Genomic DNA, 55,345 nt, shown 5'->3' with positions numbered 1-55,345 from the left:
GCGGTCGTGTGACCTGGATGTTGTGCCCTGCTAAAAGGCCTCGAAAGTTCACTCTCGCCCGCTCTGTAGGCCGGCTCTGTAGCGAAACTTCCCATTGTCGGTCGCCTTTGTAAGGCGCCCGCGTTCAAGGGGAGAAGCAAGGCAAGATTCAGACCATGGCGTTGCGCTATCACCTTGCAGTCGACGACCAGTCAGTTAGTTAGCTGGCTAAGGGGATGGCGCTGGCGCACCGAAAAATGGCACATTGACGCACCTGCCTGCGTGCACCCATCTGCTGTCCGGAAAACTTCCATGGCTATCAGCAACGTTCAGACCGCCGCTGCCTCGGCGCCCGCTGCTCCGCAAAGCAACCCATTGGTGATGCGTATCATCGGCGCAGTGGCGCTGGCGCATTTGATCAACGACCTGATCCAGTCGGTGCTGCCGTCGATCTACCCGATGCTCAAGGCCAATTACGGCCTGACGTTTACTCAGGTCGGCCTGATCACTTTGACCTTTCAACTGACCGCCTCGCTGTTGCAACCGTGGGTCGGTTATCACACCGATCGGCATCCAAAACCGTGGCTGTTACCGGCCGGTTCGATCTGCACGCTGATTGGCATCGTGATGATGTCGATGGTCGGCAGTTTCCCGTTGATTCTGCTGGCGGCGGCGCTGATTGGTATCGGTTCCTCGACGTTTCACCCCGAGGCCTCACGGATTGCGCGGCTCGCTTCCGGTGGACGCTTTGGCTTGGCGCAGTCGACCTTTCAGGTCGGCGGTAATGCCGGTTCCGCGTTCGGCCCGTTGCTGGCGGCGGCGATCATCATTCCGTTCGGTCAGGGCAACGTGGCGTGGTTCGGTTTGTTCGCGGTGTTTGCGCTGTTCGTGCTGTACCGCATCAGTCGCTGGTACGCCCATCACCTCAATCTGTTCAAGCTCAAGGCCGGTCAAGCGGCGACGCACGGGCTGTCGAAGGGCAGGGTGACCAGTGCGCTGGTGGTGCTGGGGCTGTTGGTGTTCTCGAAGTATTTCTACATGGCCAGCCTGACCAGTTACTTCACGTTCTACCTGATCGAGAAGTTTGACCTGTCGGTGGCCAGCTCGCAGTTGCACCTGTTCCTGTTTCTCGGTGCGGTAGCGGCGGGGACGTTCTTTGGTGGGCCGATTGGCGACAAGATCGGGCGTAAGGCGGTGATCTGGTTTTCGATCCTCGGTGTGGCGCCGTTTACGCTGCTTATGCCTCACGTTGATCTGTTCTGGACCAGCGTTCTCAGCGTGGTGATCGGCTTCATTCTGGCTTCAGCGTTCTCGGCGATTGTGGTGTATGCGCAGGAGCTGGTGCCGGGGAATGTCGGGATGATCGCCGGAATCTTCTTCGGTCTGATGTTTGGTTTTGGCGGGATTGGCGCGGCGTTGCTGGGGCATCTGGCGGATGTGCACGGGATTGAGTATGTGTATTTCCTCTGCTCTTTCCTGCCGTTGTTTGGCGTACTGGCGATATTCCTGCCGCGCACCAAAAAGGCCTGACCTCACACATTACCCATTGTAGGAGTGAGCCTGCTCGCGATAGCGGTGTGTCAGTCCGCACATCTGTAGCTGATAGAACGCTCTCTCGAGCAGGCTCCCTCCTACAAGGGATTGGTGGTGTGGCGGAAAATATTTCAGGCACAAAAAAGCCGCGTATCAAACGCGGCTTTTTCTTCGGCGTAACGCTTACACGTTGAAGCGGAAGTGCATCACGTCGCCATCTTTGACGATGTAATCCTTGCCTTCCAGACGCCATTTACCGGCCTCTTTGGTACCGGCTTCGCCCTTGTACTGGATGAAGTCGTTGTAGGCGATCACTTCGGCGCGGATGAAGCCTTTCTCGAAGTCGGTGTGGATCACGCCAGCAGCTTGTGGTGCGGTGGCACCGACTTTGACGGTCCAGGCGCGGACTTCTTCGACACCGGCGGTGAAGTAGGTCTGCAGGTGCAGCATTTCGTAGCCGGCGCGGATCACGCGGTTCAGGCCAGGCTCTTCCAGGCCCAGGGCCTCAAGGAACATGTCCTTCTCTTCGCCGTCATCGAGCTCGGCGATTTCCGCTTCGATCTTGTTGCAGACCGGAACGACCATCGCGCCTTCTTCTTCGGCAATGGCGCGAACCACGTCCAGGTGCGGGTTGTTCTCGAAACCGTCTTCAGCGACGTTGGCGATGTACATGACCGGTTTGGTGGTCAGCAGGTGGAAGCCCTTGATCACTGCTTTTTCGTCAGCGCTCATGTTCTTCATCAGGCTGCGCGCCGGCTTGGCTTCGGTGAAGTGCGCGATCAGTTGCTCAAGCAGAGCTTTCTGAACCACGGCGTCCTTGTCACCGCCCTTGGCGTTGCGCGCAACTTTCTGCAGTTGCTTCTCGCAGCTGTCGAGGTCGGCGAAGATCAGTTCCAGGTCGATGATTTCGATGTCGCGTTTCGGGTCAACGCTGTTGGAAACGTGGATCACGTTTTCGTCTTCGAAGCAGCGCACCACGTGAGCGATCGCGTCAGTCTCACGGATGTTGGCGAGGAACTTGTTGCCCAGGCCTTCACCTTTCGAGGCGCCGGCCACCAGGCCCGCGATGTCGACGAATTCCATGGTGGTCGGCAGGATGCGCTTCGGATTGACGATGGCTGCCAATGCTTCGAGGCGTGGATCCGGCATCGGCACGATGCCGCTGTTCGGCTCGATGGTGCAGAAGGGGAAGTTCTCGGCCGCGATACCGGATTTGGTCAGTGCGTTGAACAGGGTGGACTTGCCGACGTTAGGCAGGCCGACGATGCCGCAATTGAATCCCATGGTGTTTCCCCTCGGAGTAGAGTCAGGCCTTCTGGCTGTGCAGGTTTTTCATCGCGCGGTTCCATTCCCCGGCGAGGATATCCGGCAGCACGCCGAGGGCAAAGTCGATGCTGGCATCGAGTTTTTCCTGTTCGGCGCGTGGCGCACGACCCAGGACGAAATTTGAAACCATACTGGCGACGCCCGGGTGGCCAATGCCAAGCCGCAGGCGGTAGAACGTATTCTGATTGCCCAGTTGCGCAATGATGTCGCGCAACCCGTTGTGACCGCCATGGCCGCCGCCCTGCTTGAGCTTGGCAACGCCCGGAGGCAAGTCGAGTTCGTCATGCGCCACCAGAATTTCTTCAGGCTTGATGCGGAAGAAACCGGCGAGTGCCGCCACGGCCTGGCCGCTGCGGTTCATGTAAGTGGTGGGAATCAGCAGACGAACATCCTGACCCTGATGCGAATAGCGCCCGGTCAGGCCGAAATATTTGCGATCGGCCACAAGATTCACATTCTGTGCGTGGGCGATACGCTCAACAAAAAGGGCCCCTGCGTTATGCCGGGTCTGGTCGTATTCGGCGCCTGGATTTCCCAGGCCAACGATCAGTTTGATGGCAGTCACGATAGGGGCCCTTCCTTTGAGTGGTGAGTAACATCGCCGCGATCAGGCAAAGCGGCGAAAGTGGACGAAAAATGCTCATTTACCATGGATGTAAACTCCGCGTTCTCGCCCGCTTTCTCGCTACGTTCCAGTCCGCGATGTTACTTGCTCACTCAGGCTAAACAGAGTGAATTACTCTGCTGCGCCTTCTTCGGTAGCTTCTGGAGCAACGCGTGGAGCGTGTACGTTTGCAACAGCTTTGTCGTCACCGTGAGCCAGTGCAACGAACTCAACGCCTTTAGGGGCTTTGATGTCGGACAGGTGGACGATTGCGCCGATTTCCAGAGCCGACAGGTCGACTTCGATGAATTCAGGCAGATCTTTCGGCAGGCAAGTCACTTCGATTTCGTTCAGGACGTGCGAGATCTCGCCGCCTTTCTTGACCGGAGCTTCTTCACCAACAAAGTGCACAGGCACGATAGCAGTCAGTTTCTGACCGGCTACGACGCGTACGAAGTCAGCGTGCAGAACGTGACCTTTGGACGGGTGACGTTGCAGAGCTTTGATGATGACGTTCTGCTTTTTGCCGCCAACGTTCAGTTCGATAACGTGGCTGTAAGCCGCTTCGTTTTCGAGCAGTTTGGCAACTTCTTTGGCCAGCATGCTGATGGATTCAGGGGCTTTTTCGCCACCGTAAACAACAGCTGGAACCAGAGCGGCGAGACGACGCAGGCGGCGGCTCGCACCTTTCCCCAGGTCGGAACGCACTTCAGCATTCAGAGTAAAATCGTTCATTTTGTATCTCCAAAATAGCCATGACCGGAGTGGCGTTTGCGACCAGCGCCAAACACGGTATGGGCAAAAAAGCCCCGCCCCGGCAGGAATGCCGGGGCGGGGCGCTTTTCGTCAACGAGAGATTTCGCGAAGGGCAGGGCCCTTAACGGAACATCGCGCTGATCGATTCTTCATTGCTGATGCGGCGAACCGCTTCGGCAACAACCGGTGCGATATCCAGTTGACGGATACGTGCACAGGCTTGTGCTGCAGCGGACAGCGGGATGGTGTTAGTCACCACCAGCTCGTCCAGCACGGAATTTTCGATATTCTCGATGGCCCGACCCGACAGCACAGGGTGTGTGCAGTAGGCAAAGACCTTGGCTGCGCCATGCTCTTTCAGGGCCTTCGCCGCGTGGCACAGAGTGCCGGCGGTATCGACCATGTCATCGACCAGAATGCAGGTACGCCCTTCGACATCACCGATGATATGCATCACTTCAGAGTGATTGGCTTTCTCACGGCGTTTGTCGATGATCCCGAGATCCACACCCAGGGATTTGGCAACGGCACGTGCACGCACGACGCCACCAATGTCCGGGGACACGATCATCAGGTTTTCGAAGCGCTGATCTTCAATGTCATCCACCAGAACCGGGGAGCCGTAGATGTTATCTACCGGAATATCGAAGAAACCCTGAATCTGGTCAGCATGCAGATCAACCGTGAGAACACGGTCGATGCCGACTACGGTAAGCATGTCAGCAACGACTTTCGCGCTGATAGCCACACGTGCGGAACGCGGACGGCGATCCTGACGGGCATAACCAAAATAAGGAATAACAGCAGTGATACGAGTAGCCGAGGAGCGGCGGAAGGCGTCAGCCATCACTACCAGTTCCATCAGGTTATCGTTGGTCGGAGCGCAAGTCGGCTGAATAATGAAAACGTCTTTACCGCGAACGTTTTCATTGATCTCGGCAGTAATTTCGCCGTCGGAGAACTTACCGACAGAGATGTCACCGAGAGGGATATGCAGCTGACGTACAACACGCCGAGCCAGATCGGGGTTAGCGTTCCCCGTAAAGACCATCATCTTGGACACGCGCAGTACCTAGAGGCTGAGGGTAACCTGGATGAGTATAGAAAATGGCAGGGGCGGCTGGATTCGAACCAACGCATGGCAGGATCAAAACCTGCTGCCTTACCGCTTGGCGACGCCCCTGTATCTGTTGCATCAAGTGCCGAGCACTTGGTTCCTTTAGAGCAGACTTTGCAGCTTGCGGTGCAACATCGAAACGTTGCTGCCTTTGGCTACAAACCCTGTAAGGGTCTCTGTCAGAAGGGCCGAGACTTTATCAGCTTCAGCTTTGCTTGGGAAGCCCCCAAACACACAACTTCCAGTTCCGGTGAGTTTTGCTTCGGTAAATTTACCTAACAAATCCAATGCGTTACGTACTTCTGGATAACGCCTTGCAACCACCGGCAAGCAGTCATTTCGACTGTTTCCCTCGGGAACGGGGCGCACTTTAATGGGCGGCGTGTTACGTGTCAACAAAGGATCGGAAAAAATTTCTGCCGTACTAACAGAGACTTGCGGCACGAGCACCAGATACCACGGTTCTTCGGGATTCACCGGGGTGAGTTTCTCGCCCACGCCCTCGGCAAACGCCGCGTGACCACGGACAAAAACCGGCACGTCGGCACCAAGCGTCAGGCCCAGTGCGGCCAGGCTATCTTCATCCCAACCCAACTGCCACAAATGATTCAGGCCCAGCAAAGTCGTCGCCGCATTCGAACTGCCGCCACCGATGCCGCCGCCCATGGGCAGGACTTTATCAATCCAGATATCGATGCCGAGCGTGCAACCGGACTGTTGCTGAAGCATTTTCGCCGCGCGCACGATCAGGTTGCTGTCATGCGGCACGCCGGCGAATTCGGTGTGCAGTTGAATCACGCCGTCATCACGCACGGCAAAAGTGATTTCATCGCCGTAGTCGACAAACTGAAACAGCGTCTGCAACTCGTGATAACCGTCTTCACGGCGCCCGAGAATGTGCAGCATCAAGTTGAGTTTGGCCGGCGAGGGCAGGGTCAGACGTGCAGCGGTCATCGGTTATTGTCCCAGCTTGCGCGGTTGCCAGGTCTTGATCACCAGCGTCACGTCAAGATCAGTGCCGTGCAGCTTGATGCGCTCCGGCAACCAGTAACCGTTTTGTTCGGTGTAGGCGGTGTATTCGACTTTCCAGCCATCCTGTTCGAGGTTGGCCAGGCGGCTGTCGGCATCCAGATTCAGGCGACTTTTGCTGTCCGGAGCGGGCAGGCCACGGACCCACCAGGCCAGATTCGACACCGGCAGTTTCCAGCCGAGCTGTTCTTCGAGCAGGGCTTCCGGGGACTGCGATTCATAGCGACCCTGGTTGGCGACTTCCAGCGAGACCTTGCCCGGACGCCCAGTCAAACGTGCCGCGCCACGACCCAGCGGGCCGGACAAACGAATGTCGTAGTAATCCTGACGTTGCAGCCAGAACAGCGTGCCGCTACCGGAATCTTTCGGTGCGCGGATGCCGATCTTGCCGTCGATCTGCCAGCCGTCGAGGCTAGTCAGTTGCTGTTTGTTCGCGGCCCATTGAGCCGGACTGCCGTGGCCCTCGACCGATTCGCGAGTGCCAAAACCCGAGCAGCCAGCGAGCAGGGCGATGAAGCTGAAAACAATAACGTGGCGCAAAAACATGAGTTAAAGAGTCTCGGATCCGGTCAAGCGCTTGATGGTGCTGCGCAGAATGGTGCTGTCGGGCTGATCCTTGAGGAATTTGCCCCAGATTTGTTTGGCTTCACGCTGGTTACCCTTGGTCCACAACACTTCACCGAGGTGCGCGGCGACTTCGTGATCAGGGAAGCGCTCCAGCGCCTGACGCAGATATTTCTCGGCGTCATCCAGATTGCCCAGGCGGTAATTCACCCAGCCGAGGCTGTCGAGTACGGCCGGGTCTTCCGGATTGATCTGGTGTGCCTGCTCGATCAGCGCTTTGGCTTCAGCGTAGCGCGTGGTGCGATCGGACAAGGTGTAGCCGAGTGCGTTGAGCGCCATGGCGTTGTCCGGATCACGCTTGATGATCAGGCGCAGGTCTTTTTCCATTTGCGCCAGGTCATTGCGTTTTTCCGCGAGCATGGCGCGGGTATAGAGCAGATTCAGATCGTCCGGGTATTGCAGCAAGGCTTGCTGCAAGACTTTCCAGGCCTTGTCGTCCTGTTTATTGGCCGACAGGGTTTCCGATTCGATCAGGTACAACTGAATCGCGTAGTCCGGTTGTTCGTCGCGCTGGGCGGCGAGTTTGCTTTGCGCTTCAGCGGTCTTGCCGTTGTTCATCAGAATATCGGCCTGACGCAATTGCGCTGGCAGATAGTCGTTGCCCGGGCCGACCTGGGCGTACTCGATGAGGGCGCCTTGCGGGTCGTTGCGTTCTTCGGCAATTCGCCCCAGGTTCAGGTGCGCCGAATCGACGTGGCTTTCGCGGGCGATCAAGTCTTCCAGATAACCCTTGGCCTCGTCCCAGGCTTTGGCTTCCAGGCAGACCAATGCCAGCGAATAACGCAGTTCGTCGTCTTCCGGGTATTGCTGCACAAGGCTGGAGAACTCGGCCTTGGCGTCGTCCATCCGGTCCTGTTCAACCAGCATGCGCGCGTAAGTCAGGCGCAGGCGCTTGTCGTCCGGGTACTTCTTGATGCTTTTTTGCAGCAGAGGCAGCGCTTCGTCGCCTCGGTTGAGAATTTGCAGCAGGCGCGCGCGCAGCAGAATCGGCGCGATCTCGCCGTCATCCGGCGGATTGTCTTCGAGCAGGGCCAGTGCGGCTTTGTTGTCACCGTCCTGCTGCAAGAGCAGGGCTTTACCGAAAATCAGCTGGCTGTTGTTCGGATGACGCTGCAACAACCGGTCAAAACTTTTCATCAGGCCGTTGCGGGTTTCCTGATCGGTATCCGCTGCCGACAACGCGAGGAAGTCGAAATGGGTGTCGCCCTTGCCCTGCAGGACTTTCTCCATATAGACCATCGAGTCGTCGTAACGCCCGGCGCGCGCCAGTTGCACGGCAGCGGCGCGTTGCGCTTCGAGGTCGTCCGGGGCGTTTTTCGCCCAGATCAGCGCGGTATCGAGGGCCGGTTGATCGGCGCCCAGATATTCGGCGATACGGAATGCGCGCTCGGAGACGCCCGGATCCTGGGTGTTGATGGCCTGGGTCACGTAGTTGTCCAGGGCAATGTCGAAACGATTGCGCTGGCCGGCGAGTTCGGCGCTCAACAGGCTGAAAACGGTTTCCTCGCTGAACGAGCTGTAAACCTTGGGCTTTTCAGGCGCGGGCGTGGTGTCTTCAACCGACGGCGTACCGTCCGGCGAAACGGGAGCCAAGGCCTGGCAGCCGCTGAGGAAGACAAAAGCGAGGAGCAACGCGGAAGATCTATTCATATAGGAAGAGGACGACTAACCTGCGGTCGGATCATCATGACACAAGCCTTCGGCCAAACATAACCGAGTCTCAATTGTGCCCATTATAGGGACTGACGATTGGGACAATAGTCAGCGGTAGTTGTTCTGAATCTTTCGAAGGTGGACAATTGCCGGCTTCACGTCACCATCAGCGACCTTGAATGGCCTTCCTTGCACTCGGTATCAACCACAAGACTGCTTCAGTAGACGTCCGCGAGCGCGTGGCTTTTACTCCTGAACAGCTGGTGGAGGCCTTGCAGCAGCTCTGCCGACTGACCGACAGCCGCGAAGCCGCGATCCTCTCCACCTGCAATCGCAGTGAGCTTTATATAGAACAGGATCAGCTTTCTGCCGATATCGTGCTGCGCTGGCTGGCCGACTATCACCATTTAAGCCTCGATGAGCTGCGCGCGAGTGCTTATGTGCATGAAGATGATGCGGCAGTTCGTCACATGATGCGCGTCGCCTCCGGGCTCGACTCGCTGGTGCTGGGCGAGCCGCAGATTCTCGGTCAGATGAAATCGGCCTACGCCGTGGCCCGCGAAGCCGGCACCATCGGCCCGCTGTTGGGGCGACTGTTCCAGGCCACGTTCAATGCCGCCAAACAGGTGCGCACCGACACTGCCATCGGTGAAAACCCGGTGTCGGTGGCGTTTGCTGCCGTCAGCCTGGCGAAACAGATTTTCAGTGATTTACAGCGCAGTCAGGCCTTGCTGATTGGCGCCGGCGAGACCATTACATTGGTCGCCCGCCATTTGCACGAACTGGGGGTCAAGCGCATCGTCGTCGCTAACCGCACGCTGGAACGCGCCAGTCTGCTCGCCGAACAGTTCGGCGCCCACGCGGTGTTGCTGTCGGACATCCCGGCAGAACTGGTGCGCAGCGATATCGTCATCAGTTCGACCGCCAGTCAGTTGCCGATCCTTGGCAAAGGCGCGGTGGAAAGTGCATTGAAGCTGCGCAAGCACAAACCGATCTTCATGGTCGACATCGCCGTTCCCCGGGATATCGAGCCGGAAGTCGGCGAGTTGGACGACGTTTACCTCTACAGCGTCGACGATCTCCACGAAGTGGTCGCCGAGAACCTCAAGAGTCGCCAGGGCGCAGCCCAAGCGGCGGAAGAGATGGTTTCGGTCGGCGCCGACGATTTCATGGTGCGCTTGCGCGAGCTGGCGGCGGTCGATGTGCTCAAGGCCTATCGTCAACAGAGCGAACGCCTGCGCGACGAGGAGTTGCAAAAGGCCCTGCGGCTGCTGGCCAACGGCGGCAACGCCGAAGATGTGCTCGGGCAACTGGCCCGTGGCCTGACCAATAAACTCTTGCATGCGCCCAGCGTGCAATTGAAAAAGCTTTCTGCCGAAGGCCGCCTCGATGCGCTGGCCATGGCTCAGGAACTCTTTGCCCTCGAGGGCTCACCGGATAGCTTTTCGGATAAAAAACCGCAATGAAAGCGTCACTGCTCAATAAGCTGGACATCCTCCAGGACCGTTTCGAGGAACTGACCGCGCTGCTCGGCGACGGCGAAGTCATTGCCGATCAGGCCAAATTCCGCGCCTATTCCAAGGAATACGCCGAACTCGAGCCGGTGGTACAAGGCTATAAAAAGCTGCTCAGCGTACAAAGCGACCTTGAAGGCGCGCAGGCGCTGCTCAAGGACAGCGATCCGGACATGCGTGAAATGGCCGTGGAAGAAGTCCGCGAAGCCAAGGAATTGCTGATCACCCTGGAGTCCGACCTGCAACGCATGTTGCTGCCCAAGGATCCGAATGACGGGCGCAACGTCTTCCTCGAAATTCGCGCCGGCACCGGTGGCGACGAGGCGGCGATCTTCTCCGGCGATTTGTTCCGCATGTACTCGCGTTACGCCGAGCGCCGTGGTTGGCGGGTCGAGATCCTTTCGGAAAACGAAGGCGAACACGGTGGCTATAAAGAAGTCATCGCCCGCATCGAAGGCGACAACGTTTACGGCAAGTTGAAATTCGAATCCGGCGCGCACCGCGTTCAGCGTGTACCTGCCACCGAATCCCAGGGCCGTATTCACACCTCGGCCTGCACCGTGGCGGTATTGCCCGAGCCGGACGAGCGCGAAGCCATCGAGATCAATCCGGCGGATTTGCGCGTCGACACTTTCCGTTCCTCCGGGGCCGGTGGTCAGCACGTCAACACCACCGACTCGGCGATCCGCATCACGCACATACCGACCGGTACCGTCGTCGAGTGTCAGGAAGAGCGTTCCCAGCACAAGAACCGTGCCCGGGCGATGGCCTGGCTGTCGGCCAAGCTCAACGATCAGCAGACCGCAGCGGCGGCCAACGCAATCGCCAGCGAGCGTAAATTGCTGGTCGGTTCCGGCGACCGTTCCGAGCGCATCCGTACCTATAACTTTGCTCAGGGCCGGGTCACCGACCATCGCGTCAACCTGACCCTGTACTCGCTGGATGAAATCCTCGCCGGTGGCGTCGAGGCGGTGATCGAGCCGTTGCTGGCCGAATACCAGGCTGACCAACTCGCCGCGATAGGTGAATAAATGACCATCATTGCCAGCCTGTTGCGCGCCGCCGAACTGCCGGACTCGCCCACCGCGCGTCTGGACGCCGAATTGCTTCTTGCCGCCGCGCTGGGCAAGTCGCGCAGTTTTCTGCACACCTGGCCCGAGCGCATCGTGCCGAGTGAGGCAGCGCTGACCTTTGCCGAGTACCTGCAACGTCGCCGTGGCGGTGAGCCGGTGGCCTACATTCTCGGGCAGCAGGGTTTCTGGAAACTCGATCTGGAAGTCGCGCCGCACACGCTGATCCCGCGTCCGGACACTGAATTGCTGGTGGAAGCCGCGCTGGAATTGCTGCCCGCGACGCCGGCCAAAGTGCTCGACCTCGGCACTGGCAGCGGTGCGATCGCATTGGCCTTGGCCAGCGAACGTCCGGCGTGGAAAGTCACCGCCGTGGATCGCGTACTCGAAGCCGTGGCCTTGGCCGAACGCAATCGTCAGCGCCTGCATTTGAACAACGCCACGGTGCTGAGCAGCCATTGGTTCAGCGCGCTGGAGGGTCAGCGTTTCCAGTTGATCATCAGCAATCCGCCGTACATCGCTGCGGCCGATCCGCATCTGGTCGAGGGCGATGTGCGCTTCGAACCGGCCAGTGCGCTGGTCGCCGGTGAAGATGGGCTCGATGATCTGCGCTTGATCGTTGCGCAGGCGCCGGATCACTTGGAGGCCGCTGGCTGGTTGATGCTCGAGCACGGCTATGATCAAGCCGAAGCCGTCCGCGACTTGCTGCTGACGCGCGGTTTCGAAGAAGTCCACAGCCGCACCGATCTGGGCGGTCATCAACGCATCAGTCTGGGGCGCCTGCCGTGCTGAATGATCAGGAATTGCTGCGCTACAGCCGGCAGATTCTGCTGCAACACATCGACATCGACGGGCAGTTGAAGCTCAAGGCCAGTCGCGTGCTGATCGTCGGCCTTGGCGGTCTCGGTGCGCCGGTTGCGTTGTACCTCGCAGCGGCGGGTGTCGGTGAGTTGCATCTGGCGGATTTCGACACGGTCGATCTGACCAACCTGCAACGCCAGATTATTCATGACACCGACAGCGTCGGCATGAGCAAAGTCGACTCGGCGCTCAAGCGTCTGACCGCGATCAATCCAGAAATCCAACTGATCCCTCATCGTCAGGCGCTCGACGAGGACTCTCTCGCCGCCGCCGTGGCTGCGGTGGATCTGGTGCTCGACTGTTCCGATAATTTCTCCACCCGCGAAGCCGTCAACGCTGCGTGTGTGGCGGCGCAAAAGCCACTGGTCAGCGGTGCGGCGATTCGGCTGGAAGGGCAACTTTCGGTCTTCGACCCGCGTCGCGCCGATAGCCCCTGCTACCACTGCTTGTACGGGCACGGCAGCGAAGCCGAACTGACCTGCAGCGAGGCCGGTGTGGTCGGGCCGCTGGTCGGTCTGGTCGGCAGCCTGCAGGCGCTGGAAGCCTTGAAGGTGCTGGTCGGTTTCGGCGAACCGCTGGTGGGCCGTTTGCTGTTGATCGATGCCCTCGGTTCGCGTTTCCGCGAGTTGCGCGTCAAGCGTGATCCGGGTTGCAGCGTCTGTGGTTCGCGCCATGCGTGAAGCGCCGATCGGCGTGTTCGACTCCGGTGTCGGCGGCTTGTCGGTGCTGGCGGAAATCCAGCGTTTGCTGCCCAATGAATCACTGCTCTATGTCGCCGATTGCGGGCACATTCCCTATGGTGAGAAAACCCCGGAATTCATCCGTCAGCGCTGCAGTGTGATGGCCGGGTTTTTCCGTGAGCAAGGCGCCAAGGCCTTGGTCATCGCGTGCAATACCGCGACGGTCTCGGGTGTCGCCGATCTACGCCGTGATTTTCCCGACTGGCCGCTTGTCGGTATGGAGCCTGCGGTCAAACCTGCCGCCGCCGCGACCCGCAGCGGTGTGGTCGGTGTGCTCGCCACCACCGGCACGTTGCAGAGTGCCAAGTTCGCTGCGTTGCTGGATCGTTTCGCCACTGACGTTCGCGTAATCACCCAGCCGTGTCCCGGCCTGGTCGAGTTGATTGAAAGCGGCGATCTGCACAGCGCCGAGTTGCGCCAGTTGCTGCAAGGTTATGTCGAGCCGCTGTTGGCCAGCGGTTGCGACACGATCATTCTGGGTTGCACTCACTATCCCTTTCTCAAGCCGATGCTCAAGTCGATGATCCCAGCGGACATCAGCCTGATCGATACCGGTGCTGCTGTAGCGCGGCAACTTCAGCGGCTTTTGGCGGAGCGCGATTTGCTCGCTGCCGGCCCGAACCAACCGGTCAGATTCTGGACCAGTGCCGATCCCGAGTACTTTAAAAACATCCTGCCACTGCTCGGACAAAACGCTGGCGAAGTGCAAAACTTCGACTTGTAAAAAAATTGTGAAATAACTAAAAAATCAGCTGAACTTCTAAGCAGGCGCCAGCTTCTATAGCGAAGAGTTATCTAGAAAACCAAACGTTCGTTCCGGAAAAGGAAGTTTCAACGTGAAGCGACTATTCTGCTTGGCCGCGATTGCGGCCGCACTGATGGGGCAAAGTTTTACTGCACAAGCGGCAGGTGTGGAGTTCGCGGTGGGGGCCACCAGCGATTCGACCATGACGTACCGCCTGGGCATGAATTTCGATTGGGACAAGAGCTGGCTGCAGAGTGATGTCGGTCGCCTGACCGGTTACTGGAGCGGGGCTTACACTTACTGGGAAGGTGACAAGACGTCCAGTAACAACAGCCTGTCGTTCTCGCCGGTATTTGTTTACGAGTTTGCCGGTCAGTCGGTCAAACCGTACATCGAAGCGGGGATCGGCGTGGCGGCGTTCTCCAATACCAAGTACGAATCCAACAACCTCGGCGGCTCTTTCCAGTTTGAAGACCGCATCGGTTTTGGTCTGCGTTTCAATGGCGGGCATGAAGTCGGAATTCGTGCGACGCACTATTCCAACGCTGGCCTGGCCAGTGATAACGACGGTGTAGAAAGTTACTCGCTGCATTACACACTGCCGTTGTAACGGATACACGCCTCACCCCTGTGGGAGCGAGCTTGCTCGCGAAAGCTATTTCATATTCAACGATGATGTTGAATGAAAGACCGCCTTCGCGAGCAAGCTCGCTCCCACAGTTGTTTTCAGTGAACTCAAAAATCAGCGGTAGGCAGTCGTGATGCCTTTGCGCTCTTCAATGCACTCGGGTGCGCCCATTTCGAACTCGCGGCAGATCAGCGGGCGCTTTTCGTAAATCGTGCACATCATCGTGTCGCGATCCAGCGCCGCGCACCAGCCGTCGTCCAGACGCAGCATCACTTCACCGCCCCACTCATCGGTATCGATAAAGCGATCAGGCACGCCGGTGTCGGTGATCAGCATCACTTCGAGCTGGCAACAGCACGCCGCGCAGGTCGAGCAGGTGACTGCCGGTTCAGTGATTTGTTGGTGGGGAATGGTCTTCATGGCCGGCAGTGTAAGGCAGTGGTCGACATGCGTGTGAAAGCTCTGACGGACGCTCAGTGGCTTAATCGCCGGGCCATCACATGCAACAGCGGAAACAGCAGCGCCCAGAGCATGCCGATGCCGATCAGGGTGGGTAACTCGCCGTAGGGAAATTGCACGCCTGCCAGCCGCCCGCCGGCGTAGTAAGACAATGCGCCGCCGACGGCACCCAGTGAACTCGCCAGCCACCACGGCCGGGCGCTCCATGCCAGGCAGTGGCGCAAAGTGGTCGCGAGCAACGCCCACAACAGCATCAGCCACAGTGGAATCAGCGGCGACAAATCCTGAAATTCGAATACGCCCAAAGCGCGCAAAACGCTGTCCACCGCCGTGCCGACAATCACCACGCTCAACACCAGACGGCCCTCGGCCGCCCAACTGCTGATCCAGCGCAGATGGATGACCAGCACCGCCAGCGCCACCAGCAGCCACAAACTGTTGCCGCCGAGCACGCAGATCAGCCAGCCGATCTGGAACAATACGGCATTGGCGACACGCTCAAGCATCGAAGCGTCCGAGCAGCGGTGCGGTCATCGCGGCCGGTTTGGCCAGCAACAATTGCGCGGTGCCGATGGTGCGTTCGAGGAAGCCGCCCTCGCAGTAACACAGGTAAAACTCCCACAGCCGCAGGAAATAATCGTCATAGCCCAGTTCGGTGAGACGGCCATGGGCGCGGCGGAAGTTCTCATGCCACAGGCGCAGGGTTTTTGCGTAATGCAGGCCGAAATCTTCCATGTGCAGCAGGTTCATGTCGGTGTCGCGGCCGACCACTTCGAGCATTTTCTGCACGCAGGGCAGGGCGCCGCCGGGGAAGATGTAACGCTGGATAAAGTCGACGCCGCGCTTGGCCTGTTCGTAGCGCTGTTCGCGGATGGTGATTGCCTGGATCAGCATCAGGCCGTTGCTCTTGAGCAAGTGCGCACATTGTTTGAAGTAGGTCGGCAGGAAGCGGTGACCGACCGCTTCGATCATCTCGATCGACACCAGTTTGTCGTATTCGCCGGTCAGGTCGCGGTAGTCCTTGAGCAGCAGCGTGACCCGATCCTGCAAGCCCAGTTGTTCGATGCGTTGCGCGGTAAACGCGTACTGCTCTTTCGAGAGGGTCGTGGTGGTGACGCGGCAACCGTAGTTCTGCGCCGCGTAGAGCGCCATGCTGCCCCAACCGGTGCCGATTTCCAGCAAATGGTCGCTGGGTTGGAGCGCGAGCTTCTGACAGATCCGCTCGAGTTTGTTCAGCTGCGCCTGTTCGAGGCTGTCTTCTGGCGTAAGGAACTGCGCCGCCGAATACATCATGGTCGGATCAAGAAACTGCTCGAACAGGTCGTTACCGAGGTCGTAGTGCGCGGCGATGTTTTTCTGCGAACCCTTGCGCGTATTGCGATTCAGCCAGTGCAGGCCTTGCACCAACGGCCGACCGAGACGGGCCAGGCCACCCTCCATGGCATCGAGCACGTCGAGGTTGCTGACGAACACGCGCACCACCGCTGTCAGATCCGGTGAACTCCAATAACCGTGGATAAACGCCTCGCCAGCACCAATCGAACCATTGCCCGCGACCATGCCCCAGACGGCCGGATCTGTCACATGGATTTCCCCGAGCAACGCACTGCCGGGCGTACCGAACATCAGCCGTTCGCCATCCTCGACCACTAGCAGTTGCCCGTTTTTCAACTGAGCCAATTGGCGCAGCACGCCACGGCGCAGCAGCGATCCGGTCAAACCGTTGGCGCTGAACCGACTGATCGACAGACTAGAGGATTTCATGGCGGTGCTCCTTGGGAGGCACAGTGGCGGTTTGAAAGCTGCCGTCGGCAGTCTGATGAGCAAAGATCGGTGCGCGTTTAAGCAGCAGTCGCAGCGCCTGCCAATAAATCGCCAAGGCGGTTTTCGCGGTCATCCACGGAAAGCGCCGCAAGTAACGGTGCAGGCTGTGGCGATCGAGGCTTTCGCGTTGCAGATTGAGCGTCGCGTCGAACAGCTTGTGCTCGCCCTGCCAGTCGGCCATGTGCACACCGAGGTTTTGCGCGGCGGGACTGAAACTCATGCGGTATTCGAGATCGCGCGGCAAAAACGGCGAAACGTGAAAGGCTTTGGCCACGGCGAAGTGCTGATGAAAATCCTGCAGGTTGGCGGGCGTGCGCGCCGGCAGCACATAGTGATAACGCTCGCGCCACGGCGTGTTGGTGACTTCGCAGACAATCGCCGCCAGTTGCCCGTCGGCCTCATGGCAATAAAAGAAACTCACCGGGTTGAACGACAACCCCCAGCTGCGCGCCTGGGTCAGCAGGCAGATCGAGCCTTGCGGTTCATGGCCGATGGCAATGCCGACCTGCTGACGCACGGCGTCGATCAGGCGTATGCCACGGCCGGTGAAGGTCTTCAGGTAGTCGGTCTCGCGAAAGGAAAAGGGAGCAAAGCGACTGCGCCCGGCCAGTGGCGACAGTGCAAGCACGGCGTCCTGCTCGCTGAGGTCGAGGTAGAGCAAACCGATGCGGTAACGGAATTCATGGCGGCGCGGGGAAAAACGCCGATGGCCGATCCAGCCGCTGTACAGGGCGCTGTTCATAAGGTTTCCCCGAACGCGGCGGCCACGCGCAAGGCGCTGACGACACCGTCCTCATGGAAACCGTTGGCCCAATAGGCGCCGCAATAATGCGTGTGCTGCGCGCCATCCAGTTCGCCCCAGCGCTCCTGTGCCGCCACCGCAGCGAGGCTGAATTGCGGGTGGGCGTAGGTGTAACGGGCGAGCACTTTGTCCGGGCTGATGCCGGCACTCTGATTGAGGCTGACGCAGAACGTGGTGTCGCTCTGAATGCCCTGCAGAATGTTCATGTCGTAGGTGACGGCGGCGTGGGTGTGGCCGGCGCCGCTGAGCCGATAGTTCCAGCTCGCCCAGGCCAGTTTGCGTGTCGGCAGCAAACGCGTGTCGGTGTGCAGCACCACTTCATTGTCGGCGTAGGGCAGGGCACCGAGGATCGCGCGTTCGGCATCGCTGGGGACTGCCAGCAGTTTCAGCGCTTGGTCGCTGTGACAGGCGAACACCACTCGATCGAAATGCTCAAGGCCTGCCGGGCTGTGGATAACTACGCCATGCACATCGCGATCAACCCGGGTTATCGGGCAATTGAGCCGAATCCTGTCTTTGAACGCGGCCGTCAGCGGCGCGATATAGGCGCTTGAGCCGCCTTCGATGACTTGCCATTGCGGCCGATCGCTGACAGACAACAGCCCATGGTTTTTGAAAAACCGCACAAAAAACTGCAGCGGGAAGTTGAGCATTTCTGCCATCGGCATCGACCAGATCGCCGAGCCCATCGGCACGATGTAATGCAGGATGAACCGTTCGCCGTAACCGCCGGCCTTGAGGTACTCGTCAAGGGTTGTGTCAGCGGCGATGCGCAGTTCAACCAGGTCGCGCTGGGCTTCTTTGTTGAAGCGCAGGATGTCGCGCAACATGCCCCAGAACCCCGGCGACAACAAATTGCTGCGCTGGGCGAAGAGGCTGTTGAGGTTGTTGCCGTTGTATTCCAGGCCGGTGTCCGGGTCGGTCACCGAGAAACTCATTTCGGTCGGTTTGAACGCTACGCCAAGCTGGCCGAGCAAGCGAATGAAGTTCGGGTAGGTCCAGTCGTTGAACACGATGAAACCGGTGTCCACGGCGTACTGCCGTTCTGCGACGGTCACGTCCACGGTGTGCGTGTGGCCACCGACCCAGTCGCCGGCCTCGAACACCGTCACTTCATGCCGGCGATTAAGCAGGTAGGCACAGGTAAGCCCGGCGATCCCGCTGCCGACGATGGCGATTTTCATGTCGGATCCGTCAGCGGAGGCGACTTGCGCACCATGCGCTTGCCGATCGCCAGTTGCACGCGTGCCGGCAGTTTCGACAGCGGCCACAACGCGGCCATGAACAGCGCCGGGAAGGCGATCTCCAGCGGCCGGTCCTTGAGCTTGGCGAAGATGTGCCGCGCGGCTTTATCCACAGGCCAGCTCAAAGGCATTGGGAAATCGTTTTTCGCGGTCAGGGGTGTTTCGACGAAACCGGGGCTGACCACGGTGACTTCAATGCCTTCGTCGGCCAGATCAATGCGCAGCGATTCGAACAGATAACGCAGTCCGGCCTTTGAGGCGCCGTAGGCTTCGGCCCGTGGCAGTGGCAAGTAGGTCACCGAACTGGCCACGCCGATCAGATGCGGCGCGGTGCCTTTGCGCAGCAGCGGCAGCGCGGCTTCGATGCAATAACTGCTGGCGAGCAGATTGGTGCGCACCACATGCTCGACGATCGAGGAGTCGAACTGCTTGGCATCGACGTATTCGCAGGTGCCGGCGTTGAGAATCACCGAGTCCAGCGAACCCCAGTCCGCGGCGATCTGCTCACCGATTTCGCGCACCGTCTGGCTGTTGGTCAGGTCACCAGGCACTACCAAAACCTGCCCTGGATAGCGTTGTGACAAGACTTTGAGCGGGGCAATCTGACGGGAACTGACCGCCAGGTGCGCACCGGTTTTCAGGATCTCTTCAGCCAGCGCCGCGCCGATGCCACTGCTGGCCCCGGTCAACCAATAACGCCGTGGAGGTGTACGACTCATCCCATTCTCCTTTTCAGCCAGGCAATGACCCGGCCCAATACTGGCAAGTGTTCATACAGCAGCGCCCCGGCATCGAAATAATCCCGATGGCGATAAACCTTGTCGTGCCACAGCAAATGCGAGCAGCCGCTGACGCGAATCACGCGGCCACCCGCCAGGCGCGGGTGGCGATAACTCATGACCCAGCGCAGGTAGCCTTCGCAGTCGCCGATCTGGTCGAAACCATGAAAATCGAAACGCAGTTCGCTGACGTTGGCGTATAGCTCGCCGAAGTAGTCGCGCAGTTGCGAAAGCCCCTGCACTTCGTGCAGCGGGTCGGTGAAATGAATGTCATCGCTGTACAGCTCGCCCAGGCTTTGCAGGTTGTCTTTGTTCAACGCTGAAAATTGCCGGGCGAAGCGGCGCAGAAATTCACTCATCATCGCCTCCTGAAGACGCACGCGAAGGCAGGTTCTTGAAGGCCGCCAAAGCGCGCTGACGCGAGGTGCTGAGGTTGACGATTGGCGACGGGTAGTCCGCCGCGCCGAACAAGCCACCGACGTCGGCCGGGTTATGCACTTGTTTTTTGTTAAGGTCGGCCAGTTCCGGCAGCCAGTGCTTGATGAACAGGCCTTCGCTGTCGAACTTTTCCGACTGGCTCAACGGGTTGAAAATGCGGAAGTACGGCGCCGAATCGGTGCCCGTCGACGAACTCCATTGCCAGCCACCGTTGTTCGCCGCGAGATCGCCATCAATCAGGTGGCGCATGAAAAAGCGTTCGCCTTCACGCCAGTCGATCAGCAGGTTTTTGGTCAGGAACATCGCCACGATCATGCGCAGGCGGTTGTGCATCCAGCCGGTTTCGAGCAATTGGCGCATCGCGGCGTCGATGATCGGCAGGCCGGTGCGCGCCTCTTGCCACGCGGCGAGATCGTCCGGCGCATCACGCCAGGCCAGCGCTTCGGTTTCCTGACGGAAGGCGCGGTGTCGCGAGACCCGTGGATAGCCGACCAGAATGTGCTTGTAGAACTCGCGCCATAGCAGCTCGTTGATCCAGGTGACCGCGCCGACCTTACCGCTCTCGAACTCGCCCTGATTGCTTTGCAGGGCGGCGTGCAGGCATTGCCGTGGCGAGATCACGCCGGCAGCGAGATACGCCGAGAGCTGACTGGTGCCGGGCTTGGCCGGGAAGTCGCGTTCGCTCTGGTAGTAGTCGATCTGCGCGTCGGTGAAGGTGTCGAGACGGCGTCGGGCTTCCTTTTCGCCGGCGGGCCATAGATCGCGCAGGGTCTGGCTCGGTGTGGCGAAGCCTTTGACGGAGTCGGGAATCGGGTCGCTGCTGACCTCAAGTTTTTCCTGTTTGCCGGGGGCTTTAACCAGCGCCGGCATCGAGCGATGCAGGCGTTCATAACAGACTTTGCGGAACTGGCTGAACACCTTGAAGTAACTCTCGGTCTTGGTCAGCACGCTGCCGGGTTTGAACAGCAACTGGTCGAGATAGCTGTGAAAGGTGATGCCCTCGGCCTTCAGTGTTTCGGCCACCGCTGCATCGCGACGGCTTTCATGGACGCCATATTCTTCATTGACGTGAACCGCCGCTATCTTCAGTTGCCGGCAGAGTTTGAGCAGTTCCGCCGGGGCTTGATCCCAATGGCTTGCAGTGCGAATCAGTAACGGGATGTTGAGTGTGCCAAGGCTTGCGCTCAGCTCACGCAGGTTGCGCAACCAGAAGTCGACCTTGCACGGCGCATCGTCATGTTCCAGCCACTGCTGCGGGCTCAACAGGTACACGGCGACCGTCGGGCCGCGCGCTGCGGCGGCCGCGAGGGCAGTGTTGTCATGTTGGCGCAAGTCGCTGCGCAGCCAGATCAATTGCATGTCGGAACTCACGGCGTCCATTAAATCAGCCCACGCTGAACGAGTTCCTGGTGCGCAAGAAGCGCGTCTTCCGCCAGGAACACATCAGCCATCTCGGAGGTTTTTACGGACAACTCGGCGTGGTGGATGCATACCGTTGGTCCGACCAGCATTTTTGGACAACTGACTCCGTTCAGTAGCTTGGGCAACTGCGCAAGGTTCATGGCTTTGCTGGAATACAGCAGTACGCCACGGGCTTGCAGATGTTCGACCGCCAGCGCCAGTTCGGTGGCCGGCAGCGGCCAGTCAAACACTTGCACCGGACAATCGGCGCTGCTGATCAGCCACGCGCACAGCCACAGGTGAGGTTCCAGTGGCAGGTCGGAATGATTGATCAACAGCAGCGGGGCGCCATGCAACTGACGATTGTTATGGTAGATGCGTGTGCCGAATTTGCTGCGTAACCACGAATAAAAGAACACCCGTTCCATCTGCGCGCCGAACTGGCCTTGCCAGCGCTGCTCCAGTTCCGCCAGCAACGGCATCAGCAATTGCTCGCACAGCGTGCGTGGCGGGTAGAGCGCCATGGCCTGATTGACGCTGTCGTCGAGGCTGCGTTCATTGAGCTGCGTAACGGCCGTCAGCAGTGTCTGGCGCAAGCGCTGCCAATCGTTTTCCACTGATTCGCTGAACGCCTGAGGTGCGTCGAGGAGCGGTTTGACCTGACTGACAGCAACCCCACGGTTAAGCCAGGTGAGGATGGTCAGAATCTGTTGCACGTGTTCGGCCGAATACAGTCGGTGACCCTTGGGGGTGCGTTGCGGCACGACCAGCCCGTAGCGGCGTTCCCACGCGCGCAGGGTGATCGCGTTGACGCCGGTCTGCCGGGCGACTTCGCGAATCGGCAGCCAGCCCTCGTCGAGGGCTTTTTTAAAATCCGCGCCTAGGTCTTCCTGGGCGCTGGTATCCATTTTGTCGTTCATTAGATTGCGTTTCGCAGGCTGAGGTTTTCCGGGTGCGGTTGCAGGTAAACCTGTTGCGCGATGTACGAATCCGGATGGAGGCGAAAGTGGTGCTTGAGCAGGGTCAACGGCACCACCAGCGGCACGATGCCCTGGCGATACTGGCCGATGACGTGTTGCATTTCCTGTTTGTCTTCGGCGCTGATTACCTGTTTCAGATAACCGCTGATGTGCAGCAGCACGTTGCAGTGGGTGCCACGGGTGGCGCATTTCTTCAATGCCGCCATCAGTTCGCTGAAGTAGCGGGGGCCGAGTTCGGCGGGATCGGTGTGCGCCATGTTGCCGAGCAGTTTGCCCAGTGCTTTGTATTGCAGCGGGTTGTGCGCCATCAGCAGGTATTTGTAGCGAGAGTGGAATTCGGTGAGGGCGCGGCGGCTCAGGCCTTTGGCGAGGACTTGTTGCCATTCGCTGTAGGCGAACACACGGGTGATGAAGTTCTCGCGCAGCACCGGATCATTGAGTCGCCCGGCTTCTTCCACGGGCAGATCCGGATGCCGTGCGCAGAACGCCTGGGCGTAAATGCCGCGTCCGCCGCCATTCACCGGGGCACCGTTGGCGTGATAGACCTTGACCCGTTCCAGGCCGCAGGACGGCGATTGCTGCATGAAGATGTAGCCGCAGATGTCATCGAGTTCGGCGGCCATTTTCTCGCCGTATTCGGCCAATGGCTGGGTGACGTTGATCGCCCGGTTCACCGTGCCGACCGCTTGTGGATGCTCAGCGTCGCCGACGAGGCGGATGGGTTCGCGCGGGATGCCCAGGCCGATGGCGACTTCAGGGCATACGGGGACAAAGTCGAAATGCTCGGTGAGGGTGCGGCTGCACAGGCGCGATTCCTTGTGCCCACCGTTGTAGCGCACTTCGGCACCCAGCAGGCAGGCGCTGATGGCGATTTTTGGCTTGGCTACGCAAGGATCAGACATGTGCACCTCGAATCTATACCTGTACAGAGGTTGATCTCTGTACAACTTTGCTCAGCATAGATTCATGGGTGTACAAGTCAAATTATTTGTATAACTTTTTTGGTTGAACGCAGTTCATTGTGGGAGCGAGCTTGCTCGCGAATACGGTCTGTCAGTCAATGCATCTGTTGAATGTTAATCCGCATTCGCGAGCAAGCTCGCTCCCACAATGGTCGGTGGTTATTTCCAGCCCTGCAGCCATTCAGCGTTGTTTTGTAGCGTCTGCCAATCGAGTCGTTCAGCACGCTTGGTCAACACCGCCTGCAACTCGACTTCCAGCACTGTGCCTTCCTCGTCGCGAAACAACTCGGTCACCAGAAAGTGTTTTTCACGGTTTTGCGGGTGAGCTGCTGTCCATTTCGACAGCAGCAATTTACGCGGATTGATGCGGTTCATTGCAGGTGTTCGTGTAAGCGTTTTGCAGCTTCCTGGCCACTGAGCCACGCGCCTTCGACACGCCCGGACAGGCACCAGTCGCCGCAGGCGTACAGGCCCAGATCAGCATCGGCCAGTGTGCCCCATTCGTGGCCCGTCGCCGGGCGCGCATAGAGCCAGCGGTGGGCGAGGCTGAAGCTCGGCGCCGGCATCGCGCTGTGCAACAGTTCAGCGAACGCACCGTGCAGTTGCTCGATCACCGCTTCCTTGGACAGGTCGATGTGTTGCCGGCTCCACGCGCTGGTGGCATGCAGTACCCAAGTGTCGAGGGTGTTGTCGCGTCCCGGTTTGCTGCGGTTGCGCGCCAGCCAGTCGAGCGGGCTATCCTGCACGAAGCAACCTTCGATGGGCGTATCCAGCGGCGTTTCGAAAGCGAGGGCAACGGCCCAGGTCGGGTCCATTTTCACCCCGGCGGCGGCCCCGGCCAGTTTCGGTGCGGCGGCCAACAAAGCAGTCGCTTGCGGTGCCGGCGTGGCGATCACGACGTGGCTGAACGGGCCGTGTGTAAAGCCCTCGGCGTCCTGCAGATGCCAGTGTTCCTCGCCGCGATAAACCTCGGTGATGCGGCAGGCGAAATGCACCTCCAGGCCATCAAGCAAGCCACGGGTGATGGCGCTCATGCGCGGCGCACCGACCCAGCGGGTCTGCTCGTCCGGCGACAGATTCAACTGCCCGCCCTGATAGGTGTAGAGCTGCGGCGTCCACTCGGCGACCCAGCCCTGGCTTTGCCAACGCTGTACTTCGGTGACGAAGCGGCGGTCGCGGGCGGTGAAATATTGCGCGCCCATGTCCAGCGAGCCAGCGTCGCTGCGCTTGCTCGACATGCGCCCGCCGCTGCCGCGACTTTTATCGAACAATTGCACGGTATGCCCGGTCTCTGTCAAAGCCTGGGCGGCGGAGAGCCCGGCGATGCCGGTGCCGATGATTGCGATAGGTACAGTCATAGGGGCCTCGTTTACCTTTCTGTACAGACTACGCCGTGGATGAAACCTGTACAATTTTGTTTTTTGGTATAACTTCTAGCGTTCTCGTTCTGACAGCTTGGCCTATGGTTAAACAATAGAGCCTGCCCGATAGAAAAGATCCCTGTTTATAAAAATAGACTAGTGATCCGGGTTAAACGCCACGCGAGGAAGATGTCATGCACATATTGCTGACCGGCGGTACTGGTTTGATAGGACGTCAGCTCTGCCGACACTGGTCGGGGCAGGGGCATCGCCTGACGGTGTGGAGTCGCAAGCCGGAAAAAGTTGCGAAGATCTGCGGCGCGCAGGTGCGTGGCATCGCGCGTCTGGAAGATCTCGGCGATGAGCCTGTGGACGCGATCATTAATCTGGCCGGCGCACCGATTGCCGATCGGCCGTGGACCCATCGCCGCAAAGCGTTGTTGTGGAGCAGTCGCATCACGTTGACGGAAACACTGTTGGCGTGGCTCGAAACCCGCACGCAGAAACCGGCATTGTTGATTTCCGGTTCGGCGATCGGCTGGTACGGCGATGGCGGTGAGCGCGAGCTGACCGAAGAATCGCCGCCGGTGATCGACGATTTCGCCAGTCAGTTGTGCATTGCCTGGGAGGAAACCGCACAACGTGCCGAGGCACAAGGCATCCGTGTGGTGCTGGTGCGAACCGGTCTGGTGCTGTCGGCCGAGGGCGGCTTTTTGTCGCGGTTGTTGTTGCCGTTCAAACTCGCGCTGGGCGGGCCTTTGGGCAATGGTCGGCAGTGGATGCCGTGGATTCATATCAACGATCAAATCGCCCTGATTGATTTTCTTCTGCACCGCGATCAGGCCAGCGGTCCTTATAATGCGTGCGCGCCGAAACCTGTGCGCAATCGCGAATTTGCCAAGACGCTCGGCAGCGTTTTACACCGCCCGGCGTTCATGCCGATGCCGACGCTGGCGCTGAAAGTCGGTCTCGGCGAGATGTCATTGTTGTTGCTCGGCGGCCAGAAGGCTATGCCGGCACGCTTGCTGGAAGCGGGTTTCACTTTCCAGTTCACGGATTTACGTGCGGCCCTGGACGATCTCTCCAGCCGCCTCTGAAATAGGACGTTGCATGACCGATCACGCCTTGCTTCTGGTCAACCTGGGTTCCCCGGCCTCTACCTCGGTGGCCGATGTGCGCAGCTACCTCAATCAATTCCTGATGGACCCGTACGTGATCGACCTGCCATGGCCGGTGCGGCGTCTGCTGGTGTCGCTGATCCTGATCAAACGCCCGGAGCAATCGGCCCACGCCTATGCCTCGATCTGGTGGGAGGAGGGTTCACCGCTGGTGGTGCTCAGCCGTCGTCTGCAGCAGCAGATGACTACGCAATGGACCCACGGCCCGGTAGAACTGGCGATGCGTTACGGCGAGCCATCGATTGAAACCTGTTTGCTCAAGCTGGTGGCGGCGGGACACAAGCGCATCACGCTGGCGCCGCTGTATCCACAGTTCGCCGACAGCACCACGACCACGGTGATCGAAGAAGCGAAACGGGTGATTCGGCAGAAGAACCTCGACGTGCAACTGTCGGTGCTGCAGCCGTTCTACGATCAGCCGGAATATCTCGATGCGCTGGTTGAAAGTGCCCGGCCGCATCTGCAGCAGGATTACGATCACTTGCTGCTGAGCTTCCACGGTTTGCCCGAGCGGCATCTGACCAAACTCGATCCGACCGGCAATCATTGCTTCAAGAATGACGACTGCTGCAAGAACGCCTCGCCTGCGGTATTGGCGACCTGTTATCGCGCGCAATGCCTGCGGACTGCGGCGTTGTTTGCTGAGCGCATGGGCCTGCCGGATGGCAAATGGTCGGTGTCGTTTCAGTCGCGTCTGGGCCGGGCCAAGTGGATCGAGCCGTACACCGAAGCGCGGCTGGATGAACTGGCGAAAAGCGGCGTGAAGAAAATTCTGGTGATGTGCCCGGCGTTTGTTGCCGACTGCATCGAGACGCTGGAAGAGATTGGTGATCGCGGCAAGGAACAGTTCCGCGAAGCGGGGGGCGAGGAGTTGGTGCTGGTGCCGTGCCTGAATGATGACCGGCAATGGGCGAAGGCCTTGGCGACGCTCTGCGAAAGAGCACCGCTGGCCCTCTAAAAGCAAATCGCGAGCAGGCTCACTCCTACAGGTATTGCGTTGACCTTGTAGGAGTGAGCCTGCTCGCGTTAGCTAACTGTCAGGCGATGAAGATCTAAAGGTTCAGATCAGCGGCTCATCCGCCTTCTTGTTCTTCCAGCCATCATTGCCCGGCAGAATCAGGTTCAGCGCAATCGCCACCACCGCGCACAGCGCGATGCCTTTGAGGCCGAAGTCGTCCGGGCCGGTGCCGGTGCCGACCAGCACACCGCCAATCCCGAACACCAACGTCACCGACACGATCACCAGATTGCGCGCCTCGCCCAGATCGATCTTGTGACGGATCAGGGTGTTCATGCCCACCGCCGCGATCGAACCGAACAGCAAGCACAGAATCCCGCCCATCACCGGCACCGGAATGCTTTGCAGCAGGGCGCCGAACTTGCCGATGAACGCCAGGCTGATGGCGAAGATCGCCGCCCAGGTCATGATTTTCGGGTTGTAGTTTTTGGTCAGCATCACCGCGCCCGTCACTTCGGCGTAGGTGGTGTTTGGCGGACCGCCGAACAGGCCTGCTGCGGTGGTGGCAATGCCGTCACCGAGCAGGGTGCGATGCAGGCCTGGCTTCTTCAGATAGTCACGACCGGTCACGCTGCCGACGGCAATCACGCCACCGATGTGCTCAATGGCCGGGGCCAAGGCCACCGGAACAATGAACAGAATCGCCTGCCAGTTGAACTCCGGCGCGGTGAAGTGCGGAATCGCAAACCATGGCGCTGCGGCAATCTTCGCGGTATCAACGACACCGAAATAGAACGCCATAGCAAAACCGACCAGCACGCCGGAAATGATCGGCACCAGACGGAAGATGCCTTTGCCGAACACCGCCACGATCAACGTGGTCAGCAATGCCGGCATCGAGATCAGCATTGCGGTCTGGTAGTGGATCAGTTCAGAACCGTCGCCAGCCTTGCCCATCGCCATGTTTGCGGCAATCGGCGCCATGGCCAGACCGATGGAAATAATCACCGGACCAATCACCACCGGCGGCAGCAAACGGTCGATGAAGCCCGTGCCTTTGATCTTCACGGCAAGGCCGAGGAAGGTGTAGACGAAACCGGCCGCCATCACCCCGCCCATGGTCGCGGCAAGGCCGAACTGGCCCTTGGCGAGAATGATCGGGGTGATGAAAGCGAAGCTCGACGCCAGAAACACCGGCACCTGACGCCCGGTGACGATCTGGAACAGAATCGTCCCCAGACCTGCGGTAAACAGTGCCACGTTCGGGTCCAGGCCCGTGATCAGCGGCATCAGCACCAGGGCGCCGAAAGCCACGAACAGCATCTGGGCGCCGGACAGCACCGTGCGCCAGAGCGGATCGTTGAACTCTTGCTGCATGGTCACGCGTCCTTCTGCTTGGTGCCGAAGATCTTGTCACCGGCGTCGCCAAGTCCTGGGATGATGTAACCGTGCTCGTTCAAGCGCTCATCGATGGACGCGGTGTAGATGGTCACGTCCGGGTGAGCTTTTTCTACTGCAGCAATGCCTTCCGGCGCGGCCACCAGCACCATGGCGCGGATATCTTTGCAGCCGGCTTTCTTCAGCAGGTCAATGGTCGCAACCATCGAACTGCCGGTGGCGAGCATCGGGTCGATGATCATCGCCAACCGTTCGTCGATTTCCGGAACCAGTTTTTCCAGATAGGTATGCGCTTGCAAGGTTTCTTCGTTACGGGCAACGCCCACAGCGGAAACTTTGGCACCCGGGATCAGGCTCAGCACACCTTCGAGCATGCCAATGCCGGCGCGCAGGATCGGCACGACGGTGATCTTCTTTCCGGCGATCTTTTCGACCGACACGGTGCCGCACCAGCCTGCAATATCGTAGGACTCCAGCGGCAAATCTTTTGTAGCTTCATAGGTCAACAGGGCGCCGACTTCCTGAGCGAGCTCACGGAAGTTCTTGGTGCTGATATCGGCGCGGCGCATCAGGCCGAGTTTATGACGGATCAGCGGATGGCGGATCTCGAGGATGGGCATGGAAAAACTCCGGCGGCGGGCAAAAAAACCGGCCTAGATTAATCTATCCGAGGGTGATGTCCTATAGGACATTCTGTACGTTAGTCCATAAAGGCTTGATTCGGCCTCGATGGATGCGTACCTTTGCCCGCTTTTCCAATTCCGCCAACCCCTGGAGAGCGCCATGTCCGCTGATCTCGAGCATATCCGTCAAATCATGCGAGAGGCTGACTGCCTGTACACCGAAGCTGAAGTCGAGGCGGCCATCGCCCGTGTCGGTGCACAAATCAACGAACAACTGGCTGACAGCAACCCGGTGGTGTTCTGCGTGATGAACGGCGGCCTGATCTTCTCCGGCAAGCTGCTGACCCATCTGCACTTCCCACTGGAAGCGTCCTACCTGCACGCGACCCGTTATCGCAACGAAACCAGCGGCGGCGACCTGTTCTGGAAAGCCAAGCCGGAAGTCTCGTTCATCGACCGCGACGTGCTGATCATCGACGACATCCTCGACGAAGGTCACACCCTCGGCGCGATCATCGACTTCTGCAAACACGCTGGCGCGCGCAAAGTGCACACTGCCGTACTGATCGACAAGGATCACGACCGCAAGGCGCGTCCTGACCTGAAAGCCGATTTCGTCGGCCTGCCGTGCATCGACCGTTACATCTTCGGTTACGGCATGGACTACAAAGGCTACTGGCGCAACGCCAACGGGATCTTTGCCGTTAAAGGCATGTAAGCAAGATCAAAAGATCGCAGCCTTCGGCAGCTCCTACAGGTTCGATGTAGGAGCTGCGGAACGCTGCGATCTTTTGCTTTTAATCCCATGCTAGAGTGCTCGGCCCGTCCCCGGAGCCAGCCATGAGCCTCTTGATCCGCAGCTTTGCCGCCCTGTTGCTGACTCTCAGCCTGCCGCTGTCCGCCGCGCCAATGCACAGCCAATTCCTGCCGCCGGACGATCTGACGGTGCGCGATGCCGAGCCTGAACAGCAGCAACTGTTGCAGGTCACCGATTACTCGGTGGTCGTCGGCGCGCAACGCCAGTCCAATCAGCAGCCGATTCCGGTTACTTCATCGCTGATGATCCGCCTCAAGGGCAAATCCCTGAACAAGGGCGCGACCATCACTCAGGTGCTGGTCAATTTCGACGGCGAAAGCAAAAGCCTGAAAAAACCGATCTACGACGACAAGAGCAAGACCCTGACGTTGTTTTATCCACTGGCCCAATACCGCGTGATCATCGATCTGCTGCGCAATGACACCGTGTATGTGCAGTTCCTCAGTTACGCCAATGGCCATATCTGGGCCGATTTGCACACCGGGGCGGTGCGATCGCGTTGAGCCGGGCGGCCGGGCAGGGGTAAACTGCCCGCCCCGTGTAATGTCTGCGAGCTGGAGTCGGCAATGCGTAAAGATAAGAAACAAGTGATTGGTGACGAGATCGGCGATGAGCAGATCAAGCTGTTCCTCGATTTTGAGCCGGTCGACGCCACTTCGCCGTCGCTGCACAAACTGATCAAGGCTTACCGTGGCCTGCGTATCGACGACTTCGAGCGCTTTCTGGGCTTCTTCGTTGCGGCTGGCTACGACGTCGATGGCAAGGACGAACAGGGCAAGACCTTCGTTGAGCTGATCGCCGATCAGCGCAACGCCCCGGACTACATCGAGCTGATCGAAAAGTCCCGCACCTGAGACTTTTCCCAAGCATAAAAAAACGCCCCGCACTCACTGAGTACGGGGCGTTTTTTATGCGGCAAGATCAAGCGTAGCTTGGGGTCTCGCTGCTTTCTTCAACCAGCTCCAGCGCGATGTTGTTCTGCGTGTTGATCTTGCGATACAGCGCAGCATCGGTTTCCAGCACCTTTTCACGGGCCGGGAAGATCTCGGCCAGTTTGCCAGCCCACTCACCCTTGGCCTTGGCCGGGAAGCACTTCTCGATCAGTTCGAGCATGATCGAAACGGTCACCGACGCACCTGGCGAAGCGCCGAGCAGGGCGGCGAGCGAGCCGTCCTTGGCCGCAACCAGTTCGGTACCGAACTGCAGGATGCCGCCCTTTTTCGGGTCTTTCTTGATGATCTGCACCCGTTGGCCGGCCACTTCCAGGCGCCAGTCTTCGGCTTTCGCCTCCGGGTAGAAACGGCGCAGGGAATCCAGACGCTGTTCCATCGACTGCATCACTTCGCTGACCAGGTACTTGGTCAGGTCCATGTTGTTTTTCGCCACGGCCAGCATCGGCCCGATGTTGCCGGCGCGAACCGACAGCGGCAGGTCCATGAAGGAGCCGTGCTTGAGGAACTTGGTGGTGAAACCGGCGTATGGCCCGAACAGCAGGGATTTCTTGCCGTCGACTACGCGGGTGTCCAGGTGCGGCACCGACATCGGTGGCGAACCCACGGCCGCCTGGCTGTAAACCTTGGCTTGGTGATGCTTGACCACTTCCGGATTGTCGCAACGCAGCCACTGGCCGCTGATTGGGAAGCCGCCGAAACCTTTGCTTTCTTCGATGCCCGAAGCCTGCAGCAACGGCAACGCCGCGCCACCCGCGCCGAGGAAAACGAACTTGGCATCGACTTCACGCGTGCTGCCGCTGTTGACGTCCTTGATGCTGACGGTCCAGCCGCTGCCGTTACGCTTGAGACCAGTGACGCGCTTGCAGTATTTGACTTGAGTGTCGGGAGCGCTGGTCAGGTGCTTGAGCAACTGATTGGTCAGGGCGCCGAAGTTGACGTCGGTGCCGTTCATCACGCGAGTGGCAGCGAGCACTTCGTCCGGCGAGCGGCCCGGCATCATCAGTGGCATCCACTCGGCCATTTTGCCCTTGTCTTCGGTGTATTCCATGTCAGCGAAAGCGTGGTGCTTGCTCAACACGTCGAAGCGCGATTTGAGGAAAGACACGCCGCTGTCGCCCTGGACGAAACTCAGGTGCGGCACCGGGCTGATAAAGGATTTGCACGAGCCGAAGGTGCCTTTCTTGGTCAGGTACGACCAGAACTGCTTCGACACCTCGAACTGGGTGTTGATGTGCACGGCTTTCTTGATGTCGACAGTGCCATCGGCGGCTTGCGGCGTGTAGTTCAGCTCGCACAGGCCGGCGTGGCCGGTACCGGCGTTGTTCCAAGGGTTGGAACTCTCGGCAGCACCGGAATCCATCAGCTCGACGACTTCCAGCTTGATCGCGGGGTCGAGCTCTTTGAGCAGCACGGCCAGGGTGGCACTCATGATGCCCGCCCCAACCAGAACTACGTCGACTGCTTCGTTATGCGCCATTTAACGCGTCTCCAAAATCTGCAGCACCAAATTGTCGGCATGGCTGCCAGGCGTTCCGGAACAGGTCAATGATGTCCGGGCTATCCGTGGTCAGGTTCGCCATGTCCGAATATTCGCAATTTTTCGCAACTTCGACGGATGTATGCGGCTTGGCTTTCAAGAGCTCCATGAACTCATTTCAGCACGCAGCTGGCAATTCGACTTATGGTCGAGACATCCGTTTTTGTGCAACCAAATCCGTAGCGGACAGGCTTCAGGCTCCGATATTCGAGGTATACCCGGTCCTGTGTCGTTGGGCTGTTTCAGACGCTAATGGTGCATGTTCAGACGCAAAACTTTTCATTTGCTCGCCACACTCTTGTGAAGTTGTGAAAACCCGTTTTTTTCACGCTCTTTTGAAGACGTGAACCTCAAAAAAGGGCTGTCCAGGCCTGGCACCTTGCCCGAGGGCAAAAACAACGCGGTGGCCGAGCGTCATGACAGCTCTGCAGATTCGCGAAAAGCGGGGTTTTTGCCGGAAGAACAGGCAAGCGCGCCAACTTCACTCGATCTGTGTGGGCGGCTCTCTGTGGGCGATTTTGATGTCAAATGCATGCGCATTGACGCTGTTGCGGGGCCCGATCAGGAGACGTCCTTATAATCGGGGGGAGATTGTATCGAAGAAATGCGGGCAGTTGCTCGTGTTTAATGACTTTTATTAGGCATCCGGTCAGATGCTCAACATCGCTTGCGCGCGTGCACGGGGCTGCGACGCTATGACGCGGGCGCTGGCGGGCAGTGGCTGGTGCAACCAGTTGAGGCGGATTTCTTCGATTTCCACCCAACCGTCACCCATCGGCTGCAGGCTGCACTGCTTGAAAGCCTGGCAATGGCCGTTGCGGTCGAGCAGGGCGAAGCTGCGATGCAGTGGGCGCGGTGCGAACAACGAGATCAGATAACGCATGGTTGAGTACCTTGTGGGGGACTGATTGCAAGGTTGCCAAGGCGCCGTGACGTCAACGTGTATGGCGGGTGAATAATCTGTGACAGGAACCGCTTTCCCAAGGGTTTGTCAGACATTTCAGTATTCGCTGCCGGGCGCTGGTTACCCGCAGTGGCCCACCGCTATACTGCCGGCCTGTTTGTGCCTGATTCTGGAGAGAAGAGCATGTTGCAACGCCTGTTGTTCGGTTTGATCACTGTGGCCGGTTTGACCCTGGCCGGCTGCGCCCACAGCCCGCAACAACTGAACCCGGAGCCGAAGCTGACCACCCAGCTGCCAGCGGTCGGCCGTGGTCAGCCAGTCGTCGTGCGTGTGGTTGACGGTCGTCCGTCGCCAACCCTCGGTACCCGTGGCGGTCTGTACCCGGAAACCAGCGCCATCACCGTGCAGCGCGAGCAGATCCTGCCGAAGCTGCAGGCTCAGGCTGAAGCTGCCGTGCGTCTGCTCGGTTTCACCCCGACCAACAATGCGCCGAATGCTCCGCAGTTGACCGTGACCCTGGCCGAGCTGAAGTATCAGTCGCCGAAAGAAGGCATGTACGTGACCGAAGCGACTATCGGCGCGACCTTCCGCTCCGACGTGCAGAACGCCAACCGCCGTTACAGCGGTCGTTACGGCGCTTCGCTGGACCAGCGTTTCGGCATGGCGCCGAACCAGGAAACCAACACCAAACTGGTCAGCGATGTGTTGAGCGATGCGCTGACGCGTCTGTTCAAGGATCCGACCGTGGGTCAGGTTCTGGCCGAGTAAGTTTTCGGCGGATGTGAAAAAGCCCGGGACCAGTGATGGTTTCGGGCTTTTTTGTGGGTGTCAGGGTTGGAATTTGTGTTGGATGAACGACCGATCCCCCTCACCCCAGCCCTCTCCCCCAAGGGGCGAGGGGGAACGGGAGCCGATCGGGGGCTTTTCAGAACCGGAGTTCAACTCGAGTTTTTCAGGTCGATGTATCTCGAATAAACAACTCGGTCAGTCCCCTCTCCCTCCGGGAGAGGGCTAGGGTGAGGGCGCTTTTGATTTTTCAAGCTGCCTGCGAGTAGAAATCGAGAACGCTAACGCCCGTCAACAAATCCGTCTCCGGCAAATCCGCATGCTGATGCCCGCCGAGTGCGCAATACACCAGCCAATGGCGATCCTGAACATTGAAGGCAAGGCTGCCGACGAGGCTCTGTTGTTCGTCGTAGGGGGTGATGAGGTACAGACGATCCTGGTTTTCAGCGTGAAGCATGTCGCGTTCCATGTGCGTTTCGAGGCGCGCATCTTGGTGTATCCACATGACGAAGCCGTGACACAGGACAGCCATCGGTCGATTGTCAGGTAATTTGTCGCAAAGCCTGGGGCAGGGCGCTCGGGTTTCGGTAGAATCCGCGCCGCGGTCGTCGATCTGGCGTCTGCCATACCGGTTCAGATAGAGGTCTGTGATGTCGCTGCACTTGATGACGCTGTTTACCGCCCATCCCGCCAAGTTGATCAACTTGCTGGCGCTGCTGTTGGCGTTTCCGGGCAGTTGGCTGCTGCACGCCACTCGCCGCCGTGAACAGCGCGCGATGGCCAGCATTGCCGCCCAGCGTCAGGCGCAGCCGAATGCCGAGCCGATCCTGGACTGGGCGACCTTGCGCATGAACCGGTTTTTCTATCGCTTCGGTTTTGCTTGCCTCGCTCTGGCCCTGATCGTTTCCTGGATCAGCACGCGCTTCTGAAAGCTTCAGGCATAAAAAACGGCGCCCGAAGGCGCCGTTTTTGCGTCAGGTGGAAACCGCTTAAAGCGGCAACCCAGCCTTGACCCGATACTGATTACGCACCGGCGTCGCGTATTGCAGCACCAGATACGGACGGTGCTCTGCAGGGCACGCATCCAGCCGGCTCTGCCATTCTTCCTGCGCCTTGGCCAGTTCATCCGCCGGGAACACCTCGGCAGCTTTCGGCACGTTCAGTTGCGGATCGGCGTCAGCCCACTGCGCATACGCCAGGTAATGCACCGGAAACAGGCGATAGCCGCCGAGAATCTGCTTGTCCATCTCGACTGCCAATTGCTTGGTGTCTTCGAACAGCTCGGTGATTGGCGGTGCGAAGTTCACGTGCACGCGGCCCTTGTAGCCGGTGATGCCCTTGGCGATGCTCACGTCATCTTCGCCCGGCGCTTTTGCGTAGGTGCCGGTGGTGGCGCGGATGTACAACTCGCGAGCCTTGGCCTGGTCGCACGGGTCGTATTCGTAGCTGATCGACACCGGGGTGACATTCAGCGAGCGGATCACTTCGCCGAACGGCTCGTCCTTGCGGCTCATGTGGAACATCTTGAGGATCGCCGATTCGGTGCGATCGTCGCCATCCTTCGCCCGCCCTTCGGCCTGAGCGATCCAGATCGACGCGCAATCGTTGCGGATCGAGTGGTTGATGTACGCCGACAACAGTTGATACGCAGCCATTTTCTCGCGGCGGCCGGTGATCGAACGGTGGACGATAAAGCTCTTGTTCAAACGCATCAGGTCGCTGACAAACGGCTTTTGCAGCAGGTTGTCGCCAATCGCGATGCGCGGCGTCGGCAGGCCGGCGTGGTACACGGCGTAGTTGACGAAGGCCGGGTCCATCACGATGTCGCGGTGGTTGGCGATGAACAGATAAGCGCTGCCGGACTTGAATTGCTCGACACCGGTGTAGGTCACGCCGTCGGTGGCGCGCTCGATGGTGTGGTCGACGTAGGACTCGACCTTGTCCTGCAACGTCGCCACCGACGTCACGTCGGCGAACTCACGACGCAGCCGATGGGCTATAAGTGGTTTGAGCATCCAGCCGAAGGCACCGGCAAAACGCGGGAAGCGGAAGTGGGTGAGGATATCTAGAAACGCCTTGTCGCCGAGCAGTCTTGCCAGTACCACAGGTACTTCGCTGTCGTCGTAAGGTCGGATGGCATCGAATTCGCCCATCATGCTCTCTTGTTGGAAACGGCTAGGGTAAGTAAAGGTTTTGATCGAAAACCCGCGGGGCACGGTCTGAAAAAGTAGCCAGACAAAAATAGCCCTGCAAATAGACCGGCGATTATACGCACAAGTCACTTGGGAGACCGCGATGCTGGAAACCGCTGATTACGAATGTCCTTATTGTGGGGAAGTAGTAGAGACGACGCTGGACCTGTCCGGTGGAGATCAGACTTACATTGAGGACTGTCAGGTGTGTTGTCGGCCGATCACGTTCGTTTTGCAGGTTCATGGAGAGGAATGGCATCTGGAAGTCTTCAGCGAAAACGAGTGAGGCGCGCCCATGCAGCGAATCTATGAGCCGGAAAACCTGATGGAAGGTGAAATGCTCAAGGGCATGCTCGCCAGCGAAGGCATCGAAGCGCACTTGATTGGTCGCGATTTGCTCGGTGGAACGGGCGAGCTGCCGATCTTCGGTCTGTTGGGCTTGTCTGTGGATAACGATCAGGCCGAATACGCCCGCGAGCTGATCACCGCGTACAATGCCGCGCTGCCGCTGCCCGGCGATGAACCGGAGAGCTTCCCCGGGACGTTGGTCTGTTAGGCTGAGCTTCGTTTTACTTCAGAGTCGTGTTGCCCCATGTGTGGACGTTATGCCCTGTTTCGCTGGAACCGCGATTTCGCGGCCCTGCCAGGTTTTCCCGCCGATCAGCAGGCGCAGTGGAACATTTCCCCCAATGATTCGGTGTTGATGCTGCGAGCCGCTGAAGATGGCCAGCGCACGTTGGCCCGCGCCCGTTGGGGGCTGACGCCGCCGTGGCTGACCGATCTGTCGAAAACCCCGGCGCATGCCCGGGCGGAAACCGTGGCCGAGCAGCCGATGTTTCGTGAGGCGCTGCGCCAGCGTCGTTGCCTGCTACCGGCGAATGGTTTTTACGAATGGCGCGGAACCCAGCGCAAGCGTCCGTTCTGGCTGACGCCGGGGGAGGGATCGTCGCTGTTTTTCGCGGCGATCTGGGAGGCTTATCCGGTGCAGGAGCAGGTGTGGCTGAGCACTGCGGTGATTACGCAACCGGCGTCGAGTCAGCGGCGGCCGTTGATTCTCGATGAGGCGGGGCAGGCGGCGTGGCTCGATCCCGAGACGCCGTTGCATGTCTTGCAGGGGTTGCTGGCCAGTGAGCCAGCGGCGTTGCGTGAGCGGGTGTTGGCGAATCTGATCAATGATCCCAAGCTCAACGGGCCGGAATGTTTGACTCCGGGTTAAAGCCTTTAGATCAAAAGCCCCTCACCCTAGCCCTCTCCCGGGGGGAGAGGGGACTGACCGAGTTGTCTACCGTCATGCATCGACCTGAAAAATCGTGGCGATTATGGATTCGGTGAAAAGCGTTCAAGTCGGTGTACTTCGTCAATATCCCCCAATCAGTCCCCTCTCCCTCTGGGAGAGGGTTAGGGTGCTCTTGGCTTTTCAGACCTTGAATTGATTGATCAACCGCCGCTGCTGCTCTGCCAGCTTGGTCAAATCAGCACTCGCCGAACTCGACTCATCCGCACCGCCCGCGACTTCATTGGCCACTTGCCCAATGTTGATCACATTGCGATTGATGTCATCGGCCACCGCGCTCTGCTCTTCCGCCGCACTGGCAATCTGCGTGTTCATGTCGTTGATTACCGATACCGCCTGAGTAATCGTTTCCAGCGCCTCAGCCGCTTTCGCCGCGTGCTGCACGCTTTCATCAGTGCGGTTCTGGCTGTCTTCCATGACCCGCACGACATCGCGAGTGCCCTGCTGCAGTTGCTGAATCATGCTCTGGATTTCTTCGGTGGCTTTCTGGGTTTTCTGCGCCAGATTGCGCACCTCGTCTGCCACCACCGCAAAACCACGACCTTGTTCACCGGCACGCGCCGCTTCAATCGCCGCGTTCAGCGCCAACAGGTTGGTCTGCTCGGCAATCCCGCGAATTGCCGTGAGAATGGCGTTGATGTTCTCGCTGTCCTTGGCCAGCGTCTGCACCACGTCTACCGCCTTACCGATTTCCACCGCCAGCACACCAATCGAGTTCGAGGTGTCACGGACAATCTGCATGCCCTGGCTGGCCGCTTGATCAGCATGACTGGCCGCTTGTGCCGCCTGCGTCGCGTTGCGCGCGACGTCCTGAGCAGTGGCGGTCATTTCCTGTACCGCCGTGGCGACTTGATCGATCTCGGCCATTTGTTTCTGGATGCCGATGTTGGTGCGAATGGCGATGTCAGCGGTGTGTTCCGAGGAATCGCTGACGCTCTGCACCGACGTCACTACCTGCGTGATCATCGCCTGCAATTTGGCCAAAAAGGTGTTGAAGCCCTTGGCGATCGAGCCCAATTCATCGCTGCGATCACTGCTCAAGCGTCGGGTCAGATCACCTTCACCCTGAGCAATGTCATTGAGCATGGCGACCATTTGCTTCAGCGGTCGGGCGATGCCGTGGCCGACCAGCCAGATCACCAGCAGGCCAATGCCGGCGATGAGCAGACCGACCATGGCCATGCCGAAGGTGTCGGATTTACGCTGAGCATCCAGATCGGCCTGTAGCTTTTGCAGATCCGCCATAACGGCGTTCAAAGGCAATTGCAGCATCAATGTCCAGCGCGCGTCGGTCTGGCCGATGCCGAACGGCAGGTACAACTCGATGCGGCCCTTGTCCTTGTTGACCGAGTAAGTCACTTCACCGCGCTTGAGATTGGCCATGGTGGCCGTCTGTTCGGCGTCGAGAATGTCGCTGACTTTTTCGCCGAATTTGCTCGGATCCTGTGTGTACGCGACGATCCGGCCGTTGCCGCCGATCAGGGCCATTTGCCCGGCGCCGCTGTACAACTTCTGGTTGGCGCCGAGGAGCATTTCCTGAATGAAGTTCACCGACAGGTCGGCGCCGACGATGCCCTGGAAAGCTCCGTTGAGCATGATCGGTTCAATAAAGGAGGCGAGCATGACGATCTTGTCGCCGACCTTGTACGGCGCCGGATCGATCACGCAGGCTTTCTTGGTTTCCTTCGAGCACAGGTAGTACTCGCTGGCGCGCACGCCGGTGGACAGGGTCTTCTGATCGTCGACGTCGACCAGTTTGTCGAGGCCGAGGGTGCCGTCATCGTTGCGGAACCACCATGGCAGGAAGCGCCCGTTGGCAGCGTCGATGCCGATCACGCTGGTGCCGACGTAGGCCGCGTCATTGTGGTCGAGGGCGTTTTTTTCCCAGCCGATATACGTGCCGAGAATTTTCGGGTTCTTTTCGACGTTTTCTTTGATCAGGCTGATCAGTTGTTCGCGGCTGACGGTCAGACGTGGCTGGCCATCGGCGCCCGGTGTGCCGAGCAGGGCGTTGACCCGCACCAGTCCGCCGGCGATCAGCAGGGGTGCTTCGAGTTCGCGCTGGATCTGGCTGACCTGGGTTTGCGCCAGCGAAGTCAGGCGCTGTTCGATGACTTGCTCGAACTGCGCCTGGGTGCGCTGCTGCACCATTTCTTGCGTGCGCGCGCCGGAAAACAGCGCATACAGCACCAGCGCGGCCACCACGCTGAGCACGATGGCGCCGGCCAGGGCGGCAACGGAAAACTGGATCGACTTGAACTTCATGGGAGCTCCGCACGCAAGAGGACGTCTGCGCTGATGTATCGGCAGCCGGCATTGGGCCATGAGTGCGAGCCGGTGCAATTGCAAGCCGATGTCGCAAATGGATCAGTGCGCGGCGCAGTTGCACCGGGCTCAGTGGTGGCTGTGAATTTTTTACGACAGGCCAAGTGGGAAACGTCTGAAAGTCGCTGCAACACGTCCGTTGTATCTGGCGCCGATACAATTACCCGCCTACGATACGCGACAGGTTTTCAGGGAGCTTTTGAATGAACAAGACAATGGTTGTAAGTGCACTGAGCGCAGCGCTGTTGCTGGCCGGTTGTCAGTCGGTCAACACCACCAGCGGCGGCGCCGTGGGGGTGGAGCGCAAGCAGTACATGTTCAGCATGCTGTCCTCGCAAGAGGTCGACCAGATGTATGCCCAGTCGTATCAGAAAACCGTCGGCGAAGCCTCCAGCAAAGGTGTGCTGGACAAGACCAGCCCCGAGGCCAAGCGGGTTCAGGCGATTGCCAACCGCCTGATCGCCCAGGCGCCGAACTTCCGTCCGGACGCGGCGCAATGGCAGTGGGAGGTCAATCTGATCAAGAGCGACGAGCTAAACGCCAACTGCGGGCCTGGCGGCAAGATCATTTTCTATACCGGGCTGATCGACAGCCTGAAACTCACCGACGATGAAATCGCCGCAGTCATGGGGCATGAAATCGCCCACGCCCTGCGCGAGCACGGTCGTGAAGCGATGTCCAAGGCCTACGGGATCGAAATGGCCAAGCAGGGCGCGGGTGCGTTGCTCGGTCTGGGTCAGGACAGTCTGGCGCTGGCCGATACCGTGGCCAATTACGGCATGACCCTGCCGAACAGCCGTGCCAACGAAAACGAAGCCGACCTGATCGGTCTGGAACTGGCCGCTCGTGCGGGCTACAACCCGAACGCCGCGATCACCTTGTGGAACAAAATGAGCAAAGCGTCGGAAGGTTCGCCGCCGGAGTTCATGAGCACCCACCCGGCTTCTACCAGCCGAATTGCTTCGTTGCAGGCGGCGATTCCGAAGGTTATGCCGCTGTACGAACAGGCTCCGAAATCCTGAGTCGGTGATCGTTCCCACGCTCTGCGTGGGAATGCCTAAAGGGACGCTCCGCGTTCCAAAAGGGACGCAGAGCGTCCCCGGCTGCATTCCCACGCGGAGCGTGGGAACGATCCTTCTCTCAGGGTTAAACCCAGCCACTACTCTGCATTGCCTTGTACACCGCAACGATCGCCAGAATCATGAATGCCGAGGCCGCGAGGCGACGGATCAGGGTCAGTGGCAGTTTGTCTGCGGCGAAGTTACCTGCCAGCACCACCGGCACGTTGGCAATCAACATGCCCGCCGTGGTACCGATAATCACCAGCCACAGATCCGGGTATTGTGCCGCGAGCATCACGGTCGCGACCTGAGTCTTGTCGCCCATTTCAGCCAGGAAGAACGCAATCAGCGTGGTCAGGAACGGCCCGAACTTGCGTGCGGTGCTGGTTTCATCGTCATCCATTTTGTCCGGAACCAGCGTCCACAGCGCCGTGGCCGTAAAACTTGCGGCGAGAATCCAGTGCAGCGTCGCATTCGAGAAGAAACTGCCGAACCAGGCGCCGACCGCACCGGCTGCTGCGTGGTTGGCCAGGGTCGCGGCGACAATCCCGGCAATGATCGGCCAGGGTTTGCGGAAGCGAGCGGCGAGAATCAGCGCGAGCAGTTGCGTCTTGTCGCCGATTTCGGCCAAGGCAACGATTGCGGTGGGAACGAGTAACGAGTCCAGCATCAGGATTTCCTAAGGGGCGGGTCGACACGGCTATGACACGTACAGCCTTCCCGCCCCGGGTAAGGTGTGCGTGTCATAGGTCTTGTCAAACCCTGCGATCCGTCTGTTGCGGACGCTTGGGTCGCATACGCCATGATCTGAGGATCAAGTATGTTGACGTATGCCGGACGAGCTTGGCGCTCGTGGGAGACTACTCCCCTAGGACGGAGCGGATTCTGCCTAGGCAAATCCGATTGAGCAAGAACAAATTTTCAGCCGCGTTTGGCGCGGTAAATCCGGAAACCATTGCCTTCAGCCTTGATCGCACACACGCCAAGATGCTCTTCGATCAGCGGTTGATACTTGAGGAAGCTGTTCGCGACCAAGCGTAGTTCGCCACCATTTTTCAGATGTTTCGCCGCTTTTCGCAGCAAGTTCTCCGTGGCGAAATAATCGGTGTGCACGCCGACGTGGAACGGTGGATTGCTCAGAATTGCATTCAAACCCATCGGTGCAGCATCGATACCGTCACCAGTCAGCACTTCAGCTTCCAGACCGTTGGCCGCCAGCGTCAGACGGCTGCTGGCGGCGGCGAACGCATCGACATCGAGCAGCGTGACCTGATTGTGCGGATAGCGACGTTTTACCGCCGCGCCCAACACGCCTGCGCCGCAACCGAAGTCGAGCAGATGGCCGCTCGGCAGTTTGTCCAGATGCTCCAGCAGCAGGGCGCTGCCGCGATCCAGGCGACCGTGGCTGAACACGCCCGGCAGGCTGATGACTTTCAGCGGGCCTTCAGCCAGTGGCAATTCATAGGTCTGCGCCAGGCTTTCCAATGATTTCGCTTCCGGGGCATTGGCCACAGTCACTTGCCACAACTGGCAGTGCCGCGCGCTGTCGAGCTTGCGTGGCTTGCCGAACGGGTTGAGCTGCTTGGATGCGCCTTCGATGCCGCTGCGTTTTTCTCCGACCAGAAACACTTCCCGGCCGGCCAGACGCGAAGCCACCGCGTTGAGGATGTAATCGGTCAGATCCTTGGACTTGGGCAAGAACACCACGGCGCTGTCGAACTCGCGCTCCGGGACATTCACGCCGAAATGGCTGCGACCTTCGAAGCGCGCGTCCAGCGCGGCTTGATCGCCGGCATGCCAGCACCAGCCGAATGCGTTGGGCAGGCGCCCGAGCAAATCGTCGGAGGGCAAACCGGCCAACAACAACGAACCTTGAAACAACTCGGGCTGACGAAGCAGTACTTCACTGCGCGGATCCATAACTGCTCCTCAAAAAAAAGTGCCGCAGTTTATCAACTGACGACCCGCAGCGCCTTACCGCTGAAGAACGCCTGAGCGTTTTCGGTCAATTGGCCGACGATGCGTTGGCGTGCCTCGCGGCTGCCCCAGGCGTTGTGTGGCGTAACGATCAGGCGTGGGATGTCCGCCGCGAGCAACGGATTGCCCTGGGTCGGCGGCTCGACGCTCAACACATCCGTTGCGGCGCCACCGAGGTGGCCGTTGCGCAAGGCATCGGCCAGCGCCTGCTCATCGATCAGACCGCCACGGGCGGTGTTGACCACGAACGCACCGGGTTTCATCGACGCCAGCTCGCGAGCACCGATGAAATGGCGAGTGTGTTCATTGAGCGGGCAATGCAGGGTGAGGGCGTCGATTTGCGGCAGCAGTTGATCCAGCGGCAAACGATCCGGGCGAGCAGGGCGCCCGGGAATCTGCCCGAGCAACACACGCATGCCGAACGCTTCGGCCAGTCGCGCCACGGCGCCGCCGAGTTCGCCATGACCGAGCAGGCCGAGGGTTTTGCCTTCCAGTTCGACAATCGGGTAGTCGAGCAGGCAGAACTGTTTGGCCTGCTGCCAACGACCTTCGCCGACGGCTTTCTGGTAATCGGCCAGACGCGTGGCAAGGTTGAGCAACAGCATGATCGTGTGTTGCGCCACCGACGGCGTGCCGTAACCCTGACAGTTGCACACGGTGATGCCCTGCGCGCGGGCGGCGGCGAGGTCGACATTGTTGGTGCCGGTGGCGGTGATCAGGATCAGTTTCAGATCGGGGTTGGCGGCCATGGCGGCGGTGTCGATCAGGATCTTGTTAGTGATCGCCACCGTCGCCCCTTGCAGGCGTTCGGCGACTTGCCCGGGCAACGTTTGGGCGAACAGCTGCAGATCGCTGAAACACTCGCGCAACGGACTGAGGTCGAGGTCGCCGAGATCCAGCGAAGGGTGATCAAGGAATACCGCGCGGCGCGTGTTCGTCATCAACTGTACCTTTTGTGCTGTGAGCGTTGGGCGTAATCTGCCGAGCCTACCAGATGAAACAATTGGTTACTCAGTGCCAGAGGTACTCACAAGTCCTGTGGGAGCGAGCTTGCTCGCGAAGAGGGCGGATCAAGCGAATTGTGGTTGTCTGACACACCGCCTTCGCGAGCAAGCTCGCTCCCACAGGGAAAGCATCTGCGCCATGAGTCCGATTTGACCGATCAACTCCAGAGGAGCCCCCATGTACTGGACCGAGTTCTTGACCGTTGCACTGATCCATTTGCTGGCCGTCGCCAGCCCCGGCCCGGACTTTGCCGTGGTGGTGCGCGAGAGCGTGACCCACGGGCGTCGCGCCGGCACCTGGACCGCGCTGGGCGTGGGCACGGCGATTTTCCTGCACGTTGGGTATTCATTGCTGGGTATCGGCCTGATCGTGTCGCAGTCGATCGTGCTGTTCAACGCCTTGAAATGGGCGGCCGCCGCTTACTTGCTGTACATCGGCTTCAAGGCGTTGCGCGCGCAACCGGCGAAAGTCGTGGCCGATGATCTGCACAAAGAGGCCGGCGTACGCACGGCGCGCGGCGCGTTCACCTCGGGCTTCGTGACCAACGGTCTGAACCCGAAAGCCACGCTGTTCTTCCTGTCGCTGTTTACCGTGGTGATCAACCCGCACACGCCACTGGCGGTGCAGGCGGGTTACGGGGTTTACCTGGCCGTTGCGACCGCCATCTGGTTCTGCCTGGTGGCGATGCTGTTCAGCCAGCAACGTGTACGCGCCGGTTTCGCCCGCATGGGCCACTGGTTCGACCGCACCATGGGCGCGGTGCTGATCGCTCTCGGCGTGAAAATCGCGTTCACCGAGATGCATTGATCCCACTGTGTAGGAGCTGCCGAAGGCTGCGATCTTTTGATCTTGATCTTAAAAAAACAAAGTCAAAAGATCGCAGCCTCGTTGCACTCGACAGCTCCTACACGAGTTGGCTGAGCTTGCTCAGGTTGTTCAGGTAATCACGGGGATTTTCCCCGAGCAAACGGCGAAACATCGCGCTGAACGCCCGCGCGCTGCCGTAACCCAGATCATGCGCCACACGCTGCACGCTGTCCCCGGCGAGCAAGCGCGGCAGGGCTTCCATCAGGCGCAGTTGCTGGCGCCAGGCGTTGAAACTCATCTGCAATTGTTGCTGAAACAGTCGCGCCAACGTCCGTGAGCTGGCACCGACCTGTTGCGCCCAGTCTTCCAGGGTATTGGCATGATCCGGGGTGTGCAGCAGTGCCAGACAGATGTTTTGCAGGCGCCGGTCGCTGGGCATCGGAATGTGCAGCGGCAGGTTTTCCAGACTGGCGAGCTCTTCGAGCATCAACTGCTGAATCAGCGGGTTGTCGGCGTGCGGCGGCCCTTGCACCGCGCGCAGGATCAGCTCGCGCAGCAGCGGCGTCACGGCCAATACGCAGCACTGTTGCAGGCTGGCGGGCGACAGCTCAGGTGCGATGAACAGCGAGCGCATCTGCACATCGCCACTCATGAAAATCTCGTGCGCCACCTCAGGTGGAATCCACACCGCACGGCTTGGCGGGATCACCCACGCGCCGGATGCCGTGACCACCCGCATGATCCCGCTGACGGCATACAGCAGCTGCGCCTCGCGATGCAGATGGAGCGGTTGGTGCGCGCCGTCCAGATAATCCCGGGGGTAGGCACTCACCGGACCGTGTTCGAAATGGCTAATCAACATGTCTGATTTGATGACTTGCTTGGCAGGAATGCGCTTTGCGGCCAACCTAGCATAAACGGCACACAACAACGTAAAGCGTGCCGCCATGAATCAATCCCGTAATGTCATTCGCTACATCAACGCCGCGCATGTGATCGATCACATGTTCATGCTGATTTTTCCCGCCGCCGTGCTCGGCATGACTCAAGCGTTCGGCCTCGACTACGCCACGCTGATCGGCTTGTCACTGGGCGGTTTCATTGCCTTCGGCGCCTGTTCGCTACCCGCCGGTTGGCTCGGCGATCACTGGAGTCGGCGGCAGATGATGCTGGTGTTTTTCTTCGGTATCGGTGCCTCGGCGATCTTCACTGGGCTGAGCAGCAGCCCGAGCATGCTGGTGATCGGCCTGACCCTGATCGGTATTTTCGCGGCGATTTATCACCCGGTGGGCACGGCAATGCTGGTTGCTTACGCACAGAACCGTGGTCGTGAAATCGGCATCAACGGCATGTGGGGCAATCTGGGCGTGGCGTTTTCGGCGCTGATCACAGGCTTGCTGGTGGCGCAATTCGGCTGGCGCTCGGCGTTTCTGTTACCGGGTGCGGTGGCGATTGTGCTGGGTTTTGGCTTCGCCTTGCAGGTGCGCGAAGAACCGATTCCGAAGCGTGCGCACACGCCACTCAAGGGGGCGGCCGGTCAGCGCATCTCGATGGTGATGGTTTTCGGCGTGCTGGCGTTGGCCACGGCCACCGGCGGCGTGGTGTTCAACGCCACCACCATGACCTATCCGAAGTTGTTTCAGGAACGTTTGCATGAGCTGTTCGCTTCGCCGCAAACCCTCGGCGTGGTGGTCAGTCTGGCGTATGCCTTTGGCGCGGTCGCGCAGTTGAGTATTGGTCGGGTGTTGCATCGACTCAGCCTGAAATGGCCGTTCATTGTCCTGACGCTGTGCCAGGCACCGCTGTTGTTTGCGCTGGCCTATGCCGACGGCTGGGCGGTGATCGCCCTCGGCGCAGCGTTCATGTTCGTGGTGTTTGGTCAGGTCACCGTGAACGATGCGATGGTCGCCAACTTCGTTGCCCCGCAATGGCAATCGCGCGTCTTCGCGCTGCGTTATTGTTTATCGTTTGGCGCCAGTGCGACGGCGATTCCGCTGATTTCCTATGTCGAACCGCGCCATGGCTTTGTAGGCCTGTACTTGATTCTCGCGGGTTTCGGCGCTTTGACCTTCCTTGCAGCAGTCGTATTCCCACGGACGCCTTCCGAGGAGGCTGTAGGGCAAACGGCCTGATCTGAGACGAAAACCGGCAAATGCTGGCGCAAAGCTAGCATTTGTACGGCTTTGCAAATCATTCCTTTGGCTGATTTGGCTGGCGTATAAGGGTTCTAGAGTACCGATCTCTACGCCAACACCGTGCAGTCAGAAAAGGGATTCTTATGTTGCAGACTCGCGTCATTCCCCCGGCCGATGGGGCCTACCAGTATCCATTGCTGATCAAGCGGCTGCTGATGTCCGGCGCCCGTTACGAGAAAACCCGCGAGATCATTTACCGCGACCAGATTCGCTATAGCTACCCGACCCTGATCGAGCGCGTGGCGCGGCTGGCCAACGTGCTGACGGCGGCCGGTGTGAAGGCCGGTGACACGGTGGCGGTGATGGACTGGGACAGCCACCGTTACCTGGAATGCATGTTTGCGATTCCGATGATCGGCGCGGTGATCCACACGATCAACGTGCGCCTGTCGCCGGAACAGATCCTCTACACCATGAACCACGCCGAGGACCGCTTTGTGCTGGTCAACAGCGAGTTCGTCGGGCTGTATCAAGCGATCGCACCGCACCTGACCACGGTCGAGAAAACCCTGCTGCTGACTGATCTGCCGGAAAAAACCGCCGATTTGCCGAATCTGGTTGGCGAGTACGAGCAACTGCTGGCCGCTGCAAGTCCGCAGTACGACTTCCAGGACTTCGACGAAAACTCGGTCGCCACCACGTTTTACACCACCGGCACCACCGGCAACCCGAAAGGCGTGTATTTCACCCATCGGCAACTGGTGCTGCACACCATGGGCGTGTCGACGATCATGGGCTCCATCGACAGCGTGCGCCTGCTTGGCACCAACGATGTGTACATGCCGATCACGCCGATGTTCCACGTTCACGCTTGGGGTCTGCCATACGTGGCGACCATGTTGGGCCTGAAACAGGTTTATCCGGGACGTTACGATCCCGAGTTTCTGGTGGAGCTGTGGCGCAAAGAGAAGGTCACTTTCTCCCACTGCGTGCCGACCATCCTGCAAATGCTGCTCAACGCCAAAGGCGCACAAGGCATCGATTTCGGCGGCTGGAAAATTGTCATTGGCGGCAGCGCGCTCAATCGCACGCTGTACGAAACCGCGAAGGCGCGCGGCATTCAGTTGACCGCCGCGTATGGCATGTCGGAAACCGGGCCGTTGGTGTCCTGTGCGCACCTCAATGACGAGTTGATGGCCGGCAGCGAAGACGAACGCACCACCTACCGGATCAAGGCCGGTGTGCCGGGGCCGCTGGTGGAAGCGGCAATCGTCGACGGCGACGGCAATTTCCTCCCGGCCGACGGTGAGACCCAGGGCGAACTGGTGCTGCGTGCGCCATGGCTCACCGAGGGCTATTTCAACGAACCGCAGAAGGGCGCCGAGCTCTGGGCCGGCGGCTGGCTGCACACCGGCGACGTCGCCACGCTCGACAGCATGGGCGTGATCGACATCCGCGACCGCATCAAGGATGTGATCAAGACCGGCGGCGAGTGGATCTCCTCGCTGGACCTCGAAGACCTGATCAGCCGTCACGTCGCGGTACGCGAAGTAGCAGTGGTGGGCATCGCCGATCCGCAGTGGGGCGAGCGTCCGTTTGCCTTGCTGGTGATCCGCGAAGGGCACGTGATCGGGGCGCGCGAGCTCAAGGAACACCTCAAGCCGTTCGTGGAATTGGGCCACCTGAGCAAGTGGGCGATTCCGAGTCAGATCGCCCTTGTTACCGAAATTCCCAAGACCAGTGTCGGCAAGCTCGACAAGAAGCGTATCCGCCTCGACATCACCGAATGGCAGGCCAACAACAGCACCTTCCTCTCGACACTTTGAGTGTCTGCTGGCGCGCCGAAACCGGCGCGCCAGACCCACCAAGCAAGCGCTTGGCTTGTGAAATCGAAAAAATCAGCCATCCTTGCCGTGCCGACATGCGTCGGACTGGCGAAAGGACTGTTCCAGAGTGGCCGGCAGCTGCAAATCACACTTTAGAGGGATCAAGCAGTACCACCTGCTGGCTATAGTCCGCTCAAGGATTTTTAAGAACGGGGCACACGCACAAATCGGGGCGATGCATCTTTGGAGTGACTTCGGGCTGTCTCTGGCACCCGGTCCTTCGGACGTTTTTAAAAGTACTCACTGCCATAACAATAATGCACATGGAGTAGCGTCGATGACCTCAGTAAACCAGTTCTGGCGCCGGGCGAAACTGCCTCTGGCAGTCAGTCTTGCCTCTTCGCTCGCCGGGCCCGCATTCGGCGTCAGTTTCAACGTCGGTGAAATCGAAGGCCAGTTCGACTCGTCCCTGTCGATCGGTGCCAGTTGGTCTACCCAGAGCCCGAACAAGAACCTCATCGGCGTCAACAACGGCGGCCATGGTCTGTCGCAGACTTCTGACGATGGCCACGCCAACTTCAAGAGCGGCGAAACCTTTTCGAAGATCTTCAAGGGCATCCATGACCTTGAACTGAAATACGGCGACACCGGCGTGTTCGTCCGTGGCAAATACTGGTACGACTTCGAACTCAAGGACGAAAGCCGCCAGTTCAAGGACATCAGCGATTCGGGTCGCAAAGAGGGCGCCAAGTCGTCCGGCGGGCAGATCCTCGACGCCTTCGTCTACCACAACTACGCGATCGCCGATCAGCCGGGTTCCGTGCGTCTGGGCAAGCAGGTGGTGAGCTGGGGGGAAAGTACCTTCATCGGCGGCGGCATCAACTCGATCAACCCGATCGACGTTTCCGCGTTCCGTCGTCCCGGTGCCGAGATCAAGGAAGGCCTGATCCCGGTCAACATGTTCTACGTGTCCCAGAGCCTGACCGAAAACCTTTCGGCCGAAGCGTTCTATCAACTGGAATGGGACCAGACCGTCGTCGACAACTGCGGCACGTTCTTCTCGCAGCCAGACATCGTGGCCGACGGTTGCAACGACAACCTGCGCGTGCTGAACAAGCGTTCGCAAATCCCGGCCATCGCCCTGGGGCCATTGGCCGCCAACGGTGTCAACGTCAACGAAGAAGGCGTTCTGGTGCGCCGTGGTCCGGACCGCGATGCCCGCGACAGCGGTCAGTGGGGCGCCTCCTTCAAGTACATGTACGAGCCGCTCGATACCGAGTTCGGCGCCTATTTCATGAACTACCACAGCCGAGCGCCGATCTTCAGCGCCACCGGTGCTCCGCAATCGGTCTACAACACCGCGCGCGCGCTGCCGGGGCCGTTTGCGGCACTTGCACCACTGCTGGTCGCGGGTAACTCGAATTACTTCATCGAGTACCCTGAAGACATTCGCCTCTACGGTCTGAGCTTCTCCACCACCCTGCCTACCGGTACGGCGTGGAGCGGTGAGATCAGCTACCGTCCGAACGCGCCGGTACAACTGAACTCCACCGACATCCTGTTCGCCGGTGTGCGTCCGATCGGCGGCGCACTGACCAACGCTTCGATACTCAATGGTGTGCCGGGCCAGGATCTGCACGGTTACGAGCGCAAGGAAATCACCCAGATCCAGACAACGTTCACGCACTTCTTCGATCAGGTCATGGGCGCCAGCCGTCTGACCCTCGTCGGCGAAGTCGGTGCGACCTACGTCGGTGGGCTGGAAAGCCGTTCCGACAAGCGTTATGGCCGCGATCCGGTGTATGGCCCGGGCGAGTTGCCAGCCACTGGCGGTGTGAATACCTGCGCCAACATTCTCAACGCCAGCACCATCAACGGTGCAGGGCCGGGTTCGCCGCAGAACAACCGCAGCCGCAATTGCGACAACGATGGCTTCACCACTTCGATGTCGTGGGGCTATCGCGGTCGCGCCATCTGGGAATACAACGACGTCTTCGCCGGTGTGAACCTCAAGCCGAACGTGGCCTGGTCCCACGACGTCAGCGGTTACTCGCCAGGCCCTGGCGGCAACTTCGAGGAAGGTCGCAAAGCGGTCAGCCTGGGTGTTGATGCCGAGTACCAGAACACCTACACCGCGAGCCTGGCTTACACCAACTTCTTTGACGGCAAGTACACCACTGTGGATGACCGCGACTTCGTTGCGCTCAGCTTCGGCGTGAACTTCTAAGCACTGCATTCAGGACGAACGAATTTATGAAAATAACAAAGAGTCTGTTCCACGCCGGTGTTCTGGGCCTGTCGCTGCTGGCGACCGGCGTCATGGCCGCGGTGCCTGCTGCCGAAGCCGACAAACTGGGCAAGAGCCTGACGCCGATGGGCGCCGAAATGGCCGGTAACGCCGACGGTTCGATCCCGGCGTGGAAGCCGTTGCCGAAGAATGCCGGCTCGGTCGACAGCAAGGGTTTCCTGTCCAATCCATACGCCAGTGAGCAACCGCTGTTCACCATCACTGCGAAAGACGTCGACAAGTACAAGGACAAGCTGGCGCCGGGTCAGTACGCGATGTTCAAGCGTTACCCGGAAACCTTCAAGATGCCGGTCTACCCATCCCATCGCGGCGCGACCGTGCCGGATGACGTGTTCGCCGCCATCAAGAAAAATGCCACCACCACCAACCTGGTGTCTGGCGGCAACGGTCTGGAAAACTTCGACACCGCCGTACCATTCCCGATTCCTAAAACCGGTGTGGAAGTGATCTGGAACCACATCACCCGCTACCGCGGTGGCAGCGTGACCCGTCTGGTGACCCAGGCCACGCCGCAACCGAACGGCTCGTATAGCCTGGTGTACTTCCAGGATCAGTTCGTGTTCCGCGACAAGATGAAGGACTACGATCCGGCGAACCCGGGCAACATCCTGTTCTACTTCAAGCAGAAAGTGACCGCGCCGGCGCGTCTGGCCGGCGGTGTGCTGCTGGTGCACGAAACCCTTGACCAGGTAAAAGAGCCACGTTCGGCGTGGGTCTACAACGCCGGCCAGCGTCGTGTGCGTCGGGCACCACAAGTGTCCTACGACGGCCCGGGTACTGCGGCGGATGGCCTGCGTACCTCCGACAACCTCGACATGTTCAACGGTGCACCGGATCGCTACGACTGGAAGCTCGAAGGCAAGAAAGAGATGTACATCGCCTCCGACAGCTACAAGCTCGACGACCCGAAACTGAAGTACGCCGACATCATCAAGGCCGGCCACATCAACCAGGACCTGGCGCGTTACGAGCTGCGTCGCGTCTGGCACGTGGTTGCCACCCTGAAGGAAGGCCAGCGTCACATCTACGCCAAGCGTGACTTCTATATCGACGAAGACACCTGGCAGGCAGCCGTGATCGACCATTACGACGGTCGTGGCCAACTGTGGCGTGTGGCCGAGGCGCATGCCGAGAACTACTACGACAAGCAAGTGCCGTGGTATGCCCTGGAAACCCTCTACGACCTGCAGTCCGGCCGCTATCTGGCACTGGGCATGAAGAACGAAGAGAAGAGTGCGTATGACTTCGGCTTCACTGCCACCACCAGCGATTTCACCCCGGCCGCACTGCGTCAGGATGGCGTTCGCTAACCCGCTGTAACCCGAGGCCGCATCCTCGTGAAAACGCCCCGACTGGTTCGGGGCGTTTTTTTGCCTGTAGCCTTTTTGTAGCCATTTGTAGCAGCAACCTTCATAACCGGTTCGTTTAAGGCTAGTCTGCGGACATCTGCAATGCCGCCAACAGCAATTCGAACAAGAGCCGGCCATGACCGATCTGTCCCCACTTCCGGGTCCCGCAAGCGTTGCCGTCGCGGCACTGGACGGGCGTTTTTTTCGCCCGCCGTTGCCTGACGGCTATGTCTTGCGACCACGCCTTTGCGAGCGCCTGCAGGCCGGGCTCGCTGGGCGCCTGTTGCTGGTCAGTGCTCCCGCGGGGTTCGGCAAGAGCTCGCTGGCAGTGGAGTTCTGTCAGAGTCTGCCGGCGCACTGGCAAAGCCTCTGGCTGGGGCTGAGCCCTCGTGACAGCGACCCCGGACGCTTTCTTGAACGTTTGCTTGAAGGCTTGCAGGACTACTTTCCGCAACTGGGCAGTCGCGCACTCGGCCTGCTGAAAATGCGCCAACGCCATCAGCCATTTGCCTTCGAAGAATGGCTCGACGGCTTGCTCGATGAGTTGACCCTGCACCTCGATCCCGCCAAGCCGTTGCTGCTGGTGCTCGACGACTATCATCTTGCCCAAGGTCCGGTACTCGACCGCTGTCTGCAGTTTTTCCTCAATCATCTGCCCGATGGCTTGCTGGTGATGGTGACCAGTCGCCAGCGCCCGGACTGGCATCTGGCACGTTTGCGCCTGTCCCGGCAGTTGCTGGAGCTGCATGAGCAGGATCTGCGCCTGACCCACGACGAAGCGCTGACCTTGCTTGATCGTCACAGCAGTTCCCTGCGCGGTGAGGCACTGGAAAACCTGATCCAGCGCAGCGAAGGCTGGGTCGCCGGTTTGCGTTTCTGGTTGCTGGCGGTGTCCGAAGCGGGCAGCGATGCGGCGCTGCCACAAGCGCTGAACGGCGGGGAAGGGCTGATCCGCGATTATCTGCTGGAAGAAGTCATCGATTGCCTGCCCGCCGAAGTGCAGGCCTTTCTCTACGACACCGCACCACAAGAGCGTTTTTGCAGCGAACTGTGCGATGCCGTCCGTGAAGCTCACGACAGTGCCGAAATTCTGCGTTTCCTGCTGGCGCATCAGGTGTTTCTGGTGCCGCTGGACGAGCACGGCCACTGGTATCGCTATCACCATCTGTTCTCGGATCTGCTGCGCAGCCGGCCGATTGCGCAAGCGATGGTGCCGACTGCCACGTTGCACCTGCGCGCCTGTCGCTGGTTCAACGCGCAGGGGCTGCTGGATGAGGCGGTCGAACAGGCGTTGCGAGCCGGCCATCTCGATGTGGCGGCGAATCTGGTGCAGAACCTTTCCGAAGAACAACTGCTGGCCGAGCAGAACGTCGGCATGCTGCTGCGCTGGAAAATGGACTTGCCCGACAGTCTGCTGATCAGCACGCCGCGGTTGATCGTTCTCTATAGTTGGGCGTTGGGGCTGGCGTGTCAGCTCGATGCTGCCGAAGAGTTGTCCAGCCATCTGAGCCGTTTCCTGCCGGCGCCATCGGCCACGGCGCAAAAGTCGATGCTGGCGCAATGGCTGGCGTTGAGCGGGATCATTGCCCGTGGCCGCGGCCATCGTGAGTTGACCCTCAGGTATTGCAGCGAAGCGTTGGAAAGCCTGCCGGCCAAACGCTATGGCCAGAGGCTGATGTGTTTATCGACCTTGTCCAATCTGGCCATTGCCGACGGCGATCTGTGGCGCGCCCGCGGCCTTAACCGAGAGTCGCTGGAGTTGGCGCAGCGCGTCGGCAATCCGCTGTTCGAAGCGCTGGCGCACTACGATCGTGCGCGGGTGTTGCAGGCTCGCGGCGAAATCCTGCGTGCTCTCGATGAAGTCCATCAGGGCCTGGAGCGCTTGCGCGGGTTGTCGCCACAACGCCTGTATGCGGTGCGCGCAAGGCTGACGTTGTATGAAGGTTTTCTGTTGGCCATGCGCTTGCAGCCTCAGGCGGCACGCGTGCGTTTGTTGGCCGGAATCGGCGAGGCGCGCGCCTGTCGCGATATCAGCGTGTTGATCGGTCACTGCGTGATCGCTCGACTGGACGGCAGCAGTGGCGAGTTCGCCAAGGCCTTTGCCGAACTCGCCGAAGCCGAACGCCTGATGCACATCTGGGACGTGCCGCCGATCTACTACCTGGCGATGATCACGCTGGTCAAATGTGAGCTGTGGCTGGCGCAGGGCCGCACCGATCTGGCCGAGGCGTGGCTGGCGCGATTGGGGCAGACCTATACGGGCGAGCGCGCCGCTGCGCCGCCGGAGTTTCATCCACAGCTGCCTTTGCATGTTGAACTGCAACAGGCGTTGCTGGACCTGATTCAAGGGCAACCCATGCTCGCCGAGGGGCGGTTGAACGTATTGCATGAAAACGGCCAGCAAACCGGCCGACAGTTGCTCAGTGTGATGGCGTTGACGCAGAAGGTGGCGTTGCTGTTGGTGGGGGGCCGTGAGCCCGAAGCGCGTAAAGCGTTGCACCAGGCGCTGGAGGCGGCGGCCGGTGGCGTGCTGCAACCGTTCGATGCCTTGCTCAGAGAGCATGCAGATTGGTTGCGCGGGCAACTGGCCTTGAGCGCTTCGAGCGATGTCAGCCAGCAGTTGCTCGTGCATCTTCCGCTACCTGCCACTCGTTCGGTTGCGGATCCGGTAGCAGCCGAGCAACTCAGCAGTCGAGAGCTGGCGGTGCTTCGCCTGATCGCACTGGGCTGTTCAAACCAGGAAATCAGCGAACAGCTGTTCATCTCGTTACATACGGTGAAAACCCACGCAAGTCACATCAATAGCAAGTTGGGCGTCGAGCGGCGCACACAGGCGGTCGCACGGGCTAAGGGGCTAGGACTGCTCACCTGACGGTCATAAGACTGACCCGAAAAAAATGCCCCGGACCAAGGTTCGGGGCATTTTTTTTCAGGTAAGGATCTGCAAGCAGATCCTGTGGTGATGGAGTGTCAGGCGACCAGGTCGTTGGCACTCAGACTATTAACACCCACCAACTGAATTTCGAAGTCAGCGCCAGGGCCTCCGGAGACGTTTCCGGAGAGAATGTGGTCGGAGAAGCGGACTTGCCCGGCCGCAGTAAAGTCGTTGCCATCGATGAATGTGAAACCATTGAAACCGGCGGTCAGTAAGTTGGCATCAAAGTGGGTCAGGTCGATTTTATCGCCCTGGAGGCTGCTGAAGTCAGTGATGACATCACGGTTGGCCCCGATCCCCATTTCGTTTACGGCGCCGAACTTGAAGATATCGGCACCGCCACCACCGGTCAGGGTATCGGCACCGAAGCCTCCATCCAGGATGTTGGCATTGATGTTTCCAGTCAGCGTGTTGTTCAAGTTGTTGCCAGTGAGCGTGAATTGACCGAGCCCCAGTAACTTGACGTTTTCGACGTTCAGCAGGTTGCCGATACTCAGGTCAACGGTCTCGGTCTGCGGCGTGGAGCCGTACATGATGTAGAGGGTGTC

The 55,345-nt window shown here is 59.6% G+C and carries 54 protein-coding genes, 1 tRNA gene, 1 pseudogene and 1 riboswitch; of the genes and pseudogenes, 24 read left to right on the top strand and 32 right to left on the bottom strand.

Annotated elements, in window-relative coordinates; all coding sequences use genetic code 11:
• Positions 1-291 precede the first annotated feature (291 nt).
• On the top strand, positions 292-1,509 hold the full coding sequence (locus tag ACW9IR_RS09750) for an MFS transporter (protein WP_095122968.1): 1,218 nt from the start codon (positions 292-294) through the stop codon (positions 1,507-1,509).
• Between the two features lie 186 nt (positions 1,510-1,695).
• Here ACW9IR_RS09750 and ychF read toward each other — a convergent pair whose 3' ends face one another.
• The 8 genes from ychF to ACW9IR_RS09710 form a co-directional block, all read right to left on the bottom strand.
• The gene (gene ychF / locus ACW9IR_RS09745) at positions 1,696-2,796 is read right to left on the bottom strand and encodes a redox-regulated ATPase YchF (RefSeq protein ID WP_007912904.1); all 1,101 of its coding nucleotides are present in this window, start codon (positions 2,794-2,796) and stop codon (positions 1,696-1,698) included.
• A 22-nt stretch (positions 2,797-2,818) separates the two neighbouring features.
• A complete protein-coding gene (gene pth, locus ACW9IR_RS09740) occupies positions 2,819-3,403 on the bottom strand; it encodes an aminoacyl-tRNA hydrolase (RefSeq protein ID WP_008079560.1) in 585 nt (194 codons plus the stop codon).
• A gap of 171 nt (positions 3,404-3,574) precedes the next feature.
• Positions 3,575-4,177 carry a 50S ribosomal protein L25/general stress protein Ctc gene (locus ACW9IR_RS09735; protein WP_034156037.1) on the bottom strand — a complete coding sequence of 201 codons (603 nt, stop codon included), beginning with the start codon at positions 4,175-4,177 and terminating at the stop codon, positions 3,575-3,577.
• Between the two features lie 142 nt (positions 4,178-4,319).
• Positions 4,320-5,261 carry a ribose-phosphate pyrophosphokinase gene (locus ACW9IR_RS09730; protein WP_003171603.1) on the bottom strand — a complete coding sequence of 314 codons (942 nt, stop codon included), beginning with the start codon at positions 5,259-5,261 and terminating at the stop codon, positions 4,320-4,322.
• A gap of 45 nt (positions 5,262-5,306) precedes the next feature.
• A tRNA-Gln gene (locus tag ACW9IR_RS09725) sits at positions 5,307-5,381 on the bottom strand.
• A 36-nt stretch (positions 5,382-5,417) separates the two neighbouring features.
• Positions 5,418-6,269 carry a 4-(cytidine 5'-diphospho)-2-C-methyl-D-erythritol kinase gene (ispE, locus tag ACW9IR_RS09720; protein WP_102901127.1) on the bottom strand — a complete coding sequence of 284 codons (852 nt, stop codon included), beginning with the start codon at positions 6,267-6,269 and terminating at the stop codon, positions 5,418-5,420.
• Positions 6,270-6,272: 3 nt separating this feature from the next.
• Complete coding sequence (gene lolB / locus ACW9IR_RS09715) at positions 6,273-6,890, bottom strand: lipoprotein insertase outer membrane protein LolB (protein ID WP_102901128.1); 618 nt, start codon at positions 6,888-6,890, stop codon at positions 6,273-6,275.
• A 3-nt stretch (positions 6,891-6,893) separates the two neighbouring features.
• Positions 6,894-8,618 carry a tetratricopeptide repeat protein gene (locus ACW9IR_RS09710; protein WP_102901129.1) on the bottom strand — a complete coding sequence of 575 codons (1,725 nt, stop codon included), beginning with the start codon at positions 8,616-8,618 and terminating at the stop codon, positions 6,894-6,896.
• A 182-nt stretch (positions 8,619-8,800) separates the two neighbouring features.
• Between ACW9IR_RS09710 and hemA the strand changes: the two genes are divergently transcribed.
• The 6 genes from hemA (at position 8,801) to ACW9IR_RS09680 (ending at position 14,161) form a co-directional block, all read left to right on the top strand.
• Positions 8,801-10,087, top strand: coding sequence for a glutamyl-tRNA reductase (gene hemA / locus ACW9IR_RS09705; protein ID WP_007951716.1), 1,287 nt, complete (start codon positions 8,801-8,803; stop codon positions 10,085-10,087).
• Positions 10,084-11,166, top strand: coding sequence for a peptide chain release factor 1 (gene prfA, locus ACW9IR_RS09700; protein ID WP_038360919.1), 1,083 nt, complete (start codon positions 10,084-10,086; stop codon positions 11,164-11,166). The genes hemA and prfA overlap by 4 nt, the downstream gene beginning before the upstream one ends.
• Positions 11,167-11,997, top strand: coding sequence for a peptide chain release factor N(5)-glutamine methyltransferase (prmC, locus tag ACW9IR_RS09695; RefSeq protein ID WP_457462953.1), 831 nt, complete (start codon positions 11,167-11,169; stop codon positions 11,995-11,997). It abuts the gene before it with no gap.
• On the top strand, positions 11,991-12,746 hold the full coding sequence (locus ACW9IR_RS09690) for a molybdopterin-synthase adenylyltransferase MoeB (RefSeq protein WP_457462951.1): 756 nt from the start codon (positions 11,991-11,993) through the stop codon (positions 12,744-12,746). Before prmC ends, ACW9IR_RS09690 begins: the two co-directional genes overlap by 7 nt.
• The gene (gene murI, locus ACW9IR_RS09685; RefSeq protein WP_150795580.1) at positions 12,739-13,530 is read left to right on the top strand and encodes a glutamate racemase; all 792 of its coding nucleotides are present in this window, start codon (positions 12,739-12,741) and stop codon (positions 13,528-13,530) included. The genes ACW9IR_RS09690 and murI overlap by 8 nt, the downstream gene beginning before the upstream one ends.
• A gap of 112 nt (positions 13,531-13,642) precedes the next feature.
• Positions 13,643-14,161, top strand: a complete 519-nt coding sequence (locus ACW9IR_RS09680; RefSeq protein WP_435038006.1) for an acyloxyacyl hydrolase — start codon at positions 13,643-13,645, stop codon at positions 14,159-14,161.
• Positions 14,162-14,293: 132 nt separating this feature from the next.
• Here the strand turns inward: ACW9IR_RS09680 and ACW9IR_RS09675 are convergent, their stop codons facing one another.
• The 12 genes from ACW9IR_RS09675 to ACW9IR_RS09620 form a co-directional block, all read right to left on the bottom strand.
• Complete coding sequence (locus ACW9IR_RS09675; protein WP_077574517.1) at positions 14,294-14,599, bottom strand: YkgJ family cysteine cluster protein; 306 nt, start codon at positions 14,597-14,599, stop codon at positions 14,294-14,296.
• Positions 14,600-14,652: 53 nt separating this feature from the next.
• Positions 14,653-15,144: a DUF2878 domain-containing protein gene (locus tag ACW9IR_RS09670; protein WP_457462948.1), complete on the bottom strand. Its 492-nt coding sequence runs from the start codon at positions 15,142-15,144 to the stop codon at positions 14,653-14,655.
• Positions 15,137-16,402, bottom strand: a complete 1,266-nt coding sequence (locus ACW9IR_RS09665; RefSeq protein ID WP_457462946.1) for a class I SAM-dependent methyltransferase — start codon at positions 16,400-16,402, stop codon at positions 15,137-15,139. Before ACW9IR_RS09665 ends, ACW9IR_RS09670 begins: the two co-directional genes overlap by 8 nt.
• Positions 16,389-17,204: a DUF1365 domain-containing protein gene (locus tag ACW9IR_RS09660; RefSeq protein ID WP_095122987.1), complete on the bottom strand. Its 816-nt coding sequence runs from the start codon at positions 17,202-17,204 to the stop codon at positions 16,389-16,391. The genes ACW9IR_RS09665 and ACW9IR_RS09660 overlap by 14 nt, the downstream gene beginning before the upstream one ends.
• Positions 17,201-18,448: an NAD(P)/FAD-dependent oxidoreductase gene (locus ACW9IR_RS09655; RefSeq protein WP_102901136.1), complete on the bottom strand. Its 1,248-nt coding sequence runs from the start codon at positions 18,446-18,448 to the stop codon at positions 17,201-17,203. The genes ACW9IR_RS09660 and ACW9IR_RS09655 overlap by 4 nt, the downstream gene beginning before the upstream one ends.
• The gene (locus tag ACW9IR_RS09650) at positions 18,445-19,227 is read right to left on the bottom strand and encodes an SDR family NAD(P)-dependent oxidoreductase (RefSeq protein ID WP_095122991.1); all 783 of its coding nucleotides are present in this window, start codon (positions 19,225-19,227) and stop codon (positions 18,445-18,447) included. Before ACW9IR_RS09650 ends, ACW9IR_RS09655 begins: the two co-directional genes overlap by 4 nt.
• Entirely contained in the window at positions 19,224-19,646 is a 423-nt protein-coding gene (locus ACW9IR_RS09645) for a nuclear transport factor 2 family protein (RefSeq protein WP_102901137.1), read from the bottom strand. Before ACW9IR_RS09645 ends, ACW9IR_RS09650 begins: the two co-directional genes overlap by 4 nt.
• Entirely contained in the window at positions 19,639-21,084 is a 1,446-nt protein-coding gene (gene phrB / locus ACW9IR_RS09640) for a deoxyribodipyrimidine photo-lyase (RefSeq protein ID WP_457462943.1), read from the bottom strand. Before phrB ends, ACW9IR_RS09645 begins: the two co-directional genes overlap by 8 nt.
• A 20-nt stretch (positions 21,085-21,104) precedes the next feature.
• On the bottom strand, positions 21,105-22,046 hold the full coding sequence (locus tag ACW9IR_RS09635; protein WP_457462941.1) for a MerR family transcriptional regulator: 942 nt from the start codon (positions 22,044-22,046) through the stop codon (positions 21,105-21,107).
• Positions 22,046-23,008: a YbgA family protein gene (locus ACW9IR_RS09630; protein ID WP_457462939.1), complete on the bottom strand. Its 963-nt coding sequence runs from the start codon at positions 23,006-23,008 to the stop codon at positions 22,046-22,048. The genes ACW9IR_RS09635 and ACW9IR_RS09630 overlap by 1 nt, the downstream gene beginning before the upstream one ends.
• A gap of 219 nt (positions 23,009-23,227) precedes the next feature.
• Positions 23,228-23,443, bottom strand: coding sequence for a TIGR02450 family Trp-rich protein (locus tag ACW9IR_RS09625; RefSeq protein WP_435037996.1), 216 nt, complete (start codon positions 23,441-23,443; stop codon positions 23,228-23,230).
• Positions 23,440-24,426: an NAD(P)/FAD-dependent oxidoreductase gene (locus ACW9IR_RS09620; RefSeq protein ID WP_457462937.1), complete on the bottom strand. Its 987-nt coding sequence runs from the start codon at positions 24,424-24,426 to the stop codon at positions 23,440-23,442. Before ACW9IR_RS09620 ends, ACW9IR_RS09625 begins: the two co-directional genes overlap by 4 nt.
• A gap of 197 nt (positions 24,427-24,623) precedes the next feature.
• On the opposite strand from ACW9IR_RS09620, the gene ACW9IR_RS09615 reads away from it, so the two are divergent.
• Together ACW9IR_RS09615 and hemH are read left to right on the top strand one after the other, a co-directional pair.
• Positions 24,624-25,526: a TIGR01777 family oxidoreductase gene (locus tag ACW9IR_RS09615; protein WP_457462935.1), complete on the top strand. Its 903-nt coding sequence runs from the start codon at positions 24,624-24,626 to the stop codon at positions 25,524-25,526.
• A gap of 13 nt (positions 25,527-25,539) precedes the next feature.
• Complete coding sequence (gene hemH, locus ACW9IR_RS09610; RefSeq protein ID WP_457462933.1) at positions 25,540-26,565, top strand: ferrochelatase; 1,026 nt, start codon at positions 25,540-25,542, stop codon at positions 26,563-26,565.
• A gap of 102 nt (positions 26,566-26,667) precedes the next feature.
• Here the strand turns inward: hemH and ACW9IR_RS09605 are convergent, their stop codons facing one another.
• Both ACW9IR_RS09605 and upp read right to left on the bottom strand, forming a co-directional pair.
• Positions 26,668-27,942 carry a uracil-xanthine permease family protein gene (locus ACW9IR_RS09605; RefSeq protein WP_077574503.1) on the bottom strand — a complete coding sequence of 425 codons (1,275 nt, stop codon included), beginning with the start codon at positions 27,940-27,942 and terminating at the stop codon, positions 26,668-26,670.
• A 2-nt stretch (positions 27,943-27,944) separates the two neighbouring features.
• A complete protein-coding gene (gene upp, locus ACW9IR_RS09600) occupies positions 27,945-28,583 on the bottom strand; it encodes a uracil phosphoribosyltransferase (protein WP_007912842.1) in 639 nt (212 codons plus the stop codon).
• Positions 28,584-28,746: 163 nt separating this feature from the next.
• Here upp and ACW9IR_RS09595 point away from each other — a divergent pair, with 163 nt between their 5' ends.
• From ACW9IR_RS09595 to ACW9IR_RS09585, 3 genes are all read left to right on the top strand, one after another.
• A complete protein-coding gene (locus ACW9IR_RS09595) occupies positions 28,747-29,304 on the top strand; it encodes a hypoxanthine-guanine phosphoribosyltransferase (protein WP_064387625.1) in 558 nt (185 codons plus the stop codon).
• Between the two features lie 122 nt (positions 29,305-29,426).
• Positions 29,427-29,906, top strand: a complete 480-nt coding sequence (locus ACW9IR_RS09590; protein ID WP_095123007.1) for a hypothetical protein — start codon at positions 29,427-29,429, stop codon at positions 29,904-29,906.
• 63 nt (positions 29,907-29,969) lie between these two features.
• Entirely contained in the window at positions 29,970-30,257 is a 288-nt protein-coding gene (locus ACW9IR_RS09585; protein ID WP_457462930.1) for a PA4642 family protein, read from the top strand.
• Positions 30,258-30,324: 67 nt separating this feature from the next.
• Here ACW9IR_RS09585 and mqo read toward each other — a convergent pair whose 3' ends face one another.
• Both mqo and ACW9IR_RS09575 read right to left on the bottom strand, forming a co-directional pair.
• A complete protein-coding gene (mqo, locus tag ACW9IR_RS09580; RefSeq protein WP_102901146.1) occupies positions 30,325-31,833 on the bottom strand; it encodes a malate dehydrogenase (quinone) in 1,509 nt (502 codons plus the stop codon).
• Between the two features lie 709 nt (positions 31,834-32,542).
• Positions 32,543-32,776, bottom strand: coding sequence for a hypothetical protein (locus ACW9IR_RS09575; RefSeq protein ID WP_016987192.1), 234 nt, complete (start codon positions 32,774-32,776; stop codon positions 32,543-32,545).
• 204 nt (positions 32,777-32,980) lie between these two features.
• Between ACW9IR_RS09575 and ACW9IR_RS09570 the strand changes: the two genes are divergently transcribed.
• Positions 32,981-33,565 carry a YajG family lipoprotein gene (locus ACW9IR_RS09570; protein WP_008086137.1) on the top strand — a complete coding sequence of 195 codons (585 nt, stop codon included), beginning with the start codon at positions 32,981-32,983 and terminating at the stop codon, positions 33,563-33,565.
• 268 nt (positions 33,566-33,833) lie between these two features.
• On the opposite strand, the gene ACW9IR_RS09565 is transcribed toward ACW9IR_RS09570, so the two are convergent.
• Positions 33,834-34,040 (bottom strand): hypothetical protein, encoded by a 207-nt coding sequence (locus tag ACW9IR_RS09565; protein WP_008083982.1) that lies wholly within the window; start codon positions 34,038-34,040, stop codon positions 33,834-33,836.
• 193 nt (positions 34,041-34,233) lie between these two features.
• Here ACW9IR_RS09565 and ACW9IR_RS09560 point away from each other — a divergent pair, with 193 nt between their 5' ends.
• On the top strand, positions 34,234-34,512 hold the full coding sequence (locus tag ACW9IR_RS09560; protein ID WP_007912825.1) for a hypothetical protein: 279 nt from the start codon (positions 34,234-34,236) through the stop codon (positions 34,510-34,512).
• A gap of 60 nt (positions 34,513-34,572) precedes the next feature.
• Here the strand turns inward: ACW9IR_RS09560 and ACW9IR_RS09555 are convergent, their stop codons facing one another.
• Positions 34,573-35,736: a 1-acyl-sn-glycerol-3-phosphate acyltransferase gene (locus ACW9IR_RS09555; RefSeq protein ID WP_457462926.1), complete on the bottom strand. Its 1,164-nt coding sequence runs from the start codon at positions 35,734-35,736 to the stop codon at positions 34,573-34,575.
• 142 nt (positions 35,737-35,878) lie between these two features.
• On the opposite strand from ACW9IR_RS09555, the gene ACW9IR_RS09550 reads away from it, so the two are divergent.
• Genes ACW9IR_RS09550 through ACW9IR_RS09540 form a run of 3 tightly spaced genes read left to right on the top strand, consistent with a single transcriptional unit; the run spans position 35,879 to position 36,991 of the window.
• A complete protein-coding gene (locus tag ACW9IR_RS09550; RefSeq protein WP_016985166.1) occupies positions 35,879-36,061 on the top strand; it encodes a CPXCG motif-containing cysteine-rich protein in 183 nt (60 codons plus the stop codon).
• A 9-nt stretch (positions 36,062-36,070) separates the two neighbouring features.
• Positions 36,071-36,331 (top strand): putative signal transducing protein, encoded by a 261-nt coding sequence (locus ACW9IR_RS09545; protein ID WP_007912819.1) that lies wholly within the window; start codon positions 36,071-36,073, stop codon positions 36,329-36,331.
• Between the two features lie 36 nt (positions 36,332-36,367).
• Positions 36,368-36,991 carry an SOS response-associated peptidase gene (locus tag ACW9IR_RS09540; protein WP_102901149.1) on the top strand — a complete coding sequence of 208 codons (624 nt, stop codon included), beginning with the start codon at positions 36,368-36,370 and terminating at the stop codon, positions 36,989-36,991.
• A 201-nt stretch (positions 36,992-37,192) separates the two neighbouring features.
• On the opposite strand, the gene ACW9IR_RS09535 is transcribed toward ACW9IR_RS09540, so the two are convergent.
• The gene (locus tag ACW9IR_RS09535) at positions 37,193-39,334 is read right to left on the bottom strand and encodes a methyl-accepting chemotaxis protein (RefSeq protein ID WP_457462923.1); all 2,142 of its coding nucleotides are present in this window, start codon (positions 39,332-39,334) and stop codon (positions 37,193-37,195) included.
• Positions 39,335-39,597: 263 nt separating this feature from the next.
• On the opposite strand from ACW9IR_RS09535, the gene ACW9IR_RS09530 reads away from it, so the two are divergent.
• Positions 39,598-40,416: a M48 family metallopeptidase gene (locus ACW9IR_RS09530; protein WP_122599128.1), complete on the top strand. Its 819-nt coding sequence runs from the start codon at positions 39,598-39,600 to the stop codon at positions 40,414-40,416.
• 124 nt (positions 40,417-40,540) lie between these two features.
• Here the strand turns inward: ACW9IR_RS09530 and ACW9IR_RS09525 are convergent, their stop codons facing one another.
• The 3 genes from ACW9IR_RS09525 to ACW9IR_RS09515 all read right to left on the bottom strand — a co-directional run bounded on the left by ACW9IR_RS09525 (position 40,541) and on the right by ACW9IR_RS09515 (position 43,373).
• Entirely contained in the window at positions 40,541-41,125 is a 585-nt protein-coding gene (locus ACW9IR_RS09525; protein ID WP_007912813.1) for a TMEM165/GDT1 family protein, read from the bottom strand.
• Between the two features lie 87 nt (positions 41,126-41,212).
• Positions 41,213-41,337, bottom strand: a riboswitch (yybP-ykoY riboswitch).
• Between the two features lie 39 nt (positions 41,338-41,376).
• Positions 41,377-42,375, bottom strand: a complete 999-nt coding sequence (locus ACW9IR_RS09520) for a class I SAM-dependent methyltransferase (protein ID WP_110721082.1) — start codon at positions 42,373-42,375, stop codon at positions 41,377-41,379.
• Positions 42,376-42,407: 32 nt separating this feature from the next.
• Positions 42,408-43,373, bottom strand: a complete 966-nt coding sequence (locus tag ACW9IR_RS09515) for a 2-hydroxyacid dehydrogenase (protein WP_457462920.1) — start codon at positions 43,371-43,373, stop codon at positions 42,408-42,410.
• Between the two features lie 241 nt (positions 43,374-43,614).
• Between ACW9IR_RS09515 and ACW9IR_RS09510 the strand changes: the two genes are divergently transcribed.
• Positions 43,615-44,244 carry a LysE family translocator gene (locus ACW9IR_RS09510; protein ID WP_047599209.1) on the top strand — a complete coding sequence of 210 codons (630 nt, stop codon included), beginning with the start codon at positions 43,615-43,617 and terminating at the stop codon, positions 44,242-44,244.
• 97 nt (positions 44,245-44,341) lie between these two features.
• On the opposite strand, the gene ACW9IR_RS09505 is transcribed toward ACW9IR_RS09510, so the two are convergent.
• Positions 44,342-45,106, bottom strand: a complete 765-nt coding sequence (locus tag ACW9IR_RS09505; RefSeq protein WP_102901158.1) for an AraC family transcriptional regulator — start codon at positions 45,104-45,106, stop codon at positions 44,342-44,344.
• An 85-nt stretch (positions 45,107-45,191) separates the two neighbouring features.
• Here ACW9IR_RS09505 and ACW9IR_RS09500 point away from each other — a divergent pair, with 85 nt between their 5' ends.
• From ACW9IR_RS09500 to ACW9IR_RS09480, 5 genes are all read left to right on the top strand, one after another.
• Positions 45,192-46,376, top strand: a complete 1,185-nt coding sequence (locus ACW9IR_RS09500) for an MFS transporter (protein ID WP_095123019.1) — start codon at positions 45,192-45,194, stop codon at positions 46,374-46,376.
• Positions 46,377-46,522: 146 nt separating this feature from the next.
• On the top strand, positions 46,523-48,205 hold the full coding sequence (locus tag ACW9IR_RS09495) for a fatty acid--CoA ligase (RefSeq protein WP_457462917.1): 1,683 nt from the start codon (positions 46,523-46,525) through the stop codon (positions 48,203-48,205).
• 337 nt (positions 48,206-48,542) lie between these two features.
• A complete protein-coding gene (locus ACW9IR_RS09490; protein ID WP_095123022.1) occupies positions 48,543-50,432 on the top strand; it encodes a DUF1302 domain-containing protein in 1,890 nt (629 codons plus the stop codon).
• Between the two features lie 26 nt (positions 50,433-50,458).
• Positions 50,459-51,823 carry a DUF1329 domain-containing protein gene (locus tag ACW9IR_RS09485; RefSeq protein ID WP_007912796.1) on the top strand — a complete coding sequence of 455 codons (1,365 nt, stop codon included), beginning with the start codon at positions 50,459-50,461 and terminating at the stop codon, positions 51,821-51,823.
• Between the two features lie 175 nt (positions 51,824-51,998).
• Positions 51,999-54,734, top strand: coding sequence for a LuxR C-terminal-related transcriptional regulator (locus ACW9IR_RS09480; RefSeq protein ID WP_457462915.1), 2,736 nt, complete (start codon positions 51,999-52,001; stop codon positions 54,732-54,734).
• A 98-nt stretch (positions 54,735-54,832) separates the two neighbouring features.
• On the opposite strand, the pseudogene ACW9IR_RS09475 reads toward ACW9IR_RS09480, so the two are convergent.
• Positions 54,833-55,345: pseudogene (locus ACW9IR_RS09475) on the bottom strand (M10 family metallopeptidase); the annotation flags it as partial.

Source organism: Pseudomonas sp. SDT291_1_S447 (assembly GCF_054070155.1).
Note: the sequence above shows the minus strand (reverse complement) of the source record. Positions and strands in the feature narration are given on the sequence as shown.

Excerpts from the sequence above, each read along its gene's own strand:
- ACW9IR_RS09750 (WP_095122968.1), top strand. The coding sequence starts at position 292 with ATGGCTATCAGCAACGTTCAGACCGCCGCTGCCTCGGCGCCCGCTGCT.
- ychF (WP_007912904.1), bottom strand. The coding sequence starts at position 2,796 with ATGGGATTCAATTGCGGCATCGTCGGCCTGCCTAACGTCGGCAAGTCC.
- ACW9IR_RS09735 (WP_034156037.1), bottom strand. The coding sequence starts at position 4,177 with ATGAACGATTTTACTCTGAATGCTGAAGTGCGTTCCGACCTGGGGAAA.
- ispE (WP_102901127.1), bottom strand. The coding sequence starts at position 6,269 with ATGACCGCTGCACGTCTGACCCTGCCCTCGCCGGCCAAACTCAACTTG.
- lolB (WP_102901128.1), bottom strand. The coding sequence starts at position 6,890 with ATGTTTTTGCGCCACGTTATTGTTTTCAGCTTCATCGCCCTGCTCGCT.
- ACW9IR_RS09710 (WP_102901129.1), bottom strand. The coding sequence starts at position 8,618 with ATGAATAGATCTTCCGCGTTGCTCCTCGCTTTTGTCTTCCTCAGCGGC.
- hemA (WP_007951716.1), top strand. The coding sequence starts at position 8,801 with ATGGCCTTCCTTGCACTCGGTATCAACCACAAGACTGCTTCAGTAGAC.
- prfA (WP_038360919.1), top strand. The coding sequence starts at position 10,084 with ATGAAAGCGTCACTGCTCAATAAGCTGGACATCCTCCAGGACCGTTTC.
- prmC (WP_457462953.1), top strand. The coding sequence starts at position 11,167 with ATGACCATCATTGCCAGCCTGTTGCGCGCCGCCGAACTGCCGGACTCG.
- murI (WP_150795580.1), top strand. The coding sequence starts at position 12,739 with ATGCGTGAAGCGCCGATCGGCGTGTTCGACTCCGGTGTCGGCGGCTTG.
- ACW9IR_RS09675 (WP_077574517.1), bottom strand. The coding sequence starts at position 14,599 with ATGAAGACCATTCCCCACCAACAAATCACTGAACCGGCAGTCACCTGC.
- ACW9IR_RS09670 (WP_457462948.1), bottom strand. The coding sequence starts at position 15,144 with ATGCTTGAGCGTGTCGCCAATGCCGTATTGTTCCAGATCGGCTGGCTG.
- ACW9IR_RS09665 (WP_457462946.1), bottom strand. The coding sequence starts at position 16,402 with ATGAAATCCTCTAGTCTGTCGATCAGTCGGTTCAGCGCCAACGGTTTG.
- ACW9IR_RS09660 (WP_095122987.1), bottom strand. The coding sequence starts at position 17,204 with ATGAACAGCGCCCTGTACAGCGGCTGGATCGGCCATCGGCGTTTTTCC.
- ACW9IR_RS09655 (WP_102901136.1), bottom strand. The coding sequence starts at position 18,448 with ATGAAAATCGCCATCGTCGGCAGCGGGATCGCCGGGCTTACCTGTGCC.
- ACW9IR_RS09650 (WP_095122991.1), bottom strand. The coding sequence starts at position 19,227 with ATGAGTCGTACACCTCCACGGCGTTATTGGTTGACCGGGGCCAGCAGT.
- ACW9IR_RS09645 (WP_102901137.1), bottom strand. The coding sequence starts at position 19,646 with ATGAGTGAATTTCTGCGCCGCTTCGCCCGGCAATTTTCAGCGTTGAAC.
- phrB (WP_457462943.1), bottom strand. The coding sequence starts at position 21,084 with ATGCAATTGATCTGGCTGCGCAGCGACTTGCGCCAACATGACAACACT.
- ACW9IR_RS09635 (WP_457462941.1), bottom strand. The coding sequence starts at position 22,046 with ATGAACGACAAAATGGATACCAGCGCCCAGGAAGACCTAGGCGCGGAT.
- ACW9IR_RS09630 (WP_457462939.1), bottom strand. The coding sequence starts at position 23,008 with ATGTCTGATCCTTGCGTAGCCAAGCCAAAAATCGCCATCAGCGCCTGC.
- ACW9IR_RS09625 (WP_435037996.1), bottom strand. The coding sequence starts at position 23,443 with ATGAACCGCATCAATCCGCGTAAATTGCTGCTGTCGAAATGGACAGCA.
- ACW9IR_RS09620 (WP_457462937.1), bottom strand. The coding sequence starts at position 24,426 with ATGACTGTACCTATCGCAATCATCGGCACCGGCATCGCCGGGCTCTCC.
- ACW9IR_RS09615 (WP_457462935.1), top strand. The coding sequence starts at position 24,624 with ATGCACATATTGCTGACCGGCGGTACTGGTTTGATAGGACGTCAGCTC.
- hemH (WP_457462933.1), top strand. The coding sequence starts at position 25,540 with ATGACCGATCACGCCTTGCTTCTGGTCAACCTGGGTTCCCCGGCCTCT.
- ACW9IR_RS09605 (WP_077574503.1), bottom strand. The coding sequence starts at position 27,942 with ATGCAGCAAGAGTTCAACGATCCGCTCTGGCGCACGGTGCTGTCCGGC.
- upp (WP_007912842.1), bottom strand. The coding sequence starts at position 28,583 with ATGCCCATCCTCGAGATCCGCCATCCGCTGATCCGTCATAAACTCGGC.
- ACW9IR_RS09595 (WP_064387625.1), top strand. The coding sequence starts at position 28,747 with ATGTCCGCTGATCTCGAGCATATCCGTCAAATCATGCGAGAGGCTGAC.
- ACW9IR_RS09590 (WP_095123007.1), top strand. The coding sequence starts at position 29,427 with ATGAGCCTCTTGATCCGCAGCTTTGCCGCCCTGTTGCTGACTCTCAGC.
- ACW9IR_RS09585 (WP_457462930.1), top strand. The coding sequence starts at position 29,970 with ATGCGTAAAGATAAGAAACAAGTGATTGGTGACGAGATCGGCGATGAG.
- mqo (WP_102901146.1), bottom strand. The coding sequence starts at position 31,833 with ATGGCGCATAACGAAGCAGTCGACGTAGTTCTGGTTGGGGCGGGCATC.
- ACW9IR_RS09575 (WP_016987192.1), bottom strand. The coding sequence starts at position 32,776 with ATGCGTTATCTGATCTCGTTGTTCGCACCGCGCCCACTGCATCGCAGC.
- ACW9IR_RS09570 (WP_008086137.1), top strand. The coding sequence starts at position 32,981 with ATGTTGCAACGCCTGTTGTTCGGTTTGATCACTGTGGCCGGTTTGACC.
- ACW9IR_RS09565 (WP_008083982.1), bottom strand. The coding sequence starts at position 34,040 with ATGCTTCACGCTGAAAACCAGGATCGTCTGTACCTCATCACCCCCTAC.
- ACW9IR_RS09560 (WP_007912825.1), top strand. The coding sequence starts at position 34,234 with ATGTCGCTGCACTTGATGACGCTGTTTACCGCCCATCCCGCCAAGTTG.
- ACW9IR_RS09555 (WP_457462926.1), bottom strand. The coding sequence starts at position 35,736 with ATGGGCGAATTCGATGCCATCCGACCTTACGACGACAGCGAAGTACCT.
- ACW9IR_RS09550 (WP_016985166.1), top strand. The coding sequence starts at position 35,879 with ATGCTGGAAACCGCTGATTACGAATGTCCTTATTGTGGGGAAGTAGTA.
- ACW9IR_RS09545 (WP_007912819.1), top strand. The coding sequence starts at position 36,071 with ATGCAGCGAATCTATGAGCCGGAAAACCTGATGGAAGGTGAAATGCTC.
- ACW9IR_RS09540 (WP_102901149.1), top strand. The coding sequence starts at position 36,368 with ATGTGTGGACGTTATGCCCTGTTTCGCTGGAACCGCGATTTCGCGGCC.
- ACW9IR_RS09535 (WP_457462923.1), bottom strand. The coding sequence starts at position 39,334 with ATGAAGTTCAAGTCGATCCAGTTTTCCGTTGCCGCCCTGGCCGGCGCC.
- ACW9IR_RS09530 (WP_122599128.1), top strand. The coding sequence starts at position 39,598 with ATGAACAAGACAATGGTTGTAAGTGCACTGAGCGCAGCGCTGTTGCTG.
- ACW9IR_RS09525 (WP_007912813.1), bottom strand. The coding sequence starts at position 41,125 with ATGCTGGACTCGTTACTCGTTCCCACCGCAATCGTTGCCTTGGCCGAA.
- ACW9IR_RS09520 (WP_110721082.1), bottom strand. The coding sequence starts at position 42,375 with ATGGATCCGCGCAGTGAAGTACTGCTTCGTCAGCCCGAGTTGTTTCAA.
- ACW9IR_RS09515 (WP_457462920.1), bottom strand. The coding sequence starts at position 43,373 with ATGACGAACACGCGCCGCGCGGTATTCCTTGATCACCCTTCGCTGGAT.
- ACW9IR_RS09510 (WP_047599209.1), top strand. The coding sequence starts at position 43,615 with ATGTACTGGACCGAGTTCTTGACCGTTGCACTGATCCATTTGCTGGCC.
- ACW9IR_RS09505 (WP_102901158.1), bottom strand. The coding sequence starts at position 45,106 with ATGTTGATTAGCCATTTCGAACACGGTCCGGTGAGTGCCTACCCCCGG.
- ACW9IR_RS09500 (WP_095123019.1), top strand. The coding sequence starts at position 45,192 with ATGAATCAATCCCGTAATGTCATTCGCTACATCAACGCCGCGCATGTG.
- ACW9IR_RS09495 (WP_457462917.1), top strand. The coding sequence starts at position 46,523 with ATGTTGCAGACTCGCGTCATTCCCCCGGCCGATGGGGCCTACCAGTAT.
- ACW9IR_RS09490 (WP_095123022.1), top strand. The coding sequence starts at position 48,543 with ATGACCTCAGTAAACCAGTTCTGGCGCCGGGCGAAACTGCCTCTGGCA.
- ACW9IR_RS09485 (WP_007912796.1), top strand. The coding sequence starts at position 50,459 with ATGAAAATAACAAAGAGTCTGTTCCACGCCGGTGTTCTGGGCCTGTCG.
- ACW9IR_RS09480 (WP_457462915.1), top strand. The coding sequence starts at position 51,999 with ATGACCGATCTGTCCCCACTTCCGGGTCCCGCAAGCGTTGCCGTCGCG.